The sequence below is a fragment of the Flavobacterium daejeonense DSM 17708 genome, assembly GCF_000425425.1.
Classification (GTDB): domain Bacteria; phylum Bacteroidota; class Bacteroidia; order Flavobacteriales; family Flavobacteriaceae; genus Flavobacterium; species Flavobacterium daejeonense.
In genome coordinates this window covers 1-57,671 of the sequence record NZ_AUDK01000007.1, presented here as the reverse complement: position 1 = coordinate 57,671, position 57,671 = coordinate 1, and the positions used below count along the sequence as shown (strand labels likewise).

General features: G+C 33.6%; 58 protein-coding genes and 1 other RNA gene. 27 read left to right on the top strand and 32 right to left on the bottom strand.

Translation table 11 applies throughout. The features are described from left to right. Positions 1 to 19: 19 nt before the first annotated feature. The 7 genes from sucD to H599_RS0107705 form a co-directional block, all read right to left on the bottom strand. Positions 20 to 904, bottom strand: a complete 885-nt coding sequence (gene sucD / locus H599_RS0107735; RefSeq protein ID WP_026713608.1) for a succinate--CoA ligase subunit alpha — start codon at positions 902 to 904, stop codon at positions 20 to 22. Positions 905 to 1,072: 168 nt separating this feature from the next. After that, the gene (locus H599_RS0107730; RefSeq protein WP_026713607.1) at positions 1,073 to 2,005 is read right to left on the bottom strand and encodes a UDP-3-O-(3-hydroxymyristoyl)glucosamine N-acyltransferase; all 933 of its coding nucleotides are present in this window, start codon (positions 2,003 to 2,005) and stop codon (positions 1,073 to 1,075) included. A 94-nt stretch (positions 2,006 to 2,099) separates the two neighbouring features. After that, positions 2,100 to 2,666, bottom strand: a complete 567-nt coding sequence (efp, locus tag H599_RS0107725) for an elongation factor P (protein ID WP_026713606.1) — start codon at positions 2,664 to 2,666, stop codon at positions 2,100 to 2,102. An 82-nt stretch (positions 2,667 to 2,748) separates the two neighbouring features. Continuing rightward, positions 2,749 to 3,534: an acyl-ACP--UDP-N-acetylglucosamine O-acyltransferase gene (lpxA, locus tag H599_RS0107720; RefSeq protein WP_026713605.1), complete on the bottom strand. Its 786-nt coding sequence runs from the start codon at positions 3,532 to 3,534 to the stop codon at positions 2,749 to 2,751. Positions 3,535 to 3,603: 69 nt separating this feature from the next. Next, complete coding sequence (locus H599_RS0107715; RefSeq protein WP_026713604.1) at positions 3,604 to 4,992, bottom strand: bifunctional UDP-3-O-[3-hydroxymyristoyl] N-acetylglucosamine deacetylase/3-hydroxyacyl-ACP dehydratase; 1,389 nt, start codon at positions 4,990 to 4,992, stop codon at positions 3,604 to 3,606. Then, positions 4,985 to 6,031 carry a UDP-3-O-(3-hydroxymyristoyl)glucosamine N-acyltransferase gene (gene lpxD, locus H599_RS0107710; RefSeq protein WP_026713603.1) on the bottom strand — a complete coding sequence of 349 codons (1,047 nt, stop codon included), beginning with the start codon at positions 6,029 to 6,031 and terminating at the stop codon, positions 4,985 to 4,987. The genes H599_RS0107715 and lpxD overlap by 8 nt, the downstream gene beginning before the upstream one ends. A 39-nt stretch (positions 6,032 to 6,070) precedes the next feature. Then, positions 6,071 to 7,300 (bottom strand): HD domain-containing protein, encoded by a 1,230-nt coding sequence (locus tag H599_RS0107705; RefSeq protein ID WP_026713602.1) that lies wholly within the window; start codon positions 7,298 to 7,300, stop codon positions 6,071 to 6,073. A 180-nt stretch (positions 7,301 to 7,480) separates the two neighbouring features. On the opposite strand from H599_RS0107705, the gene H599_RS0107700 reads away from it, so the two are divergent. From H599_RS0107700 to H599_RS0107685, 4 genes are read left to right on the top strand one after another with little or no spacing between them, the layout of a single operon-like run. After that, on the top strand, positions 7,481 to 7,978 hold the full coding sequence (locus H599_RS0107700) for a GbsR/MarR family transcriptional regulator (RefSeq protein WP_026713601.1): 498 nt from the start codon (positions 7,481 to 7,483) through the stop codon (positions 7,976 to 7,978). A gap of 9 nt (positions 7,979 to 7,987) precedes the next feature. Then, positions 7,988 to 9,106, top strand: coding sequence for an efflux RND transporter periplasmic adaptor subunit (locus tag H599_RS0107695; protein ID WP_026713600.1), 1,119 nt, complete (start codon positions 7,988 to 7,990; stop codon positions 9,104 to 9,106). A gap of 21 nt (positions 9,107 to 9,127) precedes the next feature. Beyond that, on the top strand, positions 9,128 to 12,280 hold the full coding sequence (locus H599_RS0107690; protein WP_026713599.1) for an efflux RND transporter permease subunit: 3,153 nt from the start codon (positions 9,128 to 9,130) through the stop codon (positions 12,278 to 12,280). A 4-nt stretch (positions 12,281 to 12,284) separates the two neighbouring features. Then, on the top strand, positions 12,285 to 13,685 hold the full coding sequence (locus H599_RS0107685) for an efflux transporter outer membrane subunit (RefSeq protein ID WP_026713598.1): 1,401 nt from the start codon (positions 12,285 to 12,287) through the stop codon (positions 13,683 to 13,685). 68 nt (positions 13,686 to 13,753) lie between these two features. Here the strand turns inward: H599_RS0107685 and chrA are convergent, their stop codons facing one another. The 5 genes from chrA to H599_RS0107660 all read right to left on the bottom strand — a co-directional run bounded on the left by chrA (position 13,754) and on the right by H599_RS0107660 (position 17,338). Further along, a complete protein-coding gene (gene chrA / locus H599_RS0107680; protein WP_026713597.1) occupies positions 13,754 to 14,881 on the bottom strand; it encodes a chromate efflux transporter in 1,128 nt (375 codons plus the stop codon). 145 nt (positions 14,882 to 15,026) lie between these two features. After that, positions 15,027 to 15,512, bottom strand: a complete 486-nt coding sequence (locus H599_RS0107675) for a GyrI-like domain-containing protein (RefSeq protein WP_026713596.1) — start codon at positions 15,510 to 15,512, stop codon at positions 15,027 to 15,029. A gap of 47 nt (positions 15,513 to 15,559) precedes the next feature. Continuing rightward, positions 15,560 to 16,603 carry a virulence RhuM family protein gene (locus H599_RS0107670; protein WP_026713595.1) on the bottom strand — a complete coding sequence of 348 codons (1,044 nt, stop codon included), beginning with the start codon at positions 16,601 to 16,603 and terminating at the stop codon, positions 15,560 to 15,562. A 47-nt stretch (positions 16,604 to 16,650) separates the two neighbouring features. Continuing rightward, on the bottom strand, positions 16,651 to 16,794 hold the full coding sequence (locus tag H599_RS20765; RefSeq protein WP_155960760.1) for a hypothetical protein: 144 nt from the start codon (positions 16,792 to 16,794) through the stop codon (positions 16,651 to 16,653). Positions 16,795 to 16,810: 16 nt separating this feature from the next. After that, positions 16,811 to 17,338 (bottom strand): hypothetical protein, encoded by a 528-nt coding sequence (locus tag H599_RS0107660; RefSeq protein ID WP_026713594.1) that lies wholly within the window; start codon positions 17,336 to 17,338, stop codon positions 16,811 to 16,813. A gap of 335 nt (positions 17,339 to 17,673) precedes the next feature. Here H599_RS0107660 and porX point away from each other — a divergent pair, with 335 nt between their 5' ends. The 4 genes from porX to H599_RS0107640 all read left to right on the top strand — a co-directional run bounded on the left by porX (position 17,674) and on the right by H599_RS0107640 (position 21,549). Beyond that, positions 17,674 to 19,227: a T9SS response regulator signal transducer PorX gene (porX, locus tag H599_RS0107655; protein ID WP_026713593.1), complete on the top strand. Its 1,554-nt coding sequence runs from the start codon at positions 17,674 to 17,676 to the stop codon at positions 19,225 to 19,227. A gap of 90 nt (positions 19,228 to 19,317) precedes the next feature. Beyond that, positions 19,318 to 19,725: a tRNA (adenosine(37)-N6)-threonylcarbamoyltransferase complex ATPase subunit type 1 TsaE gene (gene tsaE / locus H599_RS0107650; protein ID WP_026713592.1), complete on the top strand. Its 408-nt coding sequence runs from the start codon at positions 19,318 to 19,320 to the stop codon at positions 19,723 to 19,725. A gap of 210 nt (positions 19,726 to 19,935) precedes the next feature. Continuing rightward, positions 19,936 to 21,135: an alanine dehydrogenase gene (locus tag H599_RS0107645; protein ID WP_026713591.1), complete on the top strand. Its 1,200-nt coding sequence runs from the start codon at positions 19,936 to 19,938 to the stop codon at positions 21,133 to 21,135. A gap of 36 nt (positions 21,136 to 21,171) precedes the next feature. Further along, a complete protein-coding gene (locus tag H599_RS0107640; RefSeq protein WP_026713590.1) occupies positions 21,172 to 21,549 on the top strand; it encodes a DUF4258 domain-containing protein in 378 nt (125 codons plus the stop codon). Positions 21,550 to 21,629: 80 nt separating this feature from the next. Here H599_RS0107640 and ung read toward each other — a convergent pair whose 3' ends face one another. From ung to H599_RS0107625, 3 genes are read right to left on the bottom strand one after another with little or no spacing between them, the layout of a single operon-like run. After that, positions 21,630 to 22,304, bottom strand: coding sequence for a uracil-DNA glycosylase (ung, locus tag H599_RS0107635; protein ID WP_026713589.1), 675 nt, complete (start codon positions 22,302 to 22,304; stop codon positions 21,630 to 21,632). A 5-nt stretch (positions 22,305 to 22,309) separates the two neighbouring features. Then, on the bottom strand, positions 22,310 to 22,675 hold the full coding sequence (locus tag H599_RS0107630) for a HepT-like ribonuclease domain-containing protein (RefSeq protein ID WP_026713588.1): 366 nt from the start codon (positions 22,673 to 22,675) through the stop codon (positions 22,310 to 22,312). Further along, positions 22,668 to 22,958 (bottom strand): nucleotidyltransferase family protein, encoded by a 291-nt coding sequence (locus H599_RS0107625; RefSeq protein ID WP_026713587.1) that lies wholly within the window; start codon positions 22,956 to 22,958, stop codon positions 22,668 to 22,670. Before H599_RS0107625 ends, H599_RS0107630 begins: the two co-directional genes overlap by 8 nt. An 84-nt stretch (positions 22,959 to 23,042) precedes the next feature. Here H599_RS0107625 and H599_RS0107620 point away from each other — a divergent pair, with 84 nt between their 5' ends. Together H599_RS0107620 and H599_RS0107615 are read left to right on the top strand one after the other, a co-directional pair. Beyond that, positions 23,043 to 25,208, top strand: a complete 2,166-nt coding sequence (locus H599_RS0107620) for an endonuclease MutS2 (RefSeq protein ID WP_026713586.1) — start codon at positions 23,043 to 23,045, stop codon at positions 25,206 to 25,208. Positions 25,209 to 25,324: 116 nt separating this feature from the next. After that, positions 25,325 to 25,738: a thiol-disulfide oxidoreductase DCC family protein gene (locus tag H599_RS0107615; protein WP_026713585.1), complete on the top strand. Its 414-nt coding sequence runs from the start codon at positions 25,325 to 25,327 to the stop codon at positions 25,736 to 25,738. A gap of 102 nt (positions 25,739 to 25,840) precedes the next feature. Here the strand turns inward: H599_RS0107615 and H599_RS0107610 are convergent, their stop codons facing one another. Then, positions 25,841 to 27,010, bottom strand: coding sequence for a proline dehydrogenase family protein (locus H599_RS0107610; RefSeq protein WP_026713584.1), 1,170 nt, complete (start codon positions 27,008 to 27,010; stop codon positions 25,841 to 25,843). A gap of 94 nt (positions 27,011 to 27,104) precedes the next feature. On the opposite strand from H599_RS0107610, the gene aroB reads away from it, so the two are divergent. The 6 genes from aroB to H599_RS0107575 all read left to right on the top strand — a co-directional run bounded on the left by aroB (position 27,105) and on the right by H599_RS0107575 (position 34,033). Further along, a complete protein-coding gene (aroB, locus tag H599_RS0107605) occupies positions 27,105 to 28,172 on the top strand; it encodes a 3-dehydroquinate synthase (RefSeq protein ID WP_026713583.1) in 1,068 nt (355 codons plus the stop codon). A 292-nt stretch (positions 28,173 to 28,464) separates the two neighbouring features. Further along, the gene (locus H599_RS0107595) at positions 28,465 to 29,859 is read left to right on the top strand and encodes a type III PLP-dependent enzyme domain-containing protein (RefSeq protein ID WP_026713581.1); all 1,395 of its coding nucleotides are present in this window, start codon (positions 28,465 to 28,467) and stop codon (positions 29,857 to 29,859) included. Between the two features lie 106 nt (positions 29,860 to 29,965). Next, positions 29,966 to 30,937: a deoxyhypusine synthase family protein gene (locus tag H599_RS0107590; protein WP_026713580.1), complete on the top strand. Its 972-nt coding sequence runs from the start codon at positions 29,966 to 29,968 to the stop codon at positions 30,935 to 30,937. 10 nt (positions 30,938 to 30,947) lie between these two features. Next, complete coding sequence (locus tag H599_RS20760; RefSeq protein ID WP_026713579.1) at positions 30,948 to 31,346, top strand: hypothetical protein; 399 nt, start codon at positions 30,948 to 30,950, stop codon at positions 31,344 to 31,346. Between the two features lie 100 nt (positions 31,347 to 31,446). Then, positions 31,447 to 33,582 (top strand): DNA helicase RecQ, encoded by a 2,136-nt coding sequence (recQ, locus tag H599_RS0107580; protein ID WP_026713578.1) that lies wholly within the window; start codon positions 31,447 to 31,449, stop codon positions 33,580 to 33,582. Beyond that, on the top strand, positions 33,551 to 34,033 hold the full coding sequence (locus H599_RS0107575; RefSeq protein ID WP_026713577.1) for a DNA-deoxyinosine glycosylase: 483 nt from the start codon (positions 33,551 to 33,553) through the stop codon (positions 34,031 to 34,033). The genes recQ and H599_RS0107575 overlap by 32 nt, the downstream gene beginning before the upstream one ends. Here the strand turns inward: H599_RS0107575 and H599_RS0107570 are convergent. From H599_RS0107570 to H599_RS0107555, 4 genes are all read right to left on the bottom strand, one after another. Continuing rightward, entirely contained in the window at positions 34,028 to 34,543 is a 516-nt protein-coding gene (locus H599_RS0107570) for a DinB family protein (protein WP_026713576.1), read from the bottom strand. The two genes, H599_RS0107575 and H599_RS0107570, sit on opposite strands and share 6 nt — an antisense overlap. A gap of 3 nt (positions 34,544 to 34,546) precedes the next feature. Beyond that, complete coding sequence (locus H599_RS0107565; protein ID WP_026713575.1) at positions 34,547 to 37,132, bottom strand: phosphoenolpyruvate carboxylase; 2,586 nt, start codon at positions 37,130 to 37,132, stop codon at positions 34,547 to 34,549. A gap of 109 nt (positions 37,133 to 37,241) precedes the next feature. Then, on the bottom strand, positions 37,242 to 37,721 hold the full coding sequence (locus H599_RS0107560) for an Lrp/AsnC family transcriptional regulator (RefSeq protein ID WP_007139244.1): 480 nt from the start codon (positions 37,719 to 37,721) through the stop codon (positions 37,242 to 37,244). 76 nt (positions 37,722 to 37,797) lie between these two features. Beyond that, a complete protein-coding gene (locus tag H599_RS0107555; protein WP_026713574.1) occupies positions 37,798 to 38,952 on the bottom strand; it encodes a M14 family metallopeptidase in 1,155 nt (384 codons plus the stop codon). Positions 38,953 to 39,263: 311 nt separating this feature from the next. Between H599_RS0107555 and H599_RS0107550 the strand changes: the two genes are divergently transcribed. The 4 genes from H599_RS0107550 to H599_RS20275 all read left to right on the top strand — a co-directional run bounded on the left by H599_RS0107550 (position 39,264) and on the right by H599_RS20275 (position 41,444). Next, positions 39,264 to 39,716 carry a helix-turn-helix domain-containing protein gene (locus H599_RS0107550; RefSeq protein WP_026713573.1) on the top strand — a complete coding sequence of 151 codons (453 nt, stop codon included), beginning with the start codon at positions 39,264 to 39,266 and terminating at the stop codon, positions 39,714 to 39,716. A gap of 248 nt (positions 39,717 to 39,964) precedes the next feature. Then, positions 39,965 to 40,630, top strand: a complete 666-nt coding sequence (locus H599_RS0107545) for a spermidine synthase (protein ID WP_026713572.1) — start codon at positions 39,965 to 39,967, stop codon at positions 40,628 to 40,630. Positions 40,631 to 40,708: 78 nt separating this feature from the next. Next, entirely contained in the window at positions 40,709 to 40,933 is a 225-nt protein-coding gene (locus H599_RS21185; RefSeq protein ID WP_035141327.1) for a hypothetical protein, read from the top strand. A 16-nt stretch (positions 40,934 to 40,949) separates the two neighbouring features. Next, positions 40,950 to 41,444, top strand: coding sequence for a potassium channel family protein (locus H599_RS20275; RefSeq protein ID WP_245600501.1), 495 nt, complete (start codon positions 40,950 to 40,952; stop codon positions 41,442 to 41,444). On the opposite strand, the gene kdsB is transcribed toward H599_RS20275, so the two are convergent. The 4 genes from kdsB to H599_RS0107520 all read right to left on the bottom strand — a co-directional run bounded on the left by kdsB (position 41,418) and on the right by H599_RS0107520 (position 44,452). After that, the gene (gene kdsB, locus H599_RS0107535) at positions 41,418 to 42,143 is read right to left on the bottom strand and encodes a 3-deoxy-manno-octulosonate cytidylyltransferase (protein WP_026713571.1); all 726 of its coding nucleotides are present in this window, start codon (positions 42,141 to 42,143) and stop codon (positions 41,418 to 41,420) included. The two genes, H599_RS20275 and kdsB, sit on opposite strands and share 27 nt — an antisense overlap. A gap of 71 nt (positions 42,144 to 42,214) precedes the next feature. Further along, positions 42,215 to 42,373 carry a hypothetical protein gene (locus H599_RS20755; protein ID WP_155960759.1) on the bottom strand — a complete coding sequence of 53 codons (159 nt, stop codon included), beginning with the start codon at positions 42,371 to 42,373 and terminating at the stop codon, positions 42,215 to 42,217. A gap of 274 nt (positions 42,374 to 42,647) precedes the next feature. Beyond that, the gene (gene ygiD / locus H599_RS0107525) at positions 42,648 to 43,478 is read right to left on the bottom strand and encodes a 4,5-DOPA-extradiol-dioxygenase (RefSeq protein WP_026713570.1); all 831 of its coding nucleotides are present in this window, start codon (positions 43,476 to 43,478) and stop codon (positions 42,648 to 42,650) included. 95 nt (positions 43,479 to 43,573) lie between these two features. Continuing rightward, on the bottom strand, positions 43,574 to 44,452 hold the full coding sequence (locus H599_RS0107520) for an SDR family oxidoreductase (protein WP_035141324.1): 879 nt from the start codon (positions 44,450 to 44,452) through the stop codon (positions 43,574 to 43,576). A gap of 122 nt (positions 44,453 to 44,574) precedes the next feature. On the opposite strand from H599_RS0107520, the gene H599_RS0107515 reads away from it, so the two are divergent. Further along, on the top strand, positions 44,575 to 44,943 hold the full coding sequence (locus tag H599_RS0107515; protein WP_035141316.1) for a winged helix-turn-helix transcriptional regulator: 369 nt from the start codon (positions 44,575 to 44,577) through the stop codon (positions 44,941 to 44,943). A 121-nt stretch (positions 44,944 to 45,064) separates the two neighbouring features. On the opposite strand, the gene H599_RS0107510 is transcribed toward H599_RS0107515, so the two are convergent. From H599_RS0107510 to H599_RS0107500, 3 genes are all read right to left on the bottom strand, one after another. Further along, positions 45,065 to 46,486 (bottom strand): ATP-dependent DNA helicase, encoded by a 1,422-nt coding sequence (locus H599_RS0107510; protein ID WP_026713567.1) that lies wholly within the window; start codon positions 46,484 to 46,486, stop codon positions 45,065 to 45,067. Between the two features lie 262 nt (positions 46,487 to 46,748). Then, positions 46,749 to 47,345, bottom strand: a complete 597-nt coding sequence (locus H599_RS0107505; protein ID WP_026713566.1) for a MarR family winged helix-turn-helix transcriptional regulator — start codon at positions 47,343 to 47,345, stop codon at positions 46,749 to 46,751. A 109-nt stretch (positions 47,346 to 47,454) separates the two neighbouring features. Beyond that, a complete protein-coding gene (locus H599_RS0107500) occupies positions 47,455 to 47,688 on the bottom strand; it encodes a hypothetical protein (RefSeq protein WP_026713565.1) in 234 nt (77 codons plus the stop codon). Between the two features lie 212 nt (positions 47,689 to 47,900). Between H599_RS0107500 and H599_RS0107490 the strand changes: the two genes are divergently transcribed. After that, a complete protein-coding gene (locus tag H599_RS0107490; RefSeq protein ID WP_026713564.1) occupies positions 47,901 to 48,707 on the top strand; it encodes a DUF3822 family protein in 807 nt (268 codons plus the stop codon). Then, positions 48,704 to 49,282 carry a 16S rRNA (guanine(966)-N(2))-methyltransferase RsmD gene (gene rsmD / locus H599_RS0107485; protein WP_026713563.1) on the top strand — a complete coding sequence of 193 codons (579 nt, stop codon included), beginning with the start codon at positions 48,704 to 48,706 and terminating at the stop codon, positions 49,280 to 49,282. Before H599_RS0107490 ends, rsmD begins: the two co-directional genes overlap by 4 nt. 72 nt (positions 49,283 to 49,354) lie before the next feature. On the opposite strand, the gene rnpB is transcribed toward rsmD, so the two are convergent. After that, positions 49,355 to 49,732: RNase P RNA component class A (gene rnpB, locus H599_RS20280), an RNA gene on the bottom strand. Positions 49,733 to 49,857: 125 nt separating this feature from the next. Between rnpB and H599_RS0107480 the strand changes: the two genes are divergently transcribed. The 3 genes from H599_RS0107480 to H599_RS0107470 all read left to right on the top strand — a co-directional run bounded on the left by H599_RS0107480 (position 49,858) and on the right by H599_RS0107470 (position 51,994). Further along, complete coding sequence (locus tag H599_RS0107480) at positions 49,858 to 50,172, top strand: hypothetical protein (protein WP_026713562.1); 315 nt, start codon at positions 49,858 to 49,860, stop codon at positions 50,170 to 50,172. A gap of 101 nt (positions 50,173 to 50,273) precedes the next feature. Further along, on the top strand, positions 50,274 to 51,359 hold the full coding sequence (gene dnaX, locus H599_RS0107475) for a DNA polymerase III subunit gamma/tau (RefSeq protein WP_026713561.1): 1,086 nt from the start codon (positions 50,274 to 50,276) through the stop codon (positions 51,357 to 51,359). 242 nt (positions 51,360 to 51,601) lie between these two features. After that, positions 51,602 to 51,994 carry a DNA polymerase III gene (locus H599_RS0107470; RefSeq protein ID WP_231633641.1) on the top strand — a complete coding sequence of 131 codons (393 nt, stop codon included), beginning with the start codon at positions 51,602 to 51,604 and terminating at the stop codon, positions 51,992 to 51,994. Here H599_RS0107470 and H599_RS0107465 read toward each other — a convergent pair. From H599_RS0107465 to H599_RS0107450, 4 genes are read right to left on the bottom strand one after another with little or no spacing between them, the layout of a single operon-like run. Then, positions 51,991 to 52,584 carry a TMEM175 family protein gene (locus H599_RS0107465; protein ID WP_026713559.1) on the bottom strand — a complete coding sequence of 198 codons (594 nt, stop codon included), beginning with the start codon at positions 52,582 to 52,584 and terminating at the stop codon, positions 51,991 to 51,993. The two genes, H599_RS0107470 and H599_RS0107465, sit on opposite strands and share 4 nt — an antisense overlap. 8 nt (positions 52,585 to 52,592) lie before the next feature. Then, positions 52,593 to 53,483, bottom strand: coding sequence for a Ppx/GppA phosphatase family protein (locus tag H599_RS0107460; RefSeq protein ID WP_026713558.1), 891 nt, complete (start codon positions 53,481 to 53,483; stop codon positions 52,593 to 52,595). A gap of 23 nt (positions 53,484 to 53,506) precedes the next feature. Then, a complete protein-coding gene (ppk1, locus tag H599_RS0107455) occupies positions 53,507 to 55,579 on the bottom strand; it encodes a polyphosphate kinase 1 (protein ID WP_026713557.1) in 2,073 nt (690 codons plus the stop codon). A gap of 3 nt (positions 55,580 to 55,582) precedes the next feature. After that, complete coding sequence (locus tag H599_RS0107450) at positions 55,583 to 56,068, bottom strand: SixA phosphatase family protein (RefSeq protein ID WP_026713556.1); 486 nt, start codon at positions 56,066 to 56,068, stop codon at positions 55,583 to 55,585. A gap of 368 nt (positions 56,069 to 56,436) precedes the next feature. Between H599_RS0107450 and H599_RS19350 the strand changes: the two genes are divergently transcribed. Then, on the top strand, positions 56,437 to 57,671 hold a 1,235-nt coding region (locus H599_RS19350), incomplete at its 3' end, for a hypothetical protein (RefSeq protein ID WP_035141312.1).

Genomic DNA, 57,671 nt, shown 5'->3' with positions numbered 1-57,671 from the left:
TTAAAATTTAGTTTCGAGATTAAACTGTCGCATTAACCAAAACTTCTTTTACTTTTTTACCAATTTCAGCTGGTGAATCCACAACGTAAATTCCGTTTTCTCTCATGATACGTTTTTTAGCAGCTGCAGTATCGTCAGAACCACCAACGATAGCTCCGGCGTGCCCCATTGTTCTACCAGCTGGAGCAGTTTCTCCGGCGATAAAACCAACAACGGGTTTACGGTTACCATCAGCTTTAATCCATTTAGCAGCATCTGCTTCTAATTGACCACCGATTTCACCAATCATAATGATACATTCTGTTTCAGGATCGTTCATTAATAATTCAACCGCTTCTTTAGTAGTTGTTCCAATGATCGGGTCTCCGCCAATTCCGATAGCAGTAGTGATTCCTAATCCTTGTTTTACAACCTGATCAGCAGCTTCATAAGTTAAAGTTCCTGATTTAGAAACAATACCAACATTTCCTTTTTTGAAAACGAAACCTGGCATAATACCAACTTTAGCTTCTCCCGGAGTAATTACACCAGGACAGTTAGGACCAATTAATCTGGCGTTTCTTTGTTTCACGTAGTTGTTTGCATGAATCATATCGGCAACAGGGATACCTTCAGTAATAGCAATGATTACTTTGATTCCTGCATCAGCAGCTTCCATAATAGCATCAGCAGCAAAAGCTGGTGGTACAAAAATGATAGAAGTATCAGCACCTGCCTGCTCCACTGCATCTTTTACAGTGTTAAAAACAGGACGCTCTAAGTGTAAAGTTCCTCCTTTTCCCGGAGTTACACCACCTACAACGTTTGTTCCGTATTCAATCATTTGAGAAGCGTGGAAAGTTCCTTCGCTACCTGTAAATCCTTGAACAATTATTTTAGAATCTTTGTTAACTAAAACACTCATGATATATATTTTATGTGATTTTTAAATTTGTACTGCAAAAATAAGGTTTTCGAAATTATTTGAGCTCTTTTCTTATCAAAAAAAAAGTTCTTTATTAAGCTCTTTTGTTATCTACGACACAAAACAATGTCTTTTAAAACAAAATCAATAATTTACTGCAACTTTTTTTTATGCTTTTAATTTTTCTAAGATTTCCGGAATCTTTTTAAGATTAGCCAATTGTTTTAAGGATTCTCTGGATTCCTGAATTGGTGTTCCAAAATAAGTTTTTCCACCTTCAACCGATTTTGTTACTCCGGTTTGCCCTAATAAAACAGCTTTTCCTCCAATGGTAATTCCACTGGTTACTCCTACCTGCCCCCAAAGAGTTACTTCGTCTTCAACAACAACACAACCGGCAATTCCGGTTTGAGAAGCAATCAGACATTTTTTGCCAATTACCGTATCGTGACCAATATGTACCTGATTGTCAATTTTAGTTCCTTCCCCAATAGTTGTATCTCCGGTAACACCTTTATCGATAGTACAAAGCGCTCCAATTCCAACATTATCTTCGATAACTACACGACCTCCGGAAAGCAACTGATCAAAGCCTTCGGAACGTTTTTTATAATAAAACGCATCCGCCCCAAGAATGGTTCCGGCGTGAATAATTACATTATCACCTATAATAGTGTGGTCGTAGATGGAAACATTAGAATGAATCAAACAATTTTTTCCAATTACAACTCCGTTACCAATGAAAGAATTAGGCTGAATGATAGTTCCTTCTCCAATAATTGCGCTTGGCGAAATTGAAACTGATGAAAATTGAAAAGGCTTAAAATAATTGGTTAACTTATTGAAATCTCTGAAAGGATCCTCAGAAATCAATAAAGCCTTCCCTTCCGGACAAGCTACATTTTTGTTAATTAAAACAATGGTAGCCGCTGAATGTAAAGCTTTATCATAATATTTAGGATGATCTACAAAAACAATATCTCCTTTTTCCACAACATGAATTTCGTTCATGCCTAAAACTTCAAAATTCTCATCACCAACAAATTCACAGCTAAGTAAATCTGCTATTTCTTTTAAAGAATGTGCTCTTGTAAATTTCATAAACTAATTTAAAAATTGAAAAATTTAAAGATTAAAAAATTCTATTGACAACTTAAAGCTTAAAATTATTTAATCTTTAAATTTTTCAATTAAATTACTCTTTAACACGCTCCATGTAAGAACCTGAAGCCGTGTCAATTTTAATTTTATCTCCTTCGTTAATAAATAAAGGAACGTTAACAGTAGCTCCGGTTTCAACTGTAGCCGGTTTTGTAGCATTAGTAGCCGTATTTCCTTTTACTCCAGGTTCTGCGTAAGTAACTTCAAGAATAATTGAAGCCGGCATATCTACTGATAAAGGTAAATCCGTTTCAGTATTAATCTGAACCATTACATTCGTTCCTTCTTTTAACAAATCCGGAGCGTCAAGGATGTTTTTGTTCAAAGTAATTTGTTCAAAACTTTCATTATTCATAAAATGAAACTGATCTCCTTCAGCATATAAATACTGATAAGTATGTGTTTCTACACGTACGTCTTCAATTTTGTGACCAGCAGAAAAAGTATTGTCTAATACTTTTCCGGTAGTTAAACTTTTTAATTTTGTTCTTACGAAAGCAGGTCCTTTTCCTGGTTTAACGTGCAAAAATTCGACAATTTTATAAATATCGTGATTGAATTTAATGCAAAGTCCGTTTCTAATATCTGATGTAGATGCCATTTTTTGTTTATTTGTTAATTCGTTTATTTGTTAAACCGTTTGCTTGTTTTATCGATTAAACAAATAAACGGTTATACTTTTTTTAATAGTTTCCTGAATATCCTTTCATAATTCCTCGGGAAGAATTTCTGATGAAATCAATAATTTCATCTCTTTCCGGAGTAGCTTCCATTTCGGCTTCAATAATGCCTAAAGCCTGCGTGGTGTTGTAATTTTTTTGATATAAAATTCGATAAATATCCTGAATCTCTCTGATTTTTTCAGTAGAAAACCCCCTTCTTCTTAAGCCCACTGAATTAATTCCAACATAAGATAAAGGCTCCTTAGCTGCTTTAGTATAAGGAGGAACATCTTTACGAACTAAAGACCCTCCCGAAATCATTGCGTGATCTCCAATATGTATAAATTGATGTATTGCTGCCAAACCACCAATAACAGCATAATTACCAACAACGACATGTCCTGCCAAAGCTACACCGTTAACAATGATAGCATTATTCCCTATAACACAGTCATGAGCAATATGAGCATAAGCCATAACCAAACAATTATTTCCAATAACCGTTTGACCGGAAGCACTTGTTCCTCTGTTTACTGTAACACATTCTCTAATGGTACAATTGTCACCAATAATTGCCAATGAATCTTCACCGCCAAATTTTAAATCCTGAGGAACCGCAGAAATAACTGCTCCGGGAAAAATATTGCAATTTTTCCCAATTCTTGCCCCTTCCATGATAGTTACATTAGAACCTATCCAGGTACCATCACCAATTACCACATTGTTGTGAATCGTTGTAAAAGGTTCAATTACTACATTTTTGGCGATTTTTGCGCCAGGATGAACGTAAGCTAACGGTTGATTCATATTTTTTATTTAATCGTTTAACTGTTTAATCGATTAATCGAAAAACGATTAACCAAATCAACAAAAAAATTATTGTTTTTTTGCAATTTGCGCCATTAATTCTGCTTCAGCAACTAATTTACCATTAGCATAAGCATTGGCCTGCATGTGACAAATTCCTCTTCTTATAGGTGTTATTAAGTCACATTTAAATACTAAAGTATCACCCGGTAATACTTTATGTTTGAATTTAACATTGTCAATTTTCATGAAATATGTCAAATAATTCTCAGGATCCGGAACAGTACTTAAAACCAAGATTCCTCCTGTTTGTGCCATTGCTTCCACAATTAAAACTCCGGGCATAACTGGTGCATCAGGAAAATGTCCTACGAAGAAATTCTCATTCATAGTAACATTTTTCATTCCCACCACATGAGAATCAGACATTTCAATGATTCGGTCAATCAATAAAAACGGTGGTCTATGAGGTAACATAGCCATGATTTTATGAATATCCATCAATGGTTCCTGGTTTAAATCGTACGTAGGAACATAATTTCTTTGTTCGATTTTAATCATTTTAGCCATTTTTTTGGCAAACTGAGTATTTACAAAATGACCTGGTTTATTAGCAATAATTTTTCCCTGAATTTTAGTTCCAATTAATGCTAAATCACCAATTACATCCAACAATTTGTGTCTGGCTGCCTCATTAGGATAATGCAAGGTAAGGTTGTCTAAAATTCCGTTAGGTTTTACATTAATCGTTTCTTTTCCAAAAGCAACTTTTAAATTTTCCATTGTTGATGATGATATTTCTTTATCTACATAAACAATCGCATTATTTAAATCACCACCTTTAATCAAACCGTTGTCCAAAAGCGATTCTAATTCATGCAAGAAACTGAAAGTTCTGGAAGAAGCGATTTCGGTTTTGAAATCTTCAATACTTTTAAGCGTTGCATTTTGAGTGCCTAAAATTTTAGTACCAAAATCAACCATAGTAGTAACACTATACTGATCGCTTGGCATTACAAGAATCTCACTTCCGCTGGCTTCATCTGTAAAAGAAATGATTTCTTTTACTACATAAACATTACGATTTGCAGTTTGCTCTTCTACTCCAGCATTTTCTAATGCTTCCACAAAATATTTTGAAGAACCGTCCATAATTGGCAATTCTGAAGCATTCAATTCAATGATAACATTATCTAAATCACAACCTTCTAAAGCTGCTAAAACATGCTCAGGAGTTTGAATTTTAACTCCTAATTTTTCCAGGTTAGTACCACGTTGTGTGTTTACAACGTAATTTGCATCTGCTTCAATAACCGGTTGTCCTTCTAGATCTACCCTAACAAAAGTAAAACCATTATTTACTGGAGCTGGTTTAAAAGTCATTGTAACTTCTTTTCCGGTATGTAACCCAACTCCCGTTAACGAGATTTCTGTTTTGATGGTCTTCTGTTTAACCATTGTTTCCATTTTTTTGGTTTAATATTTGTTTTTTTAATTCTTCAATTTCTGCAATAATCTTAGGTAAATTTTTAAAATGCACATAAGACTTACTAAAGTCGCTGTAGCCAAAAGTTGGGCTTCCCTGCAAAACTTCGTCATCTTTTATATTTCGTGCTACACCTGACTGAGCCTGAATTTTTACATTATTCCCAATAGTCAAATGTCCGGAAATTCCAACTTGTCCGCCAATCATTCCGTTTTTACCAATTTTAGTCGAACCAGCAACACCTGTTTGAGCAGCAATTACCGTATTCTCTCCTATCTCTACATTATGTGCAATCTGAATTTGATTGTCTAATTTCACACCTCTCCTAACAATTGTAGAACCTAAAGTAGCTCTGTCAATGGTAGAACAGGCTCCAATTTCTACATCGTCTTCAATAACAACATTTCCTGTTTGAGGTATTTTTTTATAACTACCATCTGCATTTGGAGCAAATCCAAAACCATCCGAACCTAAAACGGTTCCGGCATGAATAATACAATTATTACCAATTACTGTCTCTGAATAAATTTTGGCACCGGCAAAAATAGTGACATTATCACGAATGATAACATTATCTCCAATGAAACAATTTGGGTAAATTTTTACATTATCACCTATAATTACATTGGGTCCGATATAACTAAAACTTCCTAAATACAGATTTTCTCCGTATTTTACATTTTCAGAAATTACAGTATGAACTTCTATTCCCTGCTTACTGGCTTTTCGGGCCTGATCATAAAATTCTAATAATTTAGAAAAAGCCAAATAAGCGTCATCTACCTTTATCAGAGTCGTTTTTAAATCTGATTCAGGGGTAAAAGTTTTGTTTACAATGGTAATGGTGGCTTCAGTAGTGTAAATAAAGTTATTGTATTTGGGATTAGATAAAAAAGTCAAAGAACCCTCTTTTCCTTCCTCAATCTTAGAAAGCTCATGAACTTCTGCCAATGGATTCCCAACGACTTCGCCTTCTAAAACTCCCGCTATTTGTTCTGCTGTAAATTTCATTCCGACAAAAATATAAAAAAATAGATTTCAAATAAGGTTTTATATTAGTTGTTTTGGAAAACAAATATAATATTTGGTTACTGACTTTGATAACGATTTCAAGTTCAATTGATCAGATGATTCAATTACATCTTCCACCGTACGGTCTTTTTTCAAAATTCGTATCGGTTCCGCTTCCTTGTTGTATGCCTGATTTTTAATTTTTCCTTTAAATATAAAATAATTGGTATCGGCTATACTAATATCATTCTGAGCAGCAAAACGTTCTTTTAACGGATTTAAATCATCAATAGCCACCTTGTCGTTGGTCAATTGTATTTTCAATAAATCTCTGTTAATAATCATTTTACTCAATGAGGACAAAATAAAATCATCATTTTTTTGCCAGGCTTTTAAAGCACTAATCACATCAAAATCATCTAATTGAGAAAATAAATCCAGTGTTTCTGTATCAAACGATTCTAAGCCTACTTTATTTTGCATAAAAAACTGCAAAGGTTCGCTGCACGGCAAGACCACTCCTTTTAAAGTAAGTTCTTTGGCTCGCTTTAATATTTTAGTCATAATTAATTCGGCAGCTAAGCTTGTTTTATGCAAATAAGCCTGCCAATACATTAATCGACGCGACATTAGAAATTTCTCTACCGAATAAATCCCTTTTTCTTCAATAACTAATGCATCATCTTCAACATTCATCATCTGAATTAACCGTTCTGAGTTAACGTTTCCTTCGGCAACACCGGAATAAAAACTATCTCTTTTCAAGTAATCCATCCGATCCATATCTAATTGACTGGAAATTAATTGCAACATAAATTTTCGATGATAATCCCCTTCAAAAACCTTGATGGCCAGACTCAGTTTACCTTTAAATTCCACATTTAATTGTCGCATAAACAACAACGAAATTTCTTCGTGATGCACATCTTCTACAATGCTTTTTTCCATAGCATGTGAAAAAGGACCGTGACCAATATCGTGAAGTAAAATAGCAATATACAAAGCATTTTCTTCCTCTTCCGAAATAGAAACGCCTTTAAAACGCAATACATCCACGGCTTTTTGCATTAAATGCATACAACCTAAAGCGTGATGAAATCGGGTGTGATTAGCTCCGGGATAAACCAAATAAGAAAGTCCCATCTGTGAAATTCTCCTTAATCGCTGAAAATAAGGATGCTGAATTAAATCGTAAATTAAAGCATTGGGAATGCTTATAAATCCGTAAATGGGGTCGTTAAAAATTTTGAGTTTATTAATTTGAGTCACTATGCTGATTTTGGCTGCAAATATAACTAATTTCAATTGTATTTTTTGACCCTTTATTTCCTCAAAGACTTTTAACATCTGTTTTTGGTTAAAAAATCAGTTGCAAAAAAATTAACACAAAATTAAGTTTGGTTAGTTCGGTAATTATCGAACCAATCGTAAATTTGCAAAAAAAATAATATGGACAGCTTACAAAAAGAGAAAGATGAACTGATTGAGATGTTCGGTATCCACTTTGAATCTGTTTACAACATACCACCTTTAGCCGCTAGAATTGTCGGATTACTAATTGTAGAAGGATGTAAATCAGGTTTAACTTTTGAAAACATTGTAGAAAAACTAGGTGCAAGTAAAAGCTCTATTTCTACCAATTTGAATTTACTGCTCAAGATGGAAAAAATTTATTATTTCACCATTCCATGTGACCGAAAAAAATACTTTAAATCAGCACCTTTAAGCAGCAGATTATTAAATTATTTAAAAATATTAGAGTCAGAATTTATTGTAACAGAAAGAATTCTGAATTACAGAGAAAAAACAGCCAGCTGCAGCGAAGAAAAATGCAATTTGGAAAACATCAAATCCTATAAAAAACATTTGCTGGAGGTTGAAAAATCTTTAAAAAAAACAATTGCCGAGTTTAAAAAAATAGAAATACAAAATCAATCCCAAAACTAAAATTCAATTATGAAAAAGAGATTTTTTATTAGTTCCCTCATATTATCAATTGGCTTAGTTTCCTGTAATCAAAAAAAGGAAGATAAGGCTGCACCTGTCGCTATGCCTTATAAAGTCGTTGCCGTGACTAAGTCTAACACTTCTTTGCTGGCCGAATATCCGGCTACTTTAGAAGGAATTACCGATATTGACATCCGTGCCAAAGTAGATGGTTATATCGAAAAAATATATGTTCAGGAAGGACAGGAAGTTAAAAAAGGACAATTACTTTTTAAATTAGAAACACAAACTGCCGATCAGGAAGCCAGTGCTGCTAAAGCAAAAGTAGCAGCTGCTCAGGTAGAAGTGAACCGTTTAAAACCATTGGTAGAAAGAAATATTATAAGCGATGTACAATTAGAAACTGCCAAAGCTAATTTGGCGAGTGCTAAAAGTACTTACCAAAGTATCATTGCCCGCATTAATTATGCTACTATCAAAAGTCCTGTAAACGGAATTGTTGGAACCTTACCTTTAAGATTAGGAAGTTATGTAAGCAGTCAAACGACTCAACCTTTGACCAGAATTTCGGATGTAAGTACTATTTATGCTTATTTTTCAATGAACGAAAAACAACAATTAGATATTACGATGAACGCTGCGGGAAAATCTTTTCAACAGAAAATTGCTCAAATGCCAGCTGTAAATTTAATTCTGAGCAACGGAATTGAATATGCTCAAAAAGGAAAAATCGAAACGTTTAGCGGACAGGCAAATACACAAACAGGTTCATTTAACGTAAGAGCCAGTTTTTCAAATACTAACAAATTATTGCGTTCAGGCGGAAGCGGAACGATTCAGATTCCTACTAATTTAAATGATGTTATTTTGATTCCTCAAAATGCAACTTTAGAAATGCAGGATAAGCGTATTGCACTTACCATTGACAAAGAAAACAAAGTAAAAGCAGTACCAGTTGAAGTTCGTGCAGTACCGGGAGGACAGTTTTTTGTAGTTGACAAAGGCTTAAACGTAAACGATAAAATACTTATTGAAGGAGTTGGAATTGTTGCCGAAGGTACTTTAATCAAACCTGAATTAGTTGACTACGCCACCATAATCAATCCTGTAAAAAAAGGGATAAACTAACAACCGAATAAATAACGCATTATGTTTTCAAAATTCATTGACAGACCCGTTTTGTCAACGGTGATTTCTATTATCATCGTCATTCTGGGGGTTTTAGGTTTAATATCACTACCTGTTTCTCAATATCCGGAGATTGCTCCGCCAACGGTAACGGTTTCTGCTAATTATCAGGGAGCCAGTGCCGAAGTTGTAATGAACTCGGTTGTAATTCCTTTGGAAGAACAAATTAATGGTGTGGAAGACATGACTTACATGACTTCGACTTCCAATAATGACGGTTCGGCATCGATAAATATTTATTTCAAATTAGGAACCAATCCTGATTTAGCTGCGGTAAACGTTCAAAATCGTGTGTCGCGTGCTACGCCTTTATTGCCGCAGGAAGTTACTAAAGCCGGGGTTACCACTTCTAAAAGACAAAGTGATAACATTTTGATTTTTTCTTTATATAGTGAAAATCCAAATTATGATATGACTTTCCTTCAAAACTATGCCAACATTAATATTTTACCAAAAATCAAAAGGGTTGCCGGTGTAGGTGAAGCGATGATTTTTGGTCAAAAAGATTATTCCATGCGTATTTGGTTAAAGCCAGACGTAATGGGAGCTTACGGTTTAGTACCTTCGGATATTACTGCTTTATTAGCCGAACAAAACATTGAGGCTGCTCCGGGACAATTAGGAGAAAGCAGCAACGAATCTTTTCAATATGTTTTAAAATACAAAGGGCGTTTACAAAGTACTAAAGAATTTGAAGAAATTGTAGTACGTTCTACACCTGACGGAGAAGTTTTAAAGTTAGGAGATATTGCTAAAGTGGAACTGGGAGCCGTAAATTATGCCAGTAACACACTGACAAACGGTAATCAATCCGTGGCGATTGCCATTGCTCAAACAGCAGGTTCTAATGCTCAGGAGGTAATTGAAAACTCCTTAAAAGTTTTAGATCAATCATCAGTTAATTTCCCAAAAGGAATAAAATATACCACTTTAATTAATGCAAATGATTTCCTTGACGAATCGATTTCTAAAGTAATTCATACCTTAATTGAAGCTTTCATTCTGGTATTTATTGTGGTTTTCATCTTCTTGCAGGATTGGAGATCTACACTTATTCCGGCAATTTCGGTACCGGTCGCTATTATCGGAACCTTCTTTTTCCTGAGTTTATTTGGTTTTACCATTAACTTGTTAACCTTATTCGCACTGGTTTTAGCCGTGGGAATTGTAGTGGATGACGCCATTGTTGTGGTGGAAGCCGTCCATGCTAAGATGGAAGCCGGAGAACACGATCCTAAAAAAGCAGCTCATAGTGCAATGGGAGACATTAGTAGCGCTATTATTTCGATTACGTTGGTAATGTCGGCTGTATTTATTCCGGTATCGTTTATTAGTGGTTCTTCGGGCGTTTTCTATAAACAATTTGGTTTAACACTGGCAGTTTCTATTGTTTTATCAGCCATTAATGCCCTTACCTTATCTCCTGCTCTTTGTGCCATTTTCTTAAAAGAACATGGTTCTCACAAACCAAAAGGATTTGTAGAACGTTTCTACGCAGCTTTCAACGCGGGATTTGATATTACCACATCTAAATACAAACGCTCGGTTGAGTTTTTTATCAAAAGAAAATGGATGGCATTTGCGGGAATTGCTCTTTTTGCCGGACTTTATATCTTATTGACAACAATTACTCCTAAAGCTTTCGTACCAAATGAAGACACCGGATCTATTATGTCGGATGTTTCATTGGCACCGGGAACTTCTTTAAAAAGAACAGAAGAAGTATTGTTGCAAATTGAAAATCAAATTAAAGATATTCCTGAAATCAAAGAGGTTTTACGTATTTCCGGTCGAAGTTTAATTAGTGGTACCGGAAGTAACTACGGAATGGTAATCGTAAAACTGAAACCCTGGGCCGAACGAAAAGAAGCCAATCAGGAAGTTACCGCCATTGTGCAGGAATTGTTTAAGCGTGCAGCGGTAGTAAAAGATGCTAAAGTGTTATTTTTCGCCCGTCCTACACTGGTTGGTTTTGGATTCTCCAATGGATTTGAAATGCAGTTACAAGACCAAAAAGGTGGAACGGTTCAGGAATTGAGTAAAGTAAAAGACGAATTCATTGCCGAATTAAACAGCCGTCCGGAAATTCAATATGCAGCGACATCTTTCTCTGCGAATTATCCGCAATATCGAATTGATTTAAATGTTCCTGCGATTAAAAAATCAGGATTAACAGTTACGGATGTTTTAGGAACTTTGCAAGGTTATTACGGAGGAGTTTATGCGTCTAACTTTAATAAATTTGGAAAACAATACCGTGTGGTTTATCAGTCAGAACCGCAATTCAGAAATGATCCGGAATCTTTCAATAAAGTTTTGGTTAGAAATAGCAGCGGACAAATGGCGCCAATTTCTCAATTTGTTAGCTTAGAAAAAGTTTTTGGACCACAGGCTATTGAACGTTTTAACTTATTTACTTCGGTAAAAATTACCGGAGCTCCAAATCCTGGTTTCAGTTCCGGAGATGCAATTAAAGCGGTTCAGGAAGTAGCAAGCCAAAAATTACCTTTGGGATATGGTTATGAATTTTCAGGAATGACCCGTGAGGAAATTAGTGCCGGCGGACAAACGTTGTTTATTTTTATCCTGTGTTTAGTGTTTGTGTATTTCTTATTATCAGCGCAATACGAAAGTTACATTTTGCCTTTTGCGGTATTATTATCGTTGCCAATTGGTTTAACGGGTTCTTATATTTTTGCTTATTTATTTGGAGTTACAAACAACATATATCTGCAAATTACCTTAATCATGCTTATAGGATTATTGGCTAAAAATGCCATTTTGATTGTAGAATTCTCAGTCGATGCCCGACGAAAAGGCTACAGCGTAACTCAGGCCGCTATTCAGGGTGCCGTTGCCCGTTTGAGACCAATTTTAATGACCTCTTTTGCCTTTATTTTAGGACTATTACCGTTAATGCTTGCCCGCGGAGCCGGAGCTGTAGGAAACAAAGCTATTGGAACCGGAGCTATCGGAGGTATGTTAATAGGAACGATTTTAGGAGTATTTGTAATTCCGGTATTGTTTATTGTCTTCCAAAATTTACAGGAAAAAATTTCCACAAAACCACTTCCTGCTCCAATCGACGAATCAGATGTTGAATCTTTAGAATAAGAAAATGAAAAATAAATTATATAAAGTTGCCTTATTAGGAACTACAGCAATCGTAATGCAATCCTGTTTTGTTGCTAAAGATTACAAAAGACCTGATGTAAAAACCGATAATTTGTATCGCAGCGAAACCGCAATTGCTGATACTAATTCGCTGGCAAACGTAAGTTGGGACAAAATTTTCACCGATCCCATTTTGCAGGGATATATTAAAAAAGGATTGCAAAACAATTTAGACATTCGCATTGCAATGCAAAATCTTGCTGCTGCCGAAGCCACGATGAAGCAAGGCAAAGCAGGCTTTTTTCCAAATTTTTCTGTTGGAACCGACTGGACACATCAGGAATTATCTAAAAATAGCCAATTTGGTGCTATTGTTAGAAATACCTCTGTAGATCAATACCAATTCACAGGAACACTTTCCTGGGAAGCAGATATTTGGGGAAAAATCAGAAGTAACAAACGTGCGGCTAATGCGGCCTTTTTACAAACTACAGCCGCTAATCAGGCGATTAAAACCGAATTGATAGCTAATATTGCTGCCACTTATTACCAATTATTGGCGGTAGACGAGCAAATAAAAGTTGCCGAAGAAACACTGATTAACCGAAATAAAAGTGTTGAAACGATTATTCAGCTTAAAAAATCAGGAAGTGTAACCGAAGTTGGTGTTAAACAAACGGAAGCTCAAAAATATGCAACTGAATTAATTATTGCCGATTTGAAAAATTCGGTAATAATTCTCGAAAATACGTTGAGTACACTTTTAGGCGAACCTTCGGCCGAGATAGCACGCAGCACTTTTAATGATCAAAAATTGCAACCTACCATCACATTAGGTGTTCCAACTCAATTGTTGAGAAACCGTCCGGATGTAATTGCTGCCGAATACAATTTGATTTCAAATTTTGAATTAACTAATGTAGCCAAAAGCAGTTTTTATCCAAGTCTAAAAGTAACCGCTACCGGAGGTTTACAAAGTATTGATTTAAAAGAATGGTTCAGCACTAATTCTATTTTTGCCAATATTGTAACCGGTTTAACACAGCCAATTTTTAATCAAAGGCAAATAAAAACCAAATATGAAATTGCTAAAGCAAATCAGGAAAAAGCTTATTTGCAATTTGAGCAATCGTTGTTAAAAGCCGGAAAAGAAGTTTCGGATGCTTTAGCACAATACAACAATGAAACACGCAAAATTATTATTCGCGAAAAACAAGCCGATGTGTTAACAAAAGCGGCCAGTTTTTCCGATGAATTGTTAACCTATGGTTTGGCCAATTATCTGGAAGTTTTGACTTCTAAAAATGATGCGTTGAATGCCAAACTAAATTTGGTTGACAATAGATTCCAACAATACAAAGCCATCATTCAATTGTACAAAGCCCTTGGCGGCGGATGGCAATGAGCTTTATTTTAAAATTAGTTATTTTTCTAAAAAGTCATTAAGTTTCCGCGCTTAATGGCTTTTTTGCTTTAAAATAATCCTAAAATATATCCTAAAAAAGCACCTCCTAAAACTAAAAAAGCACTGTTGATTTTTCTATAATAAAATGCCACAATCATACTTACAATAGCAATCAGAATAGTTCGCCAATCGGTTATGGTTTCTGCTCCTATTTGGATACAAATAGAAATAATTATCGCCACCGAAGAAACATTCACCGCATCTAAAAAAACTGAAAAAGCTTTTGAATTTCGTAGTTTTTTGACCAAAGGATTTAATAAAGCTACAAAAACAAAAGAAGGCAGAAAAATGGCCAACGTAGAAACCGCTGCTCCGCTAAAACCATTCATCTGATATCCCACAAAAGTTACCGATGAAAAAACGGGGCCGGGTGTAAATTGTCCTACCGCAATAGCATCAATCAATTCGATACGGGAAAGCAAACCTTTGGCAACCAATTCGGCATCTAAAAAAGCAAATAAAACATAACCGCTTCCGTAAAGAATGGCACCGATTTTTAGAAAAATCAAAAATAAATTCCAATTGCTTACAGCAGTCAGAGTTGTTTGTGAAGCCGGTAAAATCCCCAAAGGAATCCAATTCCTTTGAACGGAATTTTTATTTTGTATCGAAAACCAAAATAATGACAAAAATCCCGCTCCAAAAAGCAAGGCTATTTCGTTAAAATGTAAAAGAGAAAGAACTAAAACGACAGCTCCAATGATTCCAAGCGGAATCGTTTTAAATGATTTTTTTGCCAAAGGAAAAATAGCACCTAAAATAATTGCAATTATTGCGGGTTTGATTCCGTACAAAAACGGCTGTATTTCCGGTAACTGACCGTATGCTTTGTAAAGCCATGCAAAAAATCCGGTGATAAAAACGGCAGGCAAAATAAAACACAAGCCTGAAACGATTAAGCCCTTTACTCCCGCCCGTTCATGCCCGATATGAATAGCCATTTCGGTACTGTTAGGCCCCGGAATTAAATGGGTCGCTCCTAATAAATCCAGAAAATGCTGTTCGTCCAGCCATTTTCTTTTGACAACCACTTCATTTTGCATCATTGCAATATGAGCTGCAGGACCACCAAAACCTATAATTCCTAACTTCAAAAACAGTTGTGCCAGCTCCTTTAAACGTTGTTTTTCATTCATTACAAAGATTTTTTTATGCTAAATTCAGCCTTCTAATGAGAAAACAAATTAATTTAACAACAAATAAAGGGAATTTTTAAAATATAGAAAATAAAAAATCTGTTCCAGTCTGCTAAAATCAGTTTCATCCGTGTACCATAAAAACTTAAAGCGTTTTCAAGCGAACAGGAATCCAGACTTCTTCTTCCGAATTAGGATCCCCTTTTTTATATTTCGAACCTAAAATTTCAAAATGTGGTCGGTCATCCACCACATAAGCTGAATTCGGAATCCATTCGCTAAAAATGGCTTCAAAAAAAGCGGGCGCATCGCTGCCGTCTCCTTTGTATTCAAAAACCGCATACCAACCTCCGGGAATCATCAAAGTATGCATGTTGGGCGGAATATTTTCAAAAGCACTTACTTCAGCCGCTGCCCATTTTTCAAAAATCGTTTCCGGATTAAATGCTGTCCAAAAACCTTCCGGAAATTGCTGTACCGAAAACAAATCTGAACCAATAGTATTTACAATTTCCTTTTTAATAGGCATAAAACTTTGCCACAACGGCACCGGATTATAAGCCGCATAATTCATGCTTTGCTTACAACCTACTATTTTTTTTTCTTCGAGGGCTATGATTTTGGGTTTCATTTTAAAAGTATTAAACCGTATGTTATGTGTATTAAATTTGGTGTATCTTACTCTTTTTTAGGAGTAAGTTGATTTTTAATGATTTTATCAAAATCACTTTCAAATAATCGATCCTGAATAATTCTGTATTTTTCGAACTCACTTTCAGCATGTGCTTTGGCTATTTCAGCAGTTACTTTTCCTGCGTTTTGTAAAATTTCTCTATCGGTAGCTTCAATAAATTTATTCAAGCGACTCTCCCAATCTTCCATAGTCATCGGGATTTGTCGGATAGCCATATCTTCAGCTATATCTAAATAGGCTGAAACCAAACGTTGTAATTGTTCTATTTCGTTTTCAGTCAAATAATTTTTAGCTACACTAACATCAAATTTTTGGATTTTTCCACTAGGAGCATCTTTCCAACTGGTCAAACCCATATTTTCTTTTTGGTGATTGGCTCTATTCACAACAACTTCTGCAGCTGTTTGTCCGTGTATTGCCCAATGGAGTTTGTTTTGAACAGTGGCAAAAAATCGTTGCGTTGCAGTAGCTGAAATATCATAATCTATGGCTGTACTATAAATATCTGTGATTTTTTGATAAAATTTACGTTCGCTTAGGCGAATTTCTCTAATCCGTTGAAGTTGTTCTTCAAAATATTTCTTCCCTAAAAGAGTACCGTCATTTTTCAATCGCTCATCATCCATTGCAAACCCCTTGATGATAAACTCCTGTACAATTTGTGTCGCCCATTTTCTAAATTGTACTGCTCTCTCAGAATTTACTTTGTAACCAACCGCAATGATTGCAGAAAGATTGTAGTGCTGCGTATTATAATTTTTACCATCTGAAGCAGTTATCCGGAATTTCCGGATAACTGTATCGTCTTGTAATTCACTGTCTTTAAATATCTTTTGTAGATGTTCATTAACGGTTCTTACATTCACGTTGTAAAGCGTTCCCATCATTTTTTGTGTCAACCAAATATTTTCATTGGCATAAATGGCTTCAACGCCTCCTTCTCCAGTAGCTGCAATAAAGGTTAAGTACTCAGCCGTAGAAGAACGGATTACTGATTTCATGTCTTTATCTTCCTTTTTTTTATTCATTTTACTTTCTTTTGATGCAATTCAGTTTCTAAATGAATTAAATTTTCTTAAACTTCTTCCACAATTTTTGAATCCAAATCACTCACTTCTACCACAGCCCATTTTTCAAACTGATTGTAAGTCACATAATTCATTTGCTGCTTGCAACCTAACAACTTTTTTTCTTCGAGGGCTATTATTCTAGGTTTCATATCAATTTAGATAAAATTATTTCTTCGTGTTTTCTTTTCTCCTAGCTATAAATTGTTCTTTATTAGTAATAACATAGTTTTTTAATTTTATCAATCCTTCGATTACCTTTTTATAATTCTCAGGACTTTCTTTTTTGGAATAAAATTGATAATCGTTTTCATTACTATAATCAATAATTGCTTCCAATATTTTAATATAATTATCTACATTTTCACCCAATTTATAATTAATTTCCTTCCCTAAAACATTTTGTAAAGAAGCAAAAATGGCTTTGTCTCCATCAGGTTTTGTATCAGGATGAGCTAATATATAATACCTGTATCTCAACTGACCAACATAAAACAATAAAGCCGATTCGTTTAAATTACCGTCTTTATAATATTTTCCAGCTTCTTCAAAAAAAGATACTGGATGTACTTTTTCTAATGTAGCCACTTTAGTCATTACTTCCTGATTAAACAATTCAGGATGAAAAGTTTTTTTTTGCTGAGCTAATAAAGAGTTAGTTAAAATAAATAGAGTTATAATTACTGTTTTTTTCATGTTTTTAATTTATTATTTTATAAATATTAAATAATTTGATAATTTCAAATATAAGACAATTCTGTACATAAAAACTTAAACTTATCAACAATAATGAATTAGTTATAAAACTTTGAACTTCTAAACTAAGAACTATTTGCTAGACCAAAGAAAGAAATTTTATCAAAATATTAGGAAAATGGCGCTTTTAAAATGACTAATTTGCACAATGATGCAAGAACATTTGCGTTAACATAAAACTATTTTAAATTGTGTTCTACACTTTAAAAAAAAATACTTAATAAGATTCCTCATTCTTCGGAATGACATACTAAGGACAAAAAGACAATGAATTTATGGACAAAATAAAAATACTTTGGGTTGACGACGAAATTGATTACCTAAAACCACATATCCTTTTTTTAGAAAAAAAAAACTACGAAGTCACCACTTGCAACAACGGCTTGGATGCCATTGAAATATTTGACAATGAAAACTTTGACATTGTTTTCCTTGACGAAAATATGCCCGGAATGAGCGGCTTGGAAACCCTTTCGGAAATGAAGGAAAAAAAGAGTGCCATCCCGATGATTATGATTACCAAAAGTGAGGAAGAATACATCATGGAGGAAGCCATTGGCGCTAAGATTGCTGATTACCTGATTAAACCCGTGAATCCCAATCAGATTTTGCTGAGTTTGAAAAAGAATTTGGACAACTCCAAGTTGATTTCGCAAAAAACCACTTTGGATTACCAAAAGGAATTTCGCAAAATTGCGATGGAAATGGGTATGGTCAACAGCTATGAAGACTGGATTGAATTATATAAAAAACTATTATTCTGGGAATTGCAACTGGAAGATATCAACGATCCGGCGATGATAGAAATCTTGGAATCCCAAAAAGTAGAAGCCAATTCGCAGTTTGGTAAATTCATCGAACGTAATTACGAAGATTGGTTTCTGCCAAAAGCTGATACTCCTGTACAGTCGCATACCTTATTCAAAGAATTGGTTGTTCCGGAACTGAAGAAAAAAGAGCGTCCGGTACTGTTTATAGTAATCGATAATTTGCGGTACGACCAGTGGAAAGCCTTTGAAAATGTCGTTGCCGATTATTACAAATTAGAAAAAGAAGTACCCTACTACTCTATTTTACCTACGGCAACCCAATATGCCCGAAATGCCATTTTCTCAGGTTTATTACCGGTTGAAATGGAGAAAAAACATCCTGATTTATGGAAAAATGATCCGGACGAAGGCGGAAAAAACTTGTTTGAAGCCGAATTTCTGGAAGCCCAACTAAAACGCCTGAATTTGAACATCAAATCAGATTATTTTAAAATAACCAATATGGCTTCGGGCAAAAAACTTCTGGACAACTTTAAAACTCTAAAAGACAATGATTTGGTGGCTCTTGTTTATAATTTTGTCGATATGCTTTCGCATGCCAAAACCGAAATGGATGTGGTAAAAGAACTGGCTCCGGATGATAAGGCTTATCGCTCGCTGACGTTGAGTTGGTTTAAAAATTCACCTTTACTGGAAATCATCCAACAGGCGCAAAAATTAGGTTTCAAACTGATTCTCACCACCGATCACGGAACCATCAACGTTAAAAATCCGTCAAAAGTAGTAGGTGACAAAAACACTAGCCTGAATTTACGCTACAAAACCGGTCGAAGCTTAACTTATGAGCAAAAAGATGTTTATGCCGTAAAAGACCCTAAAAAAATTGGCTTACCCGCTATAAATATGAGCAGTTCTTTTATTTTTGCAAAAAATGATTTGTTTTTGGCTTACGTGAACAATTACAATCATTATGTGAGTTATTATAAAAATACGTATCAACATGGCGGAATTTCATTGGAAGAAATGATTGTGCCTTGTTTGATATTTAATCCAAAGTAGTAACTAGAAATTAGTGAATAGTGATTAGTATATTTTATAATAATTCACTTCATAACTAATTACTAATCACTATTCACCAATTACTAAAATATGGAAATCACTTTTTCATTAGAAGAAATAAACAATGTTGCCGAACTAATTGTAGCGGCTCAACCACATAAAGTAATTCTTTTTAATGGCGAAATGGGAGCCGGAAAAACTACTTTTATCAAACAATTGTGTAAAACTTTAGGTGTTACCGAGGCAACCAGCAGTCCTACTTTTTCTTTAGTAAATGAATATGAAGCGGCAAATCGTCAACTTATTTATCATTTTGATTTTTACCGTTTGAAAAAAGAAACCGAAGCACTTGATATGGGCGTAGATGATTATTTGTACTCCGGAAATTGGTGTTTTATCGAGTGGGCTGAAAAAATTGCCGGTTTGCTTCCGGAATCTTATTCCACAATTAGTATTGAAGTATTACCGGATAACAAACGTCTTTTAAAATTAAATTAATGATAAATCATATATTAATCACTGTAAATCAATAAATTAATTTGTCTTTATTAAATTGAATTCCGAAATTACGTCTTAATAAAATCTATAAAAATGGTGAAATTGATACCTAATCTTAATAAATAAAATCATTTCTGTTTTTATCAGAATATAAAGCTTATTTTTTTAATCTTTTTGTGTAATTTTACTTTTTAATAGTATCAAAAAACGATGTCGATTTCAATAACTCCATTTACCAAACAACAGTTATTACCTCAGGAAGAGAAGCTGGAAGTTGCCAGAAAAAAAGGCGAACTATTTATTGGTATTCCAAAAGAAACAAGCTATCAGGAACGACGCATCTGCTTAACGCCCGATGCGGTAAGTTCATTAGTGTGTCATGGACATCGCGTAATGATTGAATCAGGAGCCGGAGAAAGCGCCAGCTATTCCGATAAAGAATATTCTGAAGCCGGAGCCGAAGTAACCAAAGACACGCAAAAAGTTTTTGGTTGTCCGATGATTTTAAAGGTGGAACCGCCTACAGTTGCCGAAATCAATATGATGAACAATCAAACGATTTTGCTTTCTGCAATTCAATTAAAAACCAAGAAAAAAGAATATTTCGAAGCTTTAACCAAAAAGAAAATCACCGCATTAGCTTTTGAATACCTTAAAGATGTCGATGAAACTTATCCGGTTGTAAAATCTTTAAGCGAAATTGCCGGAACAGCCTCCATTTTAATCGCTGCCGAATTAATGATTGCCAATTCTTATGGCAAAGGCTTGCTCTTTGGAAACATTACCGGAGTTCCCCCTACTGAAGTTGTCATTCTGGGCGCTGGAACTGCAGGAGAATTTGCCGCCAGAACGGCCATTGGTTTAGGAGCAAACGTAAAAGTTTTCGATAATTCGATTACCAAATTAAGACGACTGCAAAACAGTTTGAACCAACGTATTTTTACTTCCACGATTCAGCCAAAGGCTTTAATGAAAGCTTTAAGACGTTGCGATGTTGCTATTGGCGCGATGCGCGGTCTGGAACGCTGTCCGGTTGTAGTTACGGAAACGATGGTCGAGCACATGAAAAAAGGGGCTGTCATTGTTGATGTGAGTATCGATACCGGTGGTTGTTTTGAAACTTCCGAAGTAACCACTCACGAAAAACCTACTTTTATAAAGAGCAATATTTTACACTATTGTGTACCCAATATTCCTTCCCGCTATTCCAAGTCAGCATCCTTGTCTATTAGCAACATTATCACTCCTTATTTATTGAAAATTGCCGAAGATGGCGGTCTCGAAAGCGCCATTCGTTGTGACAAAGGTCTGAAAAACGGAGTTTATACCTATCACGGAATTTTAACAAACAGAGCCATTGGCGAATGGTTTGATTTACCTAACAACGACATCAATTTAATTGTATTTTAAGCAAACATCAATTACCTTTGCCCAAAAATTAAATACATGAAATTTGTACAACGTTTTGCCTATTATTTAGTAGGTTTAGTAATAGGCTGCTTTTTTGTAGCCCTTGTTTATGGCGGAAAAGATACGCGCTGCAATTATTTCCCAAATGCCCGTGTTTTGAATGATATCAGAAGTAAACCTTTCGAATATTCCGTAAAAGCAACTCAGGTTTTAAATGAAAAATGGGTTGATACCGCTGATATTAGAAAAACGCTTGAATTTGGTGATGTTGATTTTGATAAAAGCGACACAGAATTTGGAAAAAAAGCCAAATTATACGTTATCGAAGGAAAAACAACCAAAAATGTCGAAATCATTTTGACTGTAAAAAACGAAGAAAACAAAGCTACTTTAGAGAATATTATCAAGAAGTAAGCTTTTTAAAATAACCGCAAATTCGCAAATTTAATTCAAATATTAATTTGCGAATTTGTTGTTTTAATACTTTTCTCTTATTATAAAACCCAATCTATTTCTTCCTGATTTTTTGATTTCAAATAAGTATTAGCCTGTGAAAAGTGTTTGTTTCCAAACCATTTTCCCTGATTAGCACTCATAGGCGAAGGATGTCCACTCTCCAAAACCAAATGTTTGTTTCGGTCAATTTTGCTTCCTTTTTTCTGCGCAAAAGACCCCCAAAGTAAGAAAACAATTTGTTCTTTTTCATCGGATATTTTTTGAATAACAGCATCCGTAAATAGATTCCACTTCAAATGTTTGTGACTATTCGGTTTGTCTTTTTGAACGGTAAGCGAGGCATTTAACAATAAAACACCCTGCTTCGCCCAATGTTCTAAATTTCCGGAAACAGGCATTAATAAGTTGTCTAAATCATCGTTGATTTCGCGATAAATATTTCGTAACGAAGGCGGGATTTTTACGCCATTATTAACCGAAAAACACAAACCATTTGCCTCTCCTTCACCGTGATAAGGATCCTGACCAATAATAACCAATTTCAAATTGGAAAAATCACAATAATTAAAAGCCGAAAAAATCAAATCTTTTGGCGGATAACAAATACCGGTCTGATATTCCTTTTCTACTTCCAACATCAAATCAGAAAAATAAGGTTTTTGTAATTCATCTGACAAAATTGCCTGCCATTGCGAAGATAAGTTGAGTTGCATGTTTCTTAATTAAATTTACTCAACTCTTTAGTTACAATACTTTTTAATTGAGGTAAATAATTGTCACAAATTTGATATACAATTTCATAATCCAACATCTCATAATGGTGTGAAATAAAATCCCGAAAACTAATGATTTTACTCCATTCCATTTCTGGATAGTTAGTTTCTAACAAATTGTGTTTTCTAAAAATATTTTTTATGTTTTCTCCTATTGCCTGAAGTCGGGTAACAATAGCATCCAGAAGCGTTTTTCCATATTCTGTAGAAACAAAATCAATCGAAGAATTGATTTCTGAAAATCTTCTGTTACAAACAGTAATATGTTCCAAAACAGTTTCTAAAGAATATTTATATACGGCATCATACATAAATTAAATCATTTTTTATGGTATCCAAAAAACGTTGCGATACATGAGGTCCTTTACGAACAATTTCTATTTTAGCCTTCAATTTGTTCTCCAGAAAAGCGTATAATCCCATCAGAAAACTATATGAGGGCTCCTTGAATTCTACCAGGAAATCTACATCGCTTTCTGTATCTTCAAGTCCTTTGGCATAGGAACCAAATAAAGCAATAGATACAACTCCAAAATTATCTTTCAGAAATTGTTTCTCAGTTAGTAAACTATTAATGATTTCTTCTTTTCTCATGTAACAAATATAAAAATTAATTGTTTTCTATTAATAGAACTTAACAAGTTTGTAACTTTGATGCTTTTAGAATTTAGCATACAAATGATATCCATCACCGAAAAAACATTACAGGATTTACAATTTCCAACCATTCTCGAAACCATTTCAGGGATTTGCAATACCGAAATTGGAAAAGAAAAAGCGTTAAAAATCACTCCTTTCCGGGAAAAAGAAAATTTGATGCAGGCTTTGATGCAAACTTCGGAGTATGTTTCTTCTTTTCAAAATAACAACGCCATTCCTAATCACGGTTTTGATGCGATCACACATGAAATAAAATTCCTTTCAATAGAAGACAGCTTTCTAGAAGTGGGCAGTTTTAGAAAAATTGCTACACTTTCTTCCACAGTGAATGCGATGTTGCAATTCCTGAAAAAATTTGATGATTATTACCCCAATATCAATGCAAGAGCTTCCAGAGTGGAATTTACCAAAGAAATTGTAACTCTGATTGATGTGGTTGTGGATAAATATGGCGAAATTAAAGACAATGCCTCTCCTGCGTTATCCGATATTCGCCGAAATATGAATTTGGTTCGGGGAAAAGTTAATCAAAGTTTCGGAATTGCATTACAGCAATACAATGGACTTGGATATTTGGATGATATTAAGGAAAGTTTTGTACAAAATCGTCGTGTTTTGGCGGTTTTAGCGATGCATAGACGAAAAGTAAGAGGAACCATTTTAGGCAGTTCAAAAACTGGTAGTATTGCTTATATTGAGCCTGAAATGACCCTAAAATATTCACGTGAATTGAGCAATTTAGAATACGAGGAAAAAGAAGAAATCACCTGTATTTTAAAACAATTATCCAATGCCATTCGTCCTTTTGTACCTTTATTAAAAGAGTATCAGGAGTTTTTAAGTGACATTGATGTGATTGCTGCCAAAGCAAAATATGCCGAAAAAATCAACGGTTTACTGCCAAATATCACCGAAGAACGCCGTTTGTATTTCAGGGAAGCTTACCATCCTATTTTGTATTTGACTAACAAACAAAAAAAGGAAATTACCTATCCGCAAACTATCGAATTGCAGCAGGAAAACCGAATTATTGTGATTTCGGGACCTAATGCGGGAGGAAAAACCATTTCCTTAAAAACGATTGGTTTGTTGCAATTGATGCTGCAATCAGGTATGTTGATTCCGGTTCATGAACGTTCAGAAACTTTTTTATTTGATCGAATTTTAACGGATATTGGTGATAATCAATCTATTGAAAATCATCTGAGTACCTATAGTTACCGATTAAAAAACATGAACTACTTTTTGAAAAAATGCAATCGTAGAACGATGTTTTTAATTGACGAATTTGGTACGGGTTCAGACCCGGAATTAGGTGGTGCTCTGGCCGAAATTTTTCTGGAGGAATTCTATCATCGGGAAGCTTTTGGAATTATTACGACACATTATGCTAATTTGAAAATACTGGCTAATGAATTGCCTTTTGCAACTAATGCCAATATGCTTTTTGACGAAAAATCATTGGAACCAATGTATAAATTAGTTTTAGGACAAGCCGGAAGTTCCTTTACATTTGAAGTAGCTCAGAAAAACGGAATTCCGTTTGGCTTAATCAATCGGGCGAAAAAGAAAATTGAAGTCGGCAAAGTCCGCTTTGATAAAACCATTGCTAATTTGCAAAAAGAACGTTCTAAACTGGAAAAAACCTCTCAAAACCTGAAAGAGGAAGAAACCAGAGCTCGTGAGGAAGGGAAAAAAATGGAATCCATCAACAGCAAAATCAAGCAAAAACTGGAAAGCTATCAGGAACTGTATGACAGTAATCAGAAAGCCATTTATATAGGCCAAAAAATCGATGATTTGGCCGAAAGATATTTCAATAATAAGAACAAAAAAGAGCTGATTGGCGAATTTTTAAAGATTGTAGAAATCGAAAATTCCAAACGTAAAAAAGCTACCGTCAAAGAAACCAAAGCCAAAGAAGCCAAGAAAAAAGAAATTATCGAAGAGGTAAAAATTCAGGTGGAAGAAATCAGAAAAGAAAAGAAAGAAAAAAAGCTAAAACCCGTTATTGAAAAACCTAGACCCGTTTTAAAAATTGGTGATCGGGTACGAATGCTGGATGGAAAAGCCGTGGGAAGTATTGATAAGATTGAGAAAAACAAGGCTGTTGTAAATTATGGTTTGTTTACTTCTAAAGTAAGTTTAGATGAATTAGATCTGGTGGAAGCAGTGAAGAAATAGTATTCAGTGAGTTATTTGTAAGTTCCGATAGTTATTGGAATGAAGTAATCTCACGAGAATAAATTAATTAGTAAGTAAAAACAAAATGCGATTGCTTCGTTCCTCGCAATGACAAAATGCAAAACCTACCTAAAAACAAAAAAATAATTCTCTTTGATGGTATTTGCAATCTGTGCAATTCGTCGGTGCAGTTTATTATTGAAAGAGACAAAAAAGATGTTTTCAGATTTGTGGCTTTGCAATCCGAACTTGGTCAGGAAATTTGCAATTATATTGGTGTAAAACCAAAAATAACAGACAGTATCATTTTGTACGAACCCGGAAAGGCTTATTATTTAAAATCTGAAGCTACTTTGAAAATTGCCACTGAATTTCATTCGGTTTATTCTCTGTTGGGAATTTTTAAAATTTTTCCAATTGGCATTCGGGATTCCTTTTACGATTACATTGCCAGGAACCGCTATAAATGGTATGGCAGGAAAGAACAATGTATGATTCCAACTCCGGAATTGAAAGCTAAATTTTTATAGCGCAATCAGGCAAAAATCTTTTCTGCCAATAAAAAAACACACAAACTTTCACAATTCAATTGATAAAAATTTGTGCAATTTGTGGTGAAATAATAAGTATTTTTATGCTTTCTTTCTTCTTTTACGTTCTTTTTTAAGCATTTTCAATTCGCGACTGGTTTGTCCCGCAACCGAAGTATTTTCTTCGGCACGTCTGATTAAATAAGGCATTACGTCTTTTACCGGACCAAAAGGTAAATACTTAGCCACATTGTAACCATTGTAAGCCAAATTATAACTGATATTATCACTCATCCCGTACAATTGGCCAAACCAAACTCTATTATCAGTAGCACTTAATCCTTTTTCTTCCATCAATTGCATTAGGTAATACGTGCTTTCTTCATTGTGTGTTCCCACAAAAATGGACATCGAATCAATATTTTCGAGCATATACAAAATTGCAGCGTTGTAGTTCGCATCTGTCGCTTCTTTTGAAGGACAAATGGGTGATTTGTATCCTTTTTCAGCTGCCCTGTCATTTTCTTTTTCCATATAAGCCCCGCGAACAATCTTCATTCCGATATGAAAACCTTGTTCTTTAGCTTGTTCGTGTAATTTTTTCAAATAATCCAAACGATTCCAACGATACATTTGTAAAGTATTAAACACAATAGCTTTCTCTTTATTGTATTTACACATCATATCGGCAACAATGGCATCGGAAGCATCCTGCATCCAACTTTCTTCTGCATCAATCAATAAAGCCACATCTTTTTTATGCGCTTCACTGCAAATAATATCAAAGCGCTCCACAACTCTATCCCACTCAGCCTGTTCTGCTTCCGTCAGAGCAATTTTAGCCCCCACTTTTTCATACAAATCAATTCTTCCAAGCCCCGTAGGTTTAAAAACTGCAAACGGAATTGCCTGACGCTCTTTGGCAAAATCAATTGTTTTCAGAGTCATTTTCAAAGCCGCTTCAAACTGATCTTCTTCCTCTTTTCCTTCTACAGAATAATCTAAAACCGAAGAAACTCCTTTAGTGTACATTTTGTCAACCACCGAAAGACAATCTTCTTCATTCACTCCGCCACAAAAATGATCAAAAACGCTGGCGCGAATTAATTTTTCTACCGGAAGATGAACTTTCAAAGCAAAATTGGTAACCGCAGTTCCAATTCGTACCAAAGGCTGACTGGAAATCATTTTGAAAAGAAAATAAGCCCTGTCTAATTCGGTGTCGCTCTTTAAAGCAAAAGCGATTTCGGTATTTTTAAAAATCTTTTTCATTTTTTTTTTCATTATTTGAAACAAATATAGACAGAGTTATGAATAATAATTACTCGAAATTGCCTTATTTTGCATTTCAAATTAATTAATGACGATGCAAACAATTCAAGCCAATAATTACCCAATCTATTTTAACGAAAAAGCATACGAAGCTTTAAATCTTCACATCAGCCAAAATAAATATTCAAACATTTTTATAATTGTTGACAGTAATACGAATGAATTTTGTTTACCAAAATTATTACCGTTGATCGAAACCGATTTGAATGTAGAAATTATAGAATTTGAGGCCGGAGAAGAAAATAAAAATATCGAAACCTGCGTTGAAATCTGGAAAGTATTGACAGAACTTGGCGGCGACCGAAAAAGTTTGGTGTTAAATTTAGGTGGTGGTGTTGTGACTGATTTAGGCGGATTTGTGGCTTCAACCTTTAAACGAGGTGTTGATTTTATTCACATTCCTACTACTTTGCTTTCTATGGTGGATGCTTCTGTTGGTGGAAAAAATGGAGTAGATTTAGGAAATTTAAAAAACCAAATCGGAGTAATTAACGTTCCCAACATGGTTTTGATTGACACGCAATTTTTAGAAACAGTGCCTCAAAACGAAATGCGTTCCGGTCTTGCTGAAATGTTGAAACACGGTTTGATTTACGACAAAAAATACTGGGAAGAGTTTTTAGATATTTCGACGATTGATTTTGACGCTTTAGATCAATTAATTTATCGTTCGGTTGAAATTAAAAACGAAATTGTAAAACAGGACCCAACAGAGAAAAATATCCGAAAAGCATTGAACTTTGGTCATACTTTAGGTCATGCTATCGAAGGTTATTTTCTGGAAAATGAAAATAAAACTACTTTGCTTCACGGCGAGGCGATTGCTGTGGGAATGATTTTGGAAAGTTTTATTTCATTGCACAAAGGATTAATCACAAAAGAGGAATACATTCAAATCAAAACCGTTTTGAAATCAATTTATGAAGATATTACATTTGAAGAAGAAGATATCGAACCAATTTTAGATTTGTTAATTCACGACAAAAAGAACGAATACGGAAGCATTCAATTTGCTTTAATTGAAGGTATCGGAAAGATAAAAATCAACCAAGAAGTTGAGAATGAATTGATTCTTGAAGCCTTTGAAGATTACAAATCGTAACCTTATTTTTTTATAAAAAAGGATTGCATCACTTATATTTTATTTTTTACATTTGCCGCGATGAAAAAAGATCAAAAACAACGAAACTACCGCTCCAGCCAAGGCGTGAATAATACTTCTTTTCAAAGAATATTGAAACGTTTTTTTTGTGTTGCGAGACAGTTTCATTTTGATATTTTTCAATTCTTAAAAGTAGAAAACGAAAAATTGCAGATTATTTATGCCAATATCAGGGTTTGAATTATAGTTTAATTTATTTCATTAAAACTATAAAATCATAAATCCTAAAAAAATGAATACTAAATATTCAGACTTAATTAATCAAACCTACTATTTCCCTCAGGAAGAATTTAAACTAAACAAAGACAACCTTTTATTTCACAATATTGATTTGATGAAATTGGTTGAAAAATACGGTACACCTTTAAAGTTTACTTATTTACCTCAAATTTCCAACAATATCAACAAAGCCAAAAGCTGGTTTCGTAGAGCGATGGAAAAAAACAAATATGAGGGAAAGTACTATTACTGCTATTGCACCAAAAGCTCTCATTTTGAATTCATTATGAATGAAGCTTTTAAAAATAATATTCACGTTGAAACGTCATCGGCATTTGACATTAATATTGTTGAGAATTTATTGCAAAACGGTAAAATAAACAAAAGCACTTATGTGATTTGCAATGGTTTTAAAAGAGACGAGTACATTTCTAATATTGCCCGATTAATCAATAACGGACATAAAAATACCATTCCGATTATTGATAACTACGAAGAATTAGATTTGCTTCAGGCGGAAATCAAAGGAAAATTCAAAATTGGAATTCGTATTGCTGCCGAAGAAGAACCAAAATTCGAGTTTTATACTTCTCGTTTAGGAATTGGTTATAAAAACATTGTTAATTTTTACAAAAAGCAAATTCAGGACAATCCAAATCTTGAATTAAAAATGCTGCACTTTTTCATTAATACCGGAATCAATGATACGGCTTATTATTGGAACGAATTAGTAAAATGTATCAAAGTATATATTGCACTTAAAAGAGAATGTCCAACATTAGACGGACTGAACATTGGTGGTGGATTCCCCATCAAAAATTCTTTGGCTTTTGAATACGATTACCAATACATGATTGACGAAATCATCAATCAGATTAAAATTGCCTGCGAAGAAGCCGAAGTAGATGTTCCGCATATTTTTACGGAATTTGGTTCCTTTACTGTTGGAGAAAGTGGCGGCGCTATTTATCAGGTTTTATATCAAAAACAACAAAACGACAGAGAAAAGTGGAATATGATTGATTCTTCTTTCATCACCACTTTACCGGATACCTGGGCCATAAACAAGCGTTTTATCATGTTAGCCGTTAACCGCTGGAACGATACTTACGAGAGAGTACTTTTGGGCGGACTTACTTGCGACAGCGACGATTATTATAATTCGGAGCAAAACATGAACGCGATTTATTTGCCAAAATACAACAAAGAAAAACCGCTTTATATCGGATTTTTTAATACGGGCGCTTACCAGGAAACAATCGGCGGATACGGTGGATTACACCACTGTTTAATCCCGCAGCCTAAGCACATTTTAATTGACAGAGATGAAAATGGTATCCTGGCAACGGAAGTATTTTCGGAGCAACAAACCTCTGAAGAAGTATTAAAAATTTTAGGCTACAAATAAAAAATAATTAATTAAATACACCTTTGGTAGATTTATAATTTCATTATATTTGAACCGATTTAGATTCTAAATATGATAAATTTACTAATGATTTAAACCCTATAAAATGAGTAAAGGACCAATCAGTCAATTTATTGAAAAACACTATTTACACTTTAATTCAGCTGCATTAGTTGACGCTGCCAAAGCATACGAACAACAATTAGCGAATGGTGCTAAAATGTTAGTGAGTATGGCTGGTGCCATGAGTACCGCCGAAATTGGAAAAATATTTGCCGAAGTAATTCGTCAGGATAAAGTTCAGATTATTTCCTGTACAGGAGCTAATCTTGAAGAAGATATTATGAACTTAGTAGCGCATTCTCACTACGAAAGAGTACCTCACTACCGTGATTTGACTCCGCAGGACGAATGGGATTTATTAGAAAGAGGATTAAACCGTGTAACAGATACCTGTATTCCGGAACACGAAGCTTTTCGCAGATTACAAAAACACATCTACAAAATCTGGAAAGATGCTGATGATAAAGGAGAGCGTTATTTTCCTCATGAGTTCATGTACAAAATGTTACTTTCGGGAGTATTAGAAGAATATTACGAGATTGACTTAAAAGACAGCTGGATGTATGCAGCTGCTGAAAAAAACTTGCCTATTATTGTACCAGGATGGGAAGACAGTACAATGGGAAACATTTTCGCTTCTTATGTAATCAAGGGAGAATTGAGAGCATCTACCATGAAATCAGGTATTGAATACATGACTTTCTTAGCCGATTGGTACACTAAAAATTCTGAAAACGGTATTGGTTTCTTCCAAATTGGTGGAGGAATCGCCGGAGATTTCCCTATTTGTGTGGTGCCAATGTTGTATCAGGATATGGAAATGCATGACGTTCCTTTCTGGAGTTATTTCTGCCAAATTTCAGATTCAACAACAAGTTATGGATCTTATTCCGGAGCGGTTCCTAATGAAAAAATTACCTGGGGTAAATTAGATATCAACACCCCTAAATTCATTATCGAATCAGATGCTACTATTGTGGCGCCATTAATTTTTGCTTATTTATTAGATTTATAATACCATTTATATGAGAAGAGTTATTGTTGAGTATGCTAAACTAACTAACGAAATTTTAAACTTATTGGTTGAAAAATTTCCTGATGGATATGATGACGAAGATATCATTCGTTTTAAAAATGCCAAAAATGAATTAGTTGAAGCAGTTGAAGTTCGTACAGAAGACACTATTTACTTAGTAAAAGTAAGTACTAAGCTTGCTGACAGAATTGAGAATTTTGATGAAGATGATGATATCGATGATGTAATTGAACCAATTGCTCCAATTAAAGGTTTAGATATGGATGATGATATCAGTGACGATGACGACGATGACGATGATAATGACAAGCCAGAACTTGACGATGAAGATGAAGATGGAGACGATAAAGACATCGCTGATGAAGAAGATGACGAGGACGAAGATTAATTCATAAGAATACAAAACGATAAAGGAACTCCAAAAAGAGTTCCTTTTTTTATCCTTACAAACTGTAAAATTTTTCAAAAAAAACAACAAGCTTCCTTAAATGATTACTTCTCAAATTTTACACACCACACTTAAAGAAAATTTTGGATTTGAAAAATTCAGAACGAATCAGGAAGAGATAATTAATACGGTTTTACAAAACAAAGACACTTTGGCTATTATGCCTACAGGCGGAGGAAAATCGATTTGTTTTCAATTGCCAGCCCTATTATTTCCGGGACTAACCATTGTTATTTCGCCTCTGATTGCTTTAATGAAAGATCAGGTTGATAGTTTAAAATCCAATGGAATTCCGGCTTGTTACATTAACAGTACACAAACAGAGGATGAACAACAACAGCATATAGACAACATCATTAATCAAAAAATAAAACTCGTTTATATTGCTCCCGAAAGTTTATCGTATTTAGAAAATATTTTTAGCACCATCAATATCAGTTTGATTGCTATTGATGAAGCGCATTGCATTTCGTCCTGGGGACATGATTTCAGACCGGCTTACACCAATTTAGGTTATCTCAAAAACCGCTTCCCTTCTACTCCTGTTTTAGCTTTAACTGCAACCGCCGATAAAGCTACACGTGAAGACATTAGCAAACAATTAAATCTTAAAAAACCCAACATTTTTATCGCTTCCTTTGATCGGAAAAACCTAAGTCTGGAAGTTCGTCCGGCTTTAGACAGAGTCAAACAAATTATTGATTTTATCGAATCCAAAGTAAACGATTCCGGAATTATTTATTGCTTAAGCAGAAAAGCAACTGAAGAACTTGCTGGAAAATTACAAAAAGCAGGAATTGCCGCCAAAGCTTATCATGCCGGTTTAGACGCTGAAATTCGTTCTAAAACTCAGGATGAATTTATAAACGATGCATGTCAGGTAGTTTGTGCCACGATAGCTTTTGGAATGGGAATCGACAAATCCAATGTACGTTGGGTAATTCATTACAATCTTCCCAAAAATATCGAAGGATATTATCAGGAAATTGGTCGTGCAGGACGTGATGGCTTAGCTTCCGAAACCATTTTATTTGAAAGTTACGGAGATGTTATTCAGCTTCAAAAATTTGCTTCACAGGGACAAAATGCCGAAATCCAATTGGCAAAATTGGAACGTATGAAACAATATGCAGATGCTTTAAGTTGTCGTCGAAAAATATTACTTTCATATTTTGGAGAAATCGTTACCGAAAATTGTAACAACTGTGATATTTGCAAAAATCCACCGGAATTTTTCGATGGTACCATTTTAGCCCAAAAAGCACTTTCGGCTATTATTCGCCTCAAAGAATCAGAACCATTAGCGGTAATTATTGATTTTTTAAGAGGTTCTAAAAATGCTTATATCTACGAAAAAGAGTACCAAAACCTGAAAACTTATAGCGTAGGAATTGAAACTTCCTGGCAGGACTGGAATCAATATTTGATTCAGTTAATTAATTTAGGCTATTGTGAAATCGCTTTTCACCAACAAAATAAAATCAAATTGACTTCTTTGGCAAAAAAGGTTTTATTTGAAAATGAAAAAGTGCAACTCAGTACAATCAAAATTAAGGAAGACAGGGAAAAAGAAAAACCGACTACCCAAACAAAAACAATTACAAATTCATTATTTGAAAGTTTGCGCAAGTTGCGTTATGAAATTGCTCAGGAAGAAGATGTTCCTGCTTATGTTATTTTCAGCGATGCTACCTTACGACAAATGGAAATCAATCGTCCGATGAGCGAAGAAGAATTTATTGCCATTGACGGAGTCGGAAGAAGTAAATTAGAAAAATACGGCGACGCTTTTATCAAAACAATCATTGCTTTTCAAAAGGACAAAAAGCTAAAAAAACAAAAAACTTCCAGTACCTACAAAGAAACATTGACTCTTTATAACGAAGGCTTAAACGCAGAAGAAATTGCAACCAAAAGAAAACTTGGTTTAAGCACAATTATTTCTCATTTGTCCAAATTATACTTAGACGGAAATGCAATCGATTTATCGCAATTTATCACTCAGGAAGAAGTTGATTTAATTGCCAAAGCGGAAACAAAATTAAAAAATCCTACTGCTTTAAAACCTTATTTTGATTATTTTGAAGAAAAAATAAGTTATGAAAAAATCCGAATCGCATTAGCCATCATCGAAAAGAAAACTCATGATTTACTCCTTTCCGCCATTTGTAAATAAAGAAACTAAAATTCTGATTCTGGGAACCATGCCTGGAATTGCTTCTTTAGAAAAACAGCAATATTATGCCCATCCACGAAACCATTTTTGGAAAATTCTTTTTACCATTTTAGAGAAAACTGTTGTTTCTGAAATTTACGAAGAAAGAATTCAACTTTTAACCAGGAATAAAATTGGAATTTGGGATGTACTTCAAAATTGTGAACGCAAAGGAAGTTTGGATATTCATATCAAAAATCAGCAAGCAAATGATTTTGAAAAATTATTCGAAGAATATCCGGCGATAAAAACAATTGTTTTCAACGGAAAGGAAAGTCATCGTTATTTCATTAAAAGTTTCGGAAAAATAAAAGGCATTACCTATCATGTAATGCCTTCTACCAGTCCAGCCAACACAATGTCTTTTGAAAAAAAATTGAAAAGCTGGTCTGTTGTTTTTGATAATTTATAAATAGCGTTCCTGAAAAATTCTTTGATGGTGTTTTTGATGTCCAATAATGATAAAACCAATTGCGCGAACCGAAATTTCATTATTAGAAGCTATTCCGATTCTTTTTAATTGTTCCTCTGAAAAACTTTTAAAAAGTGCTAAAGTACTCTGGCGAACAATAGACAACTCGGTTAATAAGCTTTGCAAATGTCTTTCGTTAGCATTTGTATTCAAAACAAAATCATTCTCATCAAATCCAGGCAAAGGCGTTTTATCATTTCTTGAAATTCGCAAAGCCCGATATGCAAAAACACGTTCGGTGTCAATTACATGCTGAATAATTTCTTTGATTGTCCATTTCCCTTCAGCATAGCGATAATCAAATTTATCCATTGGAATATCCTGAACAAAACGAATAAAAGCATGAAGACTTATTTCTAAGTCTTCATACAAATCTTCATCACCGGCTTCCTGCATATAAGTTGCATAAAATCCAGTGTATTCGTTGTTGGGAATAGCTATTCGCTTCATAAATTAAGCTGAGTTTCTACTTGCGTTAGTATTTCCAAATAAAGAACGCATTACGATTTTTTCGTAAACTTTAATCAGTTTTTCATCCGGATTAGCTTCTTTATTCAATTCGTTAATTCGTAATAAAGCACATTGTTGAATTGTCAATAAAGGCAATACAATACGCTCTCTGATTTGAATCGAAGCCATTCCGTCAGGATAATTTTCCATCAGTTCTTTATGACCGGCAATTTTCAATAACAAACGTTTTGTTTCTAAAAACTCATCGTAGATATTTTGCCAGAATTCTCCAAATTCAGGATCATTTTTCATATAAGCTGTCAATGGGAAGAATGATTTTGCCAATGACATCATACTGTTTTCCAATAATGTTTTAAAGAACAGGGAATGATTGTATAAATCCTTAACTTTATCCCATTGATTTGTTTCTTCAAAATGCTTCAACGCTGAACCAACTCCGTAGAAACCTGGTACATTTTGCTTCAACTGACTCCATGAACCCACAAAAGGAATTGCTCTTAAATCTTTAAAATCTAATTTTTCAGATTTGCTTCTTTTTGTTGGACGGCTACCAATATTAGTTTTAGCATAATATTTCAACGTACTCATTTTTTCTAAGTACGGAATAAATTTATCATGATTCTTGAAACTCAAATATTTCTCATATCCCAGTTCCGATAATTGTGTCATTACTTCCTTATCTGTTTCAGATAATTTATTTAATTCTTTATTAAATACCTGATTAGTAACACCGGCACTTAATAAATTTTCTAAATTATAACGACAAGAATCTAAGGTTCCAAAATTAGAACTAATCGTTTGTCCCTGAACGGTTACCTGAATTTCTTTGTTTTCAATTTCCGGTCCTAAAGAAGCGTAGAATTTATGTGTTTTTCCTCCTCCACGAGCTGGTGGTCCACCACGTCCGTCAAAGAAAATCACTTTAATTCCGTATTTTCTGGACATGGCTGTAAGCTGTTCTTTTGCCTGATAAATACTCCAGTTAGCCATTAAATACCCACCATCTTTTGTTCCGTCAGAGAATCCAAGCATGATTGTTTGCTTCATTCCTCTGTTAGCCAGGTGAGCAGCATAAACCGGATTCGTATATAATTGCTCCATCACATTATGTGCATTTTGCAAATCATCAACAGATTCAAACAACGGCACAATATCAACAGAAGGATGTTCCCAATTATTCAATCTAAACAATGCAAAAGCTTCTAAAACATTCACCGCATTTTCATTGTTACTAATGATATAACGGTTCGCTCCTAATTCTCCATTAGCATTTTGAATTTGCTGAATTGCTCTGATTGAATCAATCGTAGATTGGGTCATTTCATTTTTAAAATCAGCCGAATTCAAATTCCCCTGTACCTGAGTTAAAACTTCACATTTTTCAGCTTCCGATAAATCGTAATAGTTTTTAGGAAAAACATCACTGCCGTTTGCTAAATAGTAATCAAAAATATCTCTGAAAACCGCATCGTGAATTTTACTGTTTTGACGAATATCCAAAGTTGCAAAGTGGAATCCGAATAAGTTTACTTTTATTAATAAAGCTTCTAATTCATCAACATATAACGATTGATGTTGCTCTACAATAATCGTTTTAATTTTATTTAATTGCGATTTAAATTCTTCCAAAGTGATGAAAATTTCACCTGTAGAATAAAACACAGAACGGTATAATTTATTTTCAAGTTCAGCAACTAAAACATCAACACCTGAGAAAGTTAGCTTTCTTTTTAAGTTTCTCATTTCAAAATAGTAACATTTTAAAATAGACGTTCTTAAACGGTCGGCAACTTTTAATGTAATATCAGTTGTTACAAAAGGGTTTCCGTCTCTGTCTCCGCCCGGCCAGAAACCAAGTTGGATAATAGGGTTTTTGATATTTTTATTCGGAGCAATATTCGTTTCTAAATAATGCATTAAATCTCCGGCCGTATTATAGAATACATTTTCCAGATACCAAATCAAACTTACCGCTTCATCAAAAGGATTTGGCTTTTCATTTTTGATAAATGGTGTTTTTCCTAATTGAGCTAAAAGCTGTTTAATTTGTAATAAATTATTATCACGAATTGCCTGAGTCAAATCATTAATAATTCCTAAAACCGGACCAGGATAAAATTGTGTCGGGTGAGCCGTTAAAACTGTCCTGACATTGAAATTTTCTAAAAACTCAGCCAATTCCTCATTGTTTCCTCTGGCTTCTGATTTTTCTTTAATATCTCTCAAAGAACCGCGCCCTTCCATATTATTTACAATAGGAAAAGCAGCATCTTCAATCGCATCAAATAATACAATTTGACGTTCGATATACTGAATAAAACGAAACATTAAGTCGATTTTATCAGCCTCTACATCAGTATGTAAATATTTTTTGGAGAAAAATTCAAAAATTTCCTTTGGTGTTTCCATTTTTTTATATCCTGTTTCACAAACTTCTGTGAATAAAGGAAGTAAAGCACCTGTATTATCAATTGAATCAAAAGGTAAAGTAATGAAAACGCTGTTGTAAATATGATATTTAGAGAGAACATTTTGATTGAAACGTTCTATTTTAGGGAGCGTATACATAAATTATGTTTAATTATTTAGTTAATTGAGTTCTATTGTGATTTTTCTATAAAAAATTACCCCAAGAATCAACTTGAGGTATTCATATAAATAACATTCAAGTCAAAAATTACATATTTTTGAAAATAGTATGCATCAAACGCTTCTTATCGTTGATACTTTCTTCAAGAGAAATCATAGTTTCAGTTCTGTAAACACCATCAATATCGTCAATCATAAAGATTACATCTTTAGCATGTTTAGTGTCTTTTGCCCTGATTTTACAGAAAATATTAAATTTTCCTGTTGTTACTGAAGCAACTGTTACGAAAGGAATTTCGTTGATACGTTGTAAAACAAACTTCGTCTGAGAAGTATTATTCAAAAACACACCTACATAAGCAATAAAAGAATAGCCTAATTTATCATAATCCAAAACTAAAGAGGATCCCATAATAATTCCGGCATCTTCCATTTTCTTTACCCTAACATGCACAGTACCAGCTGAAATCAATAATTTCTTAGCAATATCCGTAAACGGAACTCTCGTATTGTCTATCAACATGTCTAAAATCTGATGATCTACTTCATCTAAACGGAACTTACTCATATTTCTCTAATTATATTATTAATTATCATTTTAAACCATAAAAATATATATAAAAATGATAAAGTCGTACAAAAAATTACTTTTTTATTAATCCATTAACGAATTTTTGTTCTTTTCCTAAACAAAAATTTGCTTTTTGATCAATTTTTGGAAAGTTCCCGTCTTCATCTTCATAGCTAGCTCCTTGAGCATCAAACACTTCATGTCCGAAGAAATTTTCTAAATCGTCAATTTTGGCAATATAAGCATTAAAATTAATTTTTCCGTCAACTAATTCCTCCTTATACTGTGCAGCAAAATTCGTTATTTTTTCATTACCGTCATAATTTATTTTAACCTTTTTATACATTAAATCATAAAAAACGACTTTATTTTGAGAAATATTCAAATATTCTTTCGTTCTATTGATAACTACAACGTTTTCGCAAATTCCTGTAAAACTCGATACCAAAGCAATAAAAATATATTTACGAGTCATTTCTCTTTGATAATCTCCCGGGAAATGTCCTGCTTCAAATAAAACAGTAGGCACTCCTAAATATTGAAAAGTATCACCTATACAATTGATATTAAAGGAATCATCAAAACGCCCGATTTGCCCCGGAATAAATTCCTGTAAAACCGAATTCATCTCCGCAATCAAATTAATAGCCTTTTGCCTGGATGCATTAATTTCTCTTTCTTCATTATAAGAAGGTGCTAAAAACGAAACAGTTGCCGGTTTTCCGGTATCAGCCACACCAAAAATAGTACGCTGATCATGCAAATTATAACAGTAATCCGGTTTGAATTCTTCAAAAACAGCTCGCAAAATTTTACTTTCAGGCTGTGTCAAAGCTTGAGAATCTCTGTTTAAATCAATTTCATTAGCATTTGCCCTAGTGTATAAAAAAGCTCCGTCAGGATTTAACATCGGCAAACAGCAAAAAGTAAAATTGCTTAAAAAGCGCTCCGCTAATTCAGTGCCGCTATGCAACAGGTTTAAAAAATCAAACAAAGCCTTGGTTGTTGTGCTTTCATTGCCGTGCATTTGCGACCAAAGATAAATTTTAGTCTTCCCGCTACCTATTACATATTTATAAATCGTTCGCCCCTGCACCGACTGTCCCACAACCGAAAGTTGATTATCTGTATTTAATCGTTTTAAAATTGGTTCAACAGACTCTAATGTCAAATACCTGCCTTCAATCGTTTTTTCTTTATTATCAAGAAACAATTGTTCTAAATTCATATCCTGTTTTTTTTGATTTACAAAAGTAAACATCTTTATTTTTACATTTGTAAACAGATAAAATTTCTATTATTTCAATATTGTAAACAGCTATTTCCATATTAATTCCTAAAAAAGAGGAATCAGATTAATATTTGTCACAACTTTATAAAATATCAAATAAAAATCTTTTTATCAGTTAGTTATAATGGATTACTTAAACTTTATCTAAAAATATTTTTTTCGATCACAGCTGTTTACACCTGTAAATTTGCCTGCTTAGTTACTTTTTATTACATTTGTAAACAGTGCTTTTAAAAATATATTTCACAATGGTAAACACAGATGATTTTATAAAAAGACTTGAAATAATTCTCGATTATTACGGAATGAATGCCTCGGCTTTTGCTGATAAAATTGGTGTACAACGCTCCAGTTTATCTCACCTTCTTTCCGGAAGAAACAAACCCAGTTTGGATTTTATTCTGAAAATTTTAGACGTTTATCCTGAAATTGATCTGTATTGGATTTTGAATGGAAAAGGTAATTTTCCTAAAACTAACTCAAATTCACCTGAAAAAGAAACAGGAACTACATCTACTCCTATTCACACTTCCATTGATACCGTTTCAGACGCAAACAAAGAATTATTTTCAGAAACTACAAATCCTAATAAAATTGATAAAAAGGAATCTGATTCATTTCCGTCGTTCGATGAAAACATAGAAAAAATTGTCTTTTTCTACAAAGACGGTACTTTTAAAACATACAAACCCAATTCATGAGTTAAAATAAAGTTTAAAATTTAACTTAAATATTTAAACGAAATTAAGCTACTCATCTATAAACAAATCAAGACTTTATCATTTTTACAACAAATACTTTATGTTTTAATAAATTGTTTTTATTCGCTGAAGTACAACAATTTTCAACTTTTTTCAGAACTCAATTCAAACGAAAAAAATCTATTTTTTTTTAAAATTATCCAATCTAAATTCCGCAATTAAACCTATTTTTGAGAAAAAACTTATTTATGCTAAAAAGATTGCTTAGTTACCTTTACCCTATTAAAATTCACAGTCAAAAATCAGCTTTTAGCAAATCATTAGAAATCACCTGGGCCAATGGCGATTTGGTCATGGATTCTATGAATACTAATTATTCTTATGGAAGTTTGCAACGCATCTTAAAATTAGGGCTGAAAAATATTGGTTTTGACAAAATAAAAAATATGCAACATATTTTAATACTTGGAGTTGCAGGCGGGAGTGTAATTAAAACTTTAATTGATGATATTCATTTTACCGGAAAAATAACAGGTGTTGAAATAGATTCGGAAGTGATTCAAATTGCCAATCGTTACTTTAAATTAAACGAAATTCCGCAACTTAAAATTATAATTGACGATGCTTTTGAATTTGTTTTAAAAACTGCGGACAAATACGATTTGATTGTCGTCGATGTTTTTCAAGATACTAAAATGCCCAATTTTCTTTTTGAAACTTTTTTCATAGATCGGATTTGTTTTTTACTCAAAAACCAGGGAAGTATTCTTTTCAATACGATGCTTTTGAATAAGGCTGATAATCTTAGAAATCAAAAATTAATCTCCGATTTTTCTAAAGAAAATTGCAGTATCAAATCGATTCCAAGAGTTGAAAAACACAACGAACTTATCATAATTGAAAAATCAGTTTGACCTAAGTAATTTTTTATTTCCCCCATTCAACTTATTGTATTATTTGTACATTAGATTTTTATAAAACAATCTTTATCCATGAAAAAGATACTCCGAAAATTGCTTTTAGGAAATTTAACCAATTTACGTGAGCCCAAATTGAATCCGATTCAAAGGCGCATTCAAAACATCAAAGCCATTTGGAATAACGATCATCAGGACGACAACGGAATTGAAAAAATTGTCCGTTTGCTACTTTCTACTTCACAGCTAATTTTTCCCGGGATTTACATCAAATATTTGGCTTCCAAAAAAAGGAACTGAATACGAAGATTTAGCAATGGATTTTTATATTTTGCTTAAAGTAGCTTTGTCAGTAATAATTATTACCAATCAATGGCAACAATTTCCGGTGGTTTTAGGATTGATGGTTTACGTCATGCTGGAAACCGTTTTATACATTCCAACCTTAATTTTTGCTTCCGATTTATTTGCCCGACCACGTTCTTACAAGCGTTCGATGCTTTTGCTTTTCTTTAATTATCTGGAAATGATTTTAGGATTTGCTGTTTTATATTCCACTGGCAAATATTTAAATAAATCTTTTAACAACTGGTTTGATGCCGTTTATTTCAGCACTGTTACTTCAACCACCATTGGTTTTGGCGATTTATATCCCGTACAGACTTTCGGGAAAATTTTAGTTATTATCCAATCGATGTTGGTTTTAATGTTTGTGGTTTTATTTCTGAATTTTTATTCCACCAAAATCGATTCGAAAGGTTATTTTGAAAAAAGCAAAAAAAGATTAAACAATCTTTCTTGCTTTTTCTAAATCTTCTTTAGTGTCAATACCAATTCCGGCGTGAGTCGTTTCGACCATTTTGATCTGTTTGCCAAATTCCAAATAACGTAGTTGTTCTAATTTTTCGGAAGCTTCCAAAATTTTCATTGGTAAATGGTAAAAATCCAACAAAGCCTGTTTTCTAAAAGCATAGACTCCGATGTGTTTCATGTAACGCACACCCACATTTTTTTCTCTTGGATACGGAATTACCGAACGCGAAAAATACAAAGCAAAATTATTTTGGTTTACCACTACTTTCACATTATTCGGATTATTGATTTCTTCCTCGTCTTTGATTTCATACATCAACGAAGCCAAATCTACTTTTTTGTCAAAATCATTTTTGAAAACTTCGATAACCTCTTTCAAAGGTTCGGCATTGATAAAAGGCTCATCACCCTGAACATTGATTACAATGTCCACATCCATGTTTTCAACAGCTTCGGCAATACGGTCACTCCCCGATTCGTGTTCTTTGATACTCATAATGGCTTTTCCGCCGTGAGTTGTAATTTCGTCAAAAATTAAATTGGAATCCGTTACTACAAAAACATCATCAAACAAATTTGTGTTTACTGCGGCTTGATAGGTTCTTAAAATGACTGTTTTTCCTCCCAAATCCTGCATTAACTTGGCGTGAAATCTTGTTGAGGCGTAACGGGCGGGAATGACTGCTATTATTTTCATACGTTGTTTTAAACAATAAAGAGCAAATATAGATTTTAAATTTGAAATTAGTTGTTTCAGATAATCATGTTTTATTTCATATAAGATTCAAATTCTTCACTTGTAGTTGTAATATCAATCTTTTTAAGATTTTGATTGGGATCAAACAAATAAATCCCAAACATTTCTTTTTCTAAATCAGGATTTATAATTGTAAAAGCTTTGTCGTAAACTTTGCTGACTTGCTTCATAGGTTAAAATTAAGATTATTTCTTAACTTTCTGTGATGGCTAAATTAGCCATACCCAGTTGGTGAATATATTACTGCACATTTACTAAGTATCATCATTTAATGTAGATGATAAATTTTCAGATATTTTATTTTTTGAAACGATTAAATTCTGATTTATACTATTTGACTTTTCTTCAACTTCTTTTATTTTTTCATTACAAGAAATAAAGGAATAAAAACTAAACAATATCAAAATACATTTTTTCATTTTCTCTTTAAAATAATTTACACTTTTACATAATCTTCACCGAAGTCATGCTCAAAGAACCTGCCAATAATTTGTCATTAAACAAACTCAATTCTTCTTGTTTTTCTTTTAAACCTAAAGTATAAATTAAAGGTAAATAATGATCCGGTGTAGGAACGGCTAATTGTAATGCGCTACCCTGTTTTTCATAATCAATCAAGGCTTGGAAATTTCCGTCTAATAAATAAGAGTTCACTTTTTCCCGGGCTTCAATTGCCCAGTCAAAACCGTAATTATCTACATCCATATTATAGAAATCGACTAACCGTAAATTGTGTACAATATTTCCACTTCCTACTATAAGAATCCCTTTATGACGCAAGTCGCTTAATTTTTGTGCCAATTCAAAATGGTATTGTGCCGGTTTTGAATAATCAATACTTAACTGAATCACCGGAACATTAGCATCCGGATACAAATGCCTGATGACACTCCAAGCTCCATGATCCAATCCCCATTCGTAATCGAGTTCAACCTCGGTTGGCAACAATAATTCCTTTGTACTTTGGGCTAACTCAGGACTTCCTTGCGCCGGATATTGCACTGCAAACAATTCTTTTGGGAAACCGCCAAAGTCATGAATCGTTCGGGGCATTTCCATCGCGGTGACTTTTGTTCCTCGTGTAAACCAATGCGCCGAAATACACAAAATGGCATTAGGTTGTGGCAAAGTTTTGGCTAAATTTCTAAAACCTGCCACAAACTGATTTTCTTCAATCGCATTCATTGGACTTCCATGCCCAAGAAACAACACCGGCATTTTTTCGGTATTTGAAAAAGTACTGGAAATTTTATGTAAATCGGTTAAAGAATTCATAAATAATGTTTTTATTTTTAACCACAAATTACACAAATTAGCGCTAATTAATTGGTATAATTTGTGGTTTATTAAATAAGTATTATGGTTTTCATTTATTTAAAATAAACTTGTTTCAAAAAATCATTCAAACTTACCGGTTTTCTGCCTAATAATTTTTCCAAATCGGATGTGTCAGCATTAAATTCTCCTTGTTTGATTGCTTCCGCAAAACCTGCAAACATTCCGATGTATTCTCCCGGAACTCCGGCATTTTTTAATGTTTCGGCATATTCATCTGTAGTGGGGCTGAAATAGCTAATTTCTTTAGATGTTATTTTGCTTAAGGTTTCTGCAATTTCCTGAAACGAATAATTTTTAACATTGTTAGTAGCATATTCTATATTTTCATGACCTTCTGAACTCAACACATTCGCAGCAGCTTCGGCTAAATCAGTTCTGGAAACATAAGCTGCTTTTCCTTCTCCTGCCGGAAAATAAATACCTGTTTCTAAAACTTTTTCTCCCATAAACATAGGCAAAACTTCAAGATATAAATTGTTTCTAAAAATAGTATAGGCAATTCCACTTGCTTTTATAGCTTTGTCAGTGTCAATATGCGATTGTGCTAAAAAAGTAATTGGTGAAGTTTCGGTTTCGTTCTTACGTTCAAAACTGGTATAAACAATATGCTTTACTCCTGCTTCTTTGGCTGCTTTAACTGCATTTAATTGTTGCACACTTCGATTAGCTAAATCTGTACCTGATACTAACAATAGTTTATCAATTCCCTGAAAAGCGGTTACTAGCGAATCATAATTATTATAGTCTCCTTTTTTAAGGCTAATTCCTTTTTCCTGTAAATCTGAAGCTTTTGATTCGTCTCTAACCAAAGCCGAAATCGCTGTAGCAGGGATTCCTTTTTTTAACAAAAAGTCAATTGTTAGTTTACCAAAATTTCCTGTAGCTCCTGTTATTAAAATTTTTGCACTCATTATTTTTTTATGTTTTATGTTTAACTTTTATTCAAAGTTAAGTACATTTGATATACAAAATATACTCACATACTAAAATACACTAGTATCCTTTTGTATAGTAATAATAAAAGCAACACATTATGGAAGTAGAAAAAACAATCAGTTTTAAAGAAGCCAAGGCCTGTCCTGTTCAGTTTGTTTTAGCGGTAAATGATACTTTGAATGTAATAAGTGGAAAATGGAAATTACCAATTATTGGTTCTTTATTATTTGAAAAGAAACGTTTTAGTGATATTCAACGTAATATTTCCAAAATTACTCCGAGAATGTTATCCAAAGAATTGAAAGATTTAGAAATGAACGGAATGGTAAAACGTACTGTTTATGATACTACTCCAATTACTGTGGAATATGAATTAACTGAATCAGCCAAATCATTAGGAGATGTATTAGACAAAATGCTGGAATGGGGATTGCAACACCGTCAGTCCACACTTTCTCAAAATTAGAAAGTATTACTAATTTATTTTCACCATTAAGAAATTAAGAGGATTAAGGAATTGAAAACTTAACTATCCTTAATACCTTAATGGTTTAAATCAAAAAAACAAAATGGTTAAAAACCAAAAATTAATCCACAAAACTTTCATCTTTAAATCCTATTAAGTACAATTTGTTTTTAGCACGGGTCATGGCGGTGTACAACCATCGGATGTAATCTCTATCAATTCCGTTAGGCAAATACGGTTGTTCAATAAAAACGGTATTCCACTGCCCTCCTTGTGATTTATGACAGGTAATCGCATAAGAAAATTTCACCTGCAAACCATTGAAATATTCGTTGGCTTTTACTTTTTGGAATTGCTTGAATTTGGTTTCACCTTCGTAATCTTTCAAAACTTCCTGGTACAATCTATTGGATTCTTCATAAGTCAAAGAAGGCGATTCACTTTTTATAGTATCTAATAACAAAACCGTTTCAAAAGGTTTTTGATTCGGATAATCGACCATTCTGATTTTTACTTTGGCAAATTTAAAACTGTATAATTCGACAATTTTAAAGATTTCCAAAATTTCAATAATATCTCCATTGGCAATAAAACCGGCTTCGTCGGAATCTTTAAGCCAAAAATAATTATTCTTGACCACCATCAAAAAATCTCCGGCAGAAAGTTCGCTTTCTTTATCTAAAATTCGGGAACGAATTTGCTCATTATATTGATTGGCTCTTTTATTGGAACGAACAATAAAAGCCGTGTCTTCAATACTGTAATTACTGTAGGCCGAATGAATCGCATCCTGAATATCATAACCATCCACTAAACGAACAATATCTTTAAATTTTCGAACATCAAACTGAAAATCAGTAACAAAACTATCCTTCAATAATTCACGTAATTCGGTTGCGTTAAATAAGATTCCCGAACTTTCTTCCTGACGCATCACTTCATTCAACTCGATATGATCTACATCCATATTATAATGTAAACTCAAAGTATCGATATCCAAAGCCGGACTTACTTCTAAATTCACCGGAGGCAACTGAGCGGTATCTCCCAAAAGAATCATTTTGCAATTGGTTCCTGAATACACATACATAATTAAATCGTCCAGCAGTGAACCATTGGCATACATTTTAGAATCAGAATCCACATCCGAAATCATCGAAGCTTCATCGACTATAAAAACAGTATTTTTATGTTTGTTAGGTTGAAGCGTAAAAGTCACTCCTCCTCCTGAGGATTTCTTAGGGTAATAAATTTTCTTGTGAATAGTAAAAGCCGGTTTCTCCGAATAATTAGCAATTACCTTAGCAGCCCTACCTGTAGGCGCCAGCAAAACATATTTTTTATTAATCTCTGTCAGATTATTTACAATAGTCGAAATCACAGTAGTTTTTCCCGTTCCGGCATATCCTTTGAGCACAAAAATACTATCATTAGTTGTTTCGGTCAAAAAAATGGCAATCTTCTGAAAAAAAATATCCTGATTGTAAGTAGGACTAAAAGGAAATTTCTTTTTTAGAAGACTATAAAACTGGGAGGAAATCATTGTTATTATTTTGCCGCAAAGTACGTTTAATAAATGATAATTTCAAAAGTCAATCACAATGGCAATATCAAATGAGAATGTAAAAATATTATAATTGTAATTAAAAATTGTCATTACTCTTAATTAAGAATTCAAACACAAACAAGAACTTATATACCTAATATGTATTATAAGTAATCCGAATTTAAACTTCTCCCGCTATTAATTTAATCCTTTCAATTATAATTGCTTTTTTTTGAAATTGTAATTGCAATTGATTTCATCACATTTGAATAAATTCACCGCAGTCTATTCTAATATCTTCATCTTTTAATTCTTGTTGGAGTAAACCACAAAAAGACTTATTATTTTGGCTGGAAAAATACTTGCAATTATAACAGGTTCTTTGAATAGTGATAATTTTCATCTTGTTCAATTGGGATATCATGCCGGAAATGTTTTTCCAAAGAACTATTTTATCATCAATAGTTGATTTTGAAATAATCTCAGTCAAAGGATTAATGAAATTTTCTGTATCTGAAACAATCGTTTTTCCTAAATCGGTCAATTCAATACTATAACTTCTGGCATCCACATTATCCATAATTTTGTGAATGTATTTTTTTTGCTCTAAAGTTTTAATGGTATCACTAATGGTGGGTTTAGACACATCAAATTCCCGGGCAAGATAACTTACTGTCGCTTGACTCTTAGCATGGTAATTAATAAAAATCAATATTTGGATTTGGATGGGTGAAAGAGAAAGTTTTTTTGATTTTTCCCAAAGCAATATTTTAAAAACTTGTGAAATGCGCTCTAATCCGGCAACAATTTTCTTGTCCAGATTTGTATTTTGTTCATTAAGATTAAAAACCGACATACTTTTTATATTAAATAGCACTTCATTGAATGTAAAAGTAAGCGTTTTTATCCAAAAAATTTCTAATAAATTTATCCCCATTGGATTTTACCAACAGGGATAATTCTGATTAATCTTTTAAATCTTTCAATGCCGCTCCAAAATTTAAATGTAATACATTGCCTTTTGGAGTTACTAAGGCCGGAACTGAATTTACTCCCGCTCTTTCCGCTTCTTCTATTTTAGATTTATCCTCTCCAAGATGAATGATTTGAACATTATTTTGTCCAATTAAATCAATTACATCTTGTTCTGCACTTATGCAGACTGGACAACCTGCATGGTAAAAAATTGATTTGCTCATAGTTTAAAATTTTATAATTAGACTTTTATAGATTGTAACAGGTATTACGATACAAATATAGTTAGTTATCCTAACTAATAAAAACAATTTAACATTCATTTAATTTGTCCACTCAAAGTCAAAGGATATGAATTTAGATTTACAAATTATGAATAATTGCTTTTTGAATAATGAATTTGTAAGTTTGCGATTCAGAAAAAAAATCTTCATCAATGGACATCACCGAAAAGAAATATAAAAAACTCTCCATTCAGGTTTCGCTGACGGGACTTTCTTTTTGCTGTTTTGACACACTTAACAATACGGTTTCCGCTTTTAAAGATATTCCATTTGGTAATTTTGATAAGAATTTAAAAATCGAAGATTTATTTTCCAACGCATTTGAAGAACATCCGGAATTGAATGAGGTGTATGATGACGTTTTGGTAATTCACAGTAACAATCTATCGACATTTGTTCCGGAACCACTTTTTGACGAAAACTATTTAGGAAGTTATTTGCAATACAACACCAAGGTTTTTGAAACTGATTTTTTTGCTTTCGACGAAATCAGTAATTATGGGATCAATGCAGTTTATATTCCGTATGTGAATATGAATAATTTCTTTATTGACAAATTTGGTTCTTTTGAATACAAGCATGCCAACAGTATTTTGGTCACTAAATTATTAGATGCTTCTAAAAATGTAGATACTAAAAAGATGTTGGTTCATTTTAATGCTTCTCATTTTGAAATTGTAGTGATTCAAAATCAAAAGTTATTGTTGTTTAATTCATTCGAATACCAAACTCCGGAAGATTTCATCTATTACATTTTGTTCACCGCCGAACAATTGAATATAAATCCCGAAAATTTCCCATTGGAATTAGTTGGAAACATCACAACCGAAAGTCCTTTTTACAAAATCGCATACAAATATGTTCGAAATGTTTCGCTTATTGATGTGGAAGATTTGAAATGGAACAATTATTTTACGGAAGCCGAAAACCGAAATCATTTTATACTCTTCAATTCATGAGAATCATTTCAGGTAAATACAAAGGAAGACGCATCAATCCGCCAAAAGGTCTGCCAGTACGTCCTACCACCGACATGTCTAAAGAATCCCTGTTTAATATTTTAAACAATCATTTCAATTTTGACGGTTTAAAAATTTTGGATTTATTTGCCGGCACCGGAAATATCAGCTTTGAATTTGCTTCCCGCGGAAGCGAACCCATTACGTCTGTTGATAGCGATTTTGGTTGCGTAAAATTCATTAAACAAACTGCAGCCGAATTTGATTTTCCAATTGCAGCTATCAAAAGTGATGTTTTTAAGTTTCTGGAAAAATGCAACACTTCTTATGATATTGTTTTTGCCGATCCACCTTATGGATTAGATCAGACTATTTTTGAAAAAGTGGTTTTATTGGTTTTTGAAAATAACATAATGAATGAAGACGGAATGATGATTATCGAACATTCCAAACATACTACCTTAGAACACTTACCTAATTTTTCATTCCAAAAAAGTTACGGCGGATCAATTTTTAGTTTTTTCGAATTTGAATTGGATGCAGATGAAGAATTTGAAGAAGGCGAAGAAGAATAAAAACTATTAAAAAATAACCATTAAGGTATTAAGTTGAATCCTTCTTAACTTTCTTAATATCTTAATGGTAAAAAAAAAAACAGACCTATAAGCCGGATTCTGTATCCCGAATCCCGATAGCTATCGGGACGGGACCCTTATCATTTATCTAGCCTCGTCATTACTGACGAGATCAAGCTACCTACCCTTCAGCAACGGACGAGAAGCCCTTTTTATCCCGTCCCGAAATTTCGGGATCAGGAGCTGATATACTTGGTATTTCACCGCATAGAGTTTACCTGGTTTCACTACAGCATTACCTGTACATACTTTCTGTTGCACTTGTCCTATCCCCCCCCCGATAGCTATCGGGACGAGATGACGGGTGTTACCCGCTATGCCTCTCTATGGTGTCCGGACTTTCCTCTCTCTCATCCCGAAAGACGAGACAGCGATAAGGCGGTCTGTGGTGCAAAATTACAATTTAAAAACCATGTCAACAAGTACAAAACAGCGACTTTAACAAGTATTTCGCAATACATTAAAAATAAAATGGTTATATTTAAATAACTTTTAACCACTTAATATTTTACACCATGGATCCGATATACCACTACGATTCTGTTTCAAAAGCCTTGGACGAATTGAACGAAAACGGTTTTAATTATGACTTTAACAAACATGAAGATGTCATTTTGAAAAACCCTGATAAATTTGAAATCAAACATATTTATCGTTATGAAGGCGAATCCAATCCGGATGACGAAGCCATTGTTTTTGGTATTCAATCCAAATCCGGTAAAAAAGGAGTTTATGTTTCAGGTTTTGCCGCAAATTCTAACAATGAAACCACGCAACTATTATTAAATATTAGTATTAAATCCCGAAGCAGAAGGAAAAATCAATCTTAAAAACAATCAAATCAGGATTCTAATTTTTTATAAAATCTTTCAATATTTAAATTTTTCAATCTTTAAATTAAAACCTATATTTGCTTTCGAATAAAATTTCTATGGAACAATTTATAGTATCAGCCCGCAAATACCGTCCGCAAACATTTAATGATGTTGTGGGACAAAAAGCGATTACCAATACTTTATTGAATGCCATAGAAAACAATCACTTGGCTTCTGCCCTTTTATTTACAGGTCCCAGAGGTGTTGGAAAAACTACTTGTGCCCGAATCCTGGCCAGAAAAATCAACCAACCTGGTTACGACGACCCAAACGAAGACTTTGCTTTTAATGTTTTCGAATTGGATGCTGCGTCAAACAACTCGGTAGATGATATTCGAAAACTAATTGATCAGGTACGTATCCCCCCGCAAACCGGAAAATATAAAGTCTATATTATTGACGAGGTACACATGTTGTCTTCGGCCGCTTTTAATGCTTTTCTGAAAACATTAGAAGAACCGCCTAAACACGCTATTTTTATTTTGGCAACAACCGAAAAACATAAAATCATTCCAACGATTTTATCCCGTTGTCAGATTTTTGATTTTAAAAGAATCACTGTTAAAGATGCCAAAGAACATTTAGCCGGTGTTGCCGAAAATCAGGGAATTGAATTTGAGGACGATGCTTTGCACATTATCGCTCAAAAAGCCGATGGTGCCATGCGTGATGCTTTGTCTATTTTTGACAGAGTCGTTTCTTATTGTGGAACAAATTTGACCCGTCAGGCGGTAACCGAAAATCTAAATGTTTTAGATTACGAAACTTACATTAATGTAACCGATTTAATTCTGGAAAATAAAATTCCGGATTTATTAATCGCTTTCAATGACATTCTTTCAAAAGGTTTTGATGCACACCATTTTGTTGCCGGATTGGCTTCTCATTTCCGTGATTTATTAGTTTGCAAAACACCTGCAACTTTAACTTTATTAGAAGCGGGAGAACAGGCTCAAAAGCTGTATGGTGTTCAGGCTCAAAAATGTTCTCAGGAATTTCTTTTACAAGGAATTGCTATTGCTAACGAATGTGATTTGAAATACAAACTCAGTCAAAACCAACGATTATTAGTTGAACTTTGCCTAATGCAATTAGCCTCTATCACTTTTGATGGAGAAAAAAAAAAGCTGAGTCCTTTATAATTCCACCTACTTATTTTAGAAAAAATGATTATTCAATAGTTGAACAAACAAAAACTGTTGAAAACCATACTGCTGCCAAACCTGTAACTGCTCCAACTTCGGTCTCAGCAGAAAATCAAGCAATCGAAAAACCGGAAACTACAAAAAACAAAGAACCTGAAGTAACAGGTCCGCAATTTTCTGCCTTATCTTTATCGAGTATTCGAGCCAGACAAGCATTGGAACAAAACAAAAAAACAGTTGTGAGACCAACTGTGGATTTGCCTACCGAAGCTTTTACCGAAACCGAAATGTTGTTGCAATGGAATAATTATGCCAAACGCTTAGGAGATAAAGGATTTAAAATTATGGAATCTTTATTGCTTATCAATGATCCGGTTTTAAACGGCACAACCATTAGTATCGAATTACCTAACGAAGGTTCCAAATTAGATTTCGAAAAAGAAATGAATGGACTTTTAGGACATCTACGAGGACATCTTCACAACCACAACATTACGATTGATATTATTGTAAATGAAAATGTTGCTATCAAAAAAGCCTTAAACGATCAGGACAGATACAACCGTTTACACGAAATCAACCCAAATATTGATTTGTTGCGAACCACTTTTGGATTAGACATAAACGCTTAATGTTTACTTTTCCCGGATTCCAAAATTTTCTTTTCAATTCTGGAATCAGGAATTAACCACATCAGGGCAACTATTAAATAAATGGCTAAGGAAATCCATTGATAGAAAAACGAAATTACAATTGCTAAAAGATACAAAGTCTGCGACCATTTTCCTTTAGAATCTTTACCAACGGCTTCTGCCAAAAAAGATTTTTCACCATCCAAACAAATAATTGTTGTTTGTAAAATCACAAAAGCAATAGCCGACATAAATAAAACCAAGCCATAAACGGTTACAGTTGCTTTGGCAAAATTATGCTCTCCCATCCAGGCCGTAGAAGCCGGAATCAGGGAAAGCCAAAAAAGCAAATGAAGATTTGCCCAAAGAATTTTACCATTAACTCTGGTTGCGCTATGCAGTAAATGATGGTGGTTATTCCAATAAATCCCCACATAAATAAAACTCAGCACATAACTCAAAAAAACCGGAAAAAGACCAAGCAAATCTGAAAACAAAGCTCCTTCCGGAACTTTTAATTCTAGAACCATAATTGTGATAATGATAGCCAGCACTCCGTCGCTAAAAGCTTCCAATCTGTTTTTATTCATATTAATTATTATATTTTACCAAAATACATGGCTTTCACAATTCCGTCGGAAAGTCCAATTTTTGGAACATAAATATTTCTGGCGCCACTCCATTTCATTGCATTAAGATAAATTCGAACTGCCGGAATAATTACGTCGGCACGGTCAGGATTCAAACCTAATTCGGAAATTCTTTGGTCGTAAGTCAGCGAATTTAAAAAAGCATATTGCGAATTAATATACAAATATGACAAAGGTTTGTCCTGCATTTTTCCGGACATTTTAAACAACTTATTAATGTTTCCTCCGGATCCAATCAAAGAAATTTCATCAAACTCGGCAGTATTAGTTTTTATCCATTTTTCAATTTCATTCCAAACCACATCACAAACCATTTCATTAAGCAAACGAACGGTACCTACTTTAAAAGAACGAGAGGTTACAATTTTTCCGTCTGAAAACAGCGTAAATTCAGTACTACCACCACCTACGTCAACAAACAGATACGTTTTATCTGTTTTTAACAAATGATGCAAATCGGTTGAAGCAATAATAGCAGCTTCTTTTTTGCCATCGATAATTTCAATTTTAATATCGGCCTTTTTTTTAATCATCGCTACCACTTCTTTTCCGTTGTAAGCTTCACGCATTGCCGAAGTAGCAAAAGCTTTATAAGCTTCCACTTTATGTACTTTCATCAACAGATTAAATGCTTTCATTGCATCAATCATCCTGTCTGAATTCTCTTGAGAAATTTCTCCAACGGTAAAGGCATCCTGTCCCAAACGAATAGGAACACGGACTAAAGCACTTTTATTAAACTGTGTTTCTTTGCCGTCCTGTTCTACAATATTGGTTACCAATAAACGCATCGCATTCGATCCAATATCAATGGCGGCATATTTTTTAATTTTTATCATTCTCTTACTTTATTAATGACTTTTTAAAAGATAACTTCTTTTAATAAATCAACCTTTCGTTGGTAATATTTATACGTTTCAATTTGTGCTCTAAAGATATTTTTACCGTTATTCTTACGGTATTTATTGTCTAATTTATACGAATGAAAACGTGCTTTTACATTTCCTTTCCAACCGATATCAAAATTCTCAATCAATTCTTTTTTAATTTCCTCGTCATAAATCGGACAGCTAACTTCGACCCTTCCGTCTAAATTTCGGGTCATAAAATCGGCAGATGAAATATAAACTTCTGTTTGTCCTCCATTTGCAAAAATATAAATACGGGAATGTTCCAGATAATTATCTACAATACTAATGGCTTCAATATTTTCGCTCATCCCTTTTATTCCTGGAATTAATGAGCAGATTCCTCTGACTTCTAATTGAATTTTAACTCCAGCATTACTGGCTTCATATAGTTTATCAATTATATCAAAATCAGACAAACTATTCATTTTTAACTTCATATACGCTACTCTTCCGGCACGGGCATTCATAATTTCTCTATCGATGAACTTATAAAATTTTGAACGGGTATAATGTGGAGATACAATCAAATGTTTATAGCGATGAACTCGATAATTAATATTGAAAAATTCAAATATTTTTGAAATGTCTTTTAAAATTTGTTGGTGACTGGTAAAAAGGGTCACATCAGTATAAATTTTAGCAGTAGATTCGTTGAAATTTCCGGTAGAAATAAAGCCGTAACGCTTATTTTTTCCGTTTTCAATTCGTTCAATCACACATATTTTACTATGAACTTTCAAACCTTTGATACCAAAAATAAGTTCAATTCCTTCCTGTTGCATTTGTTCGGAATATGAAATATTCGAAGCTTCGTCAAAACGTGCCTGTAATTCGATTTGAACCGTAACTTTTTTTCCGTTTTTAGCAGCATTTATCAGCGAACTGATAATTTGAGAATTTTTTGCTAATCGGTACAACGTAATTTTTATTGTAGTCACTTTGGGATCTAAGGCGGCCTCTCTTAAAAATTTGGTCAAATAAGAAAAAGACTGATAAGGGGCGTGCAACAGATAATCTTTTTTACTGATTTTCTCCAAAATACTTCCTTCCAGACTCAATCCGGGAATTGGCAAAGGAATATTTTTTTTATAAAGTAAATCGAATCTGCCTAAGTTTGGGAACTCCATATAATCCCTTCTGTTATGGTATCTTCCACCCGGAATAATACTGTCAGTAGAGACAATTTTCATTTTATCTAAGAAAAATTGCAGTGTATCATCTTCAATCAACTGATCATAAATAAAACGCACGGGTTCTCCTATTCGTCGGTCTTTTACACTGGTTGAAATTTTTTCAAGCATACTTTTACTCAAGTCACTATCAATCTCTAACTGTGCGTCCCGACTAATTTTTATCATATGAGCCGAAATACTGTCGTAATCAAAAATATTGAAAATACTATGTAAGTTGTGTCGAATAACATCATCAATAAGAATTACATATTTCTTATTATCATTTGACGGTAAAACCACAAAACGATTGATTGTTTTTGGGATTTCAATAATAGCATAATGAACTTCTCCATCTTTTTTCATCACCAACTTTACAGCCAAATAACCTACATTATCTTTCAGCAATGGAAATTCGGCCAAATCATTCAAAATGATGGTTACTAATTCGGGACTTAAAGACTGAATAAAGAAGTCTTTCAGGAAAATTTCCTGTTCATCGGAAATTTCATTTTCATTGATAATAAAAATATTTTCGGTTTCCAGTTTGGCTTCTATTTCTTTCAAAATAGCCAAACTTTCCGCCTGATGTTCAATTACAATTTCGGTAATATCTTTAACTAATTGCTGTGCCGAGATTCCTCCTAAAATTTTTTCTCCCGTTTTTCCGGATAAACTTAATCTGCGAATAGCGGCAAAACGAACTCTGAAAAATTCGTCTAAATTATTGGAAAAAATTCCTAAAAATCGTAATCTGTCTAATAATGGAACCGAATCGTCTGCTGCTTCCTGGAGTACTCTGGCGTTAAATGCTAACCAACTTTTTTCTCTGTCAATATATTTTTGATCAAACATTTTTTATTTTAAATCTTTTGGCATTATTATTTTTTTAGTTTTTCCTTTATTTATTTTATCCCAATAATCTGTATCAAATTCAAGCGAAACAAAGCCGCTTGTAGGAACATTATCTATAAATACATCACCAAATTTATTAACAAAATTTGTAATTGCAGCATTATGACCAAAAAGAATTACACTATCAAATGAGTTTGCACAGGATTTTACAATATGTTCCAACTGCTTTTCATCAAAAGTGTATAACTCCTCTTTATAAACAATATTTTCTATAGGATACAACATATTTTGGGCAAAAATAACCGCAGTATCAGAAGCTCTTTTGGCGGGACTACTCCAAATAATATATTTTTTAGGAACATGCTTTTGAATATTAGAAGAAACTAAATGCGCATCCTGAAGCCCTCTTTGATCCAAAGGCCGATCAATATCTTTCAACGGCATATCCCAATTTGATTTTGCATGCCTTACTAACACTAGATTTTTCATATGGTTTCTGTTTACATGACGTTATTATAAATTTCCTAAACAGAAAGATACAATTAATCTTTGAATATTTTATGTCATAAAAACAAAAAATCAACAAAGTCATGAGCTGATTTCAAAATGCTACATCCTATAAACAGGTTTCGATATTAACAGAACTTTTTGATTAATTACGACAGATAAACAAAAAATTAACTCAATTCTAGGGTTTGTTTTACAAATAAAAACGCTTTTTAACGAGTTTTTAGGTTGTTCAAAGAGAAAATTTATTGCTGAATTTTAATGTGAGTAGCTTAGCAGTGAAATAAATTATCACCATTTATATCCAACATATAAACCTATAGCTCCATAATTTTCTAAAACTCATATTTATGAAAACAACTGTACTTAATCTTCAATTAAAACAGTATTGGGTAAATGTTTTATTTAAAAATAATCTTTTACTGTTTTTAATATTGTTATTCTGTTCTCATACTTTGATTGCACAAACAAAATTTGATTGTAATAGCTGTAATTCAAGTGATGAAAAGATATTATCTGTAGAATTAGTTTCTACGACGTTAAATCCAAATCCTCTCGGCTCAGATGACTTATATTTGCCTTTGAGTCCTTCTTGTACAAGTGGAGACGCAATTCAAGGATATCTTAAAATTAATGTTCAACAACAATCCACGACTAGATATGGCTTCCTTGTAGAAGCTGATATATATACCAATGGAATCAAGACTGATGACATTAGTTTTTGTAATCCAGCCAGTACAAATTCAGGAATAAGAAGTGTCTATATAACTAATAAAGTAATTTCCTGGACTTGTGGAACTACAATCAGCTTACAAAAAATAATAATAGGATGGGGGAATTCTACCGGTCAAAATGTCTGCAATTTAGATAATTGTAAGATTGGTCCTCAATGTTCTAACAATGAACTCAATCCGACAGTAACTGTAATAACACCTCTAAATGCGGATTTCACAACAGAACGTAGTTGTCCTGGTGGAACACAATTTGAAAACATAAAATTTATAAGTACCTCTACAGGAGGTACTACACCTTATCAATATCAATGGGTTATTAGTGATGGTATAAATACTACGACAACACCATATTCCTCAACTAACAATTACACTTACGCCCCTGCAAATACTAATAATTTAACTGTAACATTAAATGTTAAAGATGCTACAGCGGTTCAAAAGACAGATTCAGAAACTAAAACAGGAATTGCGGTTGGCACATGTTGTACTATTGCAATTAATCCGATAACAAAAACAAATGTAACTTGTAATGGAGCTTCTAATGGTACAGTAACAGCAACTATAACCGGAGGTACTGGAACGATAACTTATGATTTATTATATTCTGCCACTTCTGGAGGATCGTTTACAGACACAAATTTACCTACAAATGGTGATTCAAATGGAATTTATACCGGTTTAGGTATTGGATTTTATAAAGTTAAAGTTACTGAAGCCAATGGATGTAGTGTTACAAGTTCAGAAGTTGAGATTACACAACCAACAACTATCGTTGTCAGCAACGTTTCTCAATCAACTATCGACTGTAACGGTGGTGATGCAACTGTAACTATTACTGCTGCCGGTGGAAC

Bases quoted from the DNA above. Each gene is read 5' to 3' on its own strand.
- H599_RS0107715 (WP_026713604.1), bottom strand. From the start codon at position 4,992: ATGGTTAAACAGAAGACCATCAAAACAGAAATCTCGTTAACGGGAGTT.
- H599_RS0107560 (WP_007139244.1), bottom strand. From the start codon at position 37,721: ATGAGTAAGTTCCGTTTAGATGAAGTAGATCATCAGATTTTAGACATG.
- rsmD (WP_026713563.1), top strand. From the start codon at position 48,704: ATGAGAATCATTTCAGGTAAATACAAAGGAAGACGCATCAATCCGCCA.
- H599_RS0107645 (WP_026713591.1), top strand. From the start codon at position 19,936: ATGTCGATTTCAATAACTCCATTTACCAAACAACAGTTATTACCTCAG.
- H599_RS0107685 (WP_026713598.1), top strand. From the start codon at position 12,285: ATGAAAAATAAATTATATAAAGTTGCCTTATTAGGAACTACAGCAATC.
- H599_RS0107480 (WP_026713562.1), top strand. From the start codon at position 49,858: ATGGATCCGATATACCACTACGATTCTGTTTCAAAAGCCTTGGACGAA.
- H599_RS0107570 (WP_026713576.1), bottom strand. From the start codon at position 34,543: ATGAAGCGAATAGCTATTCCCAACAACGAATACACTGGATTTTATGCA.
- ygiD (WP_026713570.1), bottom strand. From the start codon at position 43,478: ATGAATTCTTTAACCGATTTACATAAAATTTCCAGTACTTTTTCAAAT.
- H599_RS0107615 (WP_026713585.1), top strand. From the start codon at position 25,325: ATGCAAAACCTACCTAAAAACAAAAAAATAATTCTCTTTGATGGTATT.
- H599_RS0107500 (WP_026713565.1), bottom strand. From the start codon at position 47,688: ATGAGCAAATCAATTTTTTACCATGCAGGTTGTCCAGTCTGCATAAGT.
- kdsB (WP_026713571.1), bottom strand. From the start codon at position 42,143: ATGAAAATAATAGCAGTCATTCCCGCCCGTTACGCCTCAACAAGATTT.
- H599_RS0107555 (WP_026713574.1), bottom strand. From the start codon at position 38,952: ATGAATTTAGAACAATTGTTTCTTGATAATAAAGAAAAAACGATTGAA.
- H599_RS0107730 (WP_026713607.1), bottom strand. From the start codon at position 2,005: ATGAAATTTACAAGAGCACATTCTTTAAAAGAAATAGCAGATTTACTT.
- H599_RS0107565 (WP_026713575.1), bottom strand. From the start codon at position 37,132: ATGTATACGCTCCCTAAAATAGAACGTTTCAATCAAAATGTTCTCTCT.
- H599_RS0107590 (WP_026713580.1), top strand. From the start codon at position 29,966: ATGAGTAAAGGACCAATCAGTCAATTTATTGAAAAACACTATTTACAC.
- H599_RS0107690 (WP_026713599.1), top strand. From the start codon at position 9,128: ATGTTTTCAAAATTCATTGACAGACCCGTTTTGTCAACGGTGATTTCT.
- H599_RS0107550 (WP_026713573.1), top strand. From the start codon at position 39,264: ATGGTAAACACAGATGATTTTATAAAAAGACTTGAAATAATTCTCGAT.
- H599_RS0107660 (WP_026713594.1), bottom strand. From the start codon at position 17,338: ATGAAAAAAACAGTAATTATAACTCTATTTATTTTAACTAACTCTTTA.
- H599_RS20275 (WP_245600501.1), top strand. From the start codon at position 40,950: ATGGATTTTTATATTTTGCTTAAAGTAGCTTTGTCAGTAATAATTATT.
- H599_RS0107515 (WP_035141316.1), top strand. From the start codon at position 44,575: ATGGAAGTAGAAAAAACAATCAGTTTTAAAGAAGCCAAGGCCTGTCCT.
- H599_RS0107630 (WP_026713588.1), bottom strand. From the start codon at position 22,675: ATGTATGATGCCGTATATAAATATTCTTTAGAAACTGTTTTGGAACAT.
- lpxD (WP_026713603.1), bottom strand. From the start codon at position 6,031: ATGAAATTTACAGCAGAACAAATAGCGGGAGTTTTAGAAGGCGAAGTC.
- H599_RS0107505 (WP_026713566.1), bottom strand. From the start codon at position 47,345: ATGTCGGTTTTTAATCTTAATGAACAAAATACAAATCTGGACAAGAAA.
- recQ (WP_026713578.1), top strand. From the start codon at position 31,447: ATGATTACTTCTCAAATTTTACACACCACACTTAAAGAAAATTTTGGA.
- aroB (WP_026713583.1), top strand. From the start codon at position 27,105: ATGCAAACAATTCAAGCCAATAATTACCCAATCTATTTTAACGAAAAA.
- H599_RS20765 (WP_155960760.1), bottom strand. From the start codon at position 16,794: ATGAAACCTAGAATAATAGCCCTCGAAGAAAAAAAGTTGTTAGGTTGC.
- efp (WP_026713606.1), bottom strand. From the start codon at position 2,666: ATGGCATCTACATCAGATATTAGAAACGGACTTTGCATTAAATTCAAT.
- H599_RS0107510 (WP_026713567.1), bottom strand. From the start codon at position 46,486: ATGATTTCCTCCCAGTTTTATAGTCTTCTAAAAAAGAAATTTCCTTTT.
- H599_RS0107450 (WP_026713556.1), bottom strand. From the start codon at position 56,068: ATGAAAAATCTAGTGTTAGTAAGGCATGCAAAATCAAATTGGGATATG.
- H599_RS21185 (WP_035141327.1), top strand. From the start codon at position 40,709: ATGAAAAAGATACTCCGAAAATTGCTTTTAGGAAATTTAACCAATTTA.
- chrA (WP_026713597.1), bottom strand. From the start codon at position 14,881: ATGAATGAAAAACAACGTTTAAAGGAGCTGGCACAACTGTTTTTGAAG.
- ung (WP_026713589.1), bottom strand. From the start codon at position 22,304: ATGCAACTCAACTTATCTTCGCAATGGCAGGCAATTTTGTCAGATGAA.
- H599_RS0107675 (WP_026713596.1), bottom strand. From the start codon at position 15,512: ATGAAACCCAAAATCATAGCCCTCGAAGAAAAAAAAATAGTAGGTTGT.
- H599_RS0107695 (WP_026713600.1), top strand. From the start codon at position 7,988: ATGAAAAAGAGATTTTTTATTAGTTCCCTCATATTATCAATTGGCTTA.
- ppk1 (WP_026713557.1), bottom strand. From the start codon at position 55,579: ATGTTTGATCAAAAATATATTGACAGAGAAAAAAGTTGGTTAGCATTT.
- H599_RS0107640 (WP_026713590.1), top strand. From the start codon at position 21,172: ATGAAATTTGTACAACGTTTTGCCTATTATTTAGTAGGTTTAGTAATA.
- H599_RS0107625 (WP_026713587.1), bottom strand. From the start codon at position 22,958: ATGAGAAAAGAAGAAATCATTAATAGTTTACTAACTGAGAAACAATTT.
- lpxA (WP_026713605.1), bottom strand. From the start codon at position 3,534: ATGAATCAACCGTTAGCTTACGTTCATCCTGGCGCAAAAATCGCCAAA.
- H599_RS0107460 (WP_026713558.1), bottom strand. From the start codon at position 53,483: ATGATAAAAATTAAAAAATATGCCGCCATTGATATTGGATCGAATGCG.
- H599_RS0107575 (WP_026713577.1), top strand. From the start codon at position 33,551: ATGATTTACTCCTTTCCGCCATTTGTAAATAAAGAAACTAAAATTCTG.
- dnaX (WP_026713561.1), top strand. From the start codon at position 50,274: ATGGAACAATTTATAGTATCAGCCCGCAAATACCGTCCGCAAACATTT.
- tsaE (WP_026713592.1), top strand. From the start codon at position 19,318: ATGGAAATCACTTTTTCATTAGAAGAAATAAACAATGTTGCCGAACTA.
- H599_RS0107595 (WP_026713581.1), top strand. From the start codon at position 28,465: ATGAATACTAAATATTCAGACTTAATTAATCAAACCTACTATTTCCCT.
- H599_RS0107520 (WP_035141324.1), bottom strand. From the start codon at position 44,452: ATGAGTGCAAAAATTTTAATAACAGGAGCTACAGGAAATTTTGGTAAA.
- H599_RS0107490 (WP_026713564.1), top strand. From the start codon at position 47,901: ATGGACATCACCGAAAAGAAATATAAAAAACTCTCCATTCAGGTTTCG.
- H599_RS0107700 (WP_026713601.1), top strand. From the start codon at position 7,481: ATGGACAGCTTACAAAAAGAGAAAGATGAACTGATTGAGATGTTCGGT.
- porX (WP_026713593.1), top strand. From the start codon at position 17,674: ATGGACAAAATAAAAATACTTTGGGTTGACGACGAAATTGATTACCTA.
- H599_RS0107670 (WP_026713595.1), bottom strand. From the start codon at position 16,603: ATGAATAAAAAAAAGGAAGATAAAGACATGAAATCAGTAATCCGTTCT.
- H599_RS0107610 (WP_026713584.1), bottom strand. From the start codon at position 27,010: ATGAAAAAGATTTTTAAAAATACCGAAATCGCTTTTGCTTTAAAGAGC.
- H599_RS0107545 (WP_026713572.1), top strand. From the start codon at position 39,965: ATGCTAAAAAGATTGCTTAGTTACCTTTACCCTATTAAAATTCACAGT.
- H599_RS0107620 (WP_026713586.1), top strand. From the start codon at position 23,043: ATGATATCCATCACCGAAAAAACATTACAGGATTTACAATTTCCAACC.
- H599_RS20755 (WP_155960759.1), bottom strand. From the start codon at position 42,373: ATGAAGCAAGTCAGCAAAGTTTACGACAAAGCTTTTACAATTATAAAT.
- sucD (WP_026713608.1), bottom strand. From the start codon at position 904: ATGAGTGTTTTAGTTAACAAAGATTCTAAAATAATTGTTCAAGGATTT.
- H599_RS20760 (WP_026713579.1), top strand. From the start codon at position 30,948: ATGAGAAGAGTTATTGTTGAGTATGCTAAACTAACTAACGAAATTTTA.
- H599_RS0107465 (WP_026713559.1), bottom strand. From the start codon at position 52,584: ATGAATAAAAACAGATTGGAAGCTTTTAGCGACGGAGTGCTGGCTATC.